The organism is Staphylococcus sp. 510 (assembly GCF_057219715.1).
This window is the reverse complement of sequence record NZ_JBXVVK010000012.1, coordinates 1-57,671: the sequence shown is the minus strand read 5'-3', so window position 1 is coordinate 57,671 and position 57,671 is coordinate 1. Positions and strand designations below refer to the sequence as shown.

57 protein-coding genes, 4 tRNA genes and 1 pseudogene are annotated in these 57,671 nt (G+C 33.0%); 11 read left to right on the top strand and 51 right to left on the bottom strand.

Going from position 1 to position 57,671, the window contains the following annotated elements:
* Positions 1-109: 109 nt before the first annotated feature.
* The 24 genes from AC2D8K_RS09970 to fdaB form a co-directional block, all read right to left on the bottom strand.
* Complete coding sequence (locus AC2D8K_RS09970; RefSeq protein ID WP_002451652.1) at positions 110-514, bottom strand: F0F1 ATP synthase subunit epsilon; 405 nt, start codon at positions 512-514, stop codon at positions 110-112.
* A gap of 19 nt (positions 515-533) precedes the next feature.
* Positions 534-1,946, bottom strand: a complete 1,413-nt coding sequence (atpD, locus tag AC2D8K_RS09965; protein WP_002451653.1) for a F0F1 ATP synthase subunit beta — start codon at positions 1,944-1,946, stop codon at positions 534-536.
* A 21-nt stretch (positions 1,947-1,967) separates the two neighbouring features.
* Positions 1,968-2,834: an ATP synthase F1 subunit gamma gene (gene atpG, locus AC2D8K_RS09960; protein WP_002451654.1), complete on the bottom strand. Its 867-nt coding sequence runs from the start codon at positions 2,832-2,834 to the stop codon at positions 1,968-1,970.
* Positions 2,835-2,864: 30 nt separating this feature from the next.
* Positions 2,865-4,373, bottom strand: a complete 1,509-nt coding sequence (gene atpA, locus AC2D8K_RS09955) for a F0F1 ATP synthase subunit alpha (protein WP_002451655.1) — start codon at positions 4,371-4,373, stop codon at positions 2,865-2,867.
* Between the two features lie 22 nt (positions 4,374-4,395).
* Positions 4,396-4,935 carry a F0F1 ATP synthase subunit delta gene (locus AC2D8K_RS09950; RefSeq protein ID WP_002451656.1) on the bottom strand — a complete coding sequence of 180 codons (540 nt, stop codon included), beginning with the start codon at positions 4,933-4,935 and terminating at the stop codon, positions 4,396-4,398.
* Positions 4,935-5,456: a F0F1 ATP synthase subunit B gene (locus AC2D8K_RS09945; protein WP_002451657.1), complete on the bottom strand. Its 522-nt coding sequence runs from the start codon at positions 5,454-5,456 to the stop codon at positions 4,935-4,937. The genes AC2D8K_RS09950 and AC2D8K_RS09945 overlap by 1 nt, the downstream gene beginning before the upstream one ends.
* Positions 5,457-5,551: 95 nt before the next feature.
* Positions 5,552-5,764 (bottom strand): F0F1 ATP synthase subunit C, encoded by a 213-nt coding sequence (gene atpE, locus AC2D8K_RS09940; RefSeq protein WP_001048816.1) that lies wholly within the window; start codon positions 5,762-5,764, stop codon positions 5,552-5,554.
* A 40-nt stretch (positions 5,765-5,804) separates the two neighbouring features.
* The gene (gene atpB, locus AC2D8K_RS09935) at positions 5,805-6,533 is read right to left on the bottom strand and encodes a F0F1 ATP synthase subunit A (protein ID WP_002451658.1); all 729 of its coding nucleotides are present in this window, start codon (positions 6,531-6,533) and stop codon (positions 5,805-5,807) included.
* 25 nt (positions 6,534-6,558) lie between these two features.
* Positions 6,559-6,909 carry an ATP synthase subunit I gene (locus AC2D8K_RS09930; RefSeq protein ID WP_002451659.1) on the bottom strand — a complete coding sequence of 117 codons (351 nt, stop codon included), beginning with the start codon at positions 6,907-6,909 and terminating at the stop codon, positions 6,559-6,561.
* A 164-nt stretch (positions 6,910-7,073) separates the two neighbouring features.
* The gene (gene wecB, locus AC2D8K_RS09925; RefSeq protein ID WP_037552380.1) at positions 7,074-8,192 is read right to left on the bottom strand and encodes a non-hydrolyzing UDP-N-acetylglucosamine 2-epimerase; all 1,119 of its coding nucleotides are present in this window, start codon (positions 8,190-8,192) and stop codon (positions 7,074-7,076) included.
* A gap of 40 nt (positions 8,193-8,232) precedes the next feature.
* Positions 8,233-8,862, bottom strand: coding sequence for a uracil phosphoribosyltransferase (upp, locus tag AC2D8K_RS09920; protein WP_002451661.1), 630 nt, complete (start codon positions 8,860-8,862; stop codon positions 8,233-8,235).
* A 36-nt stretch (positions 8,863-8,898) separates the two neighbouring features.
* Positions 8,899-10,137: a serine hydroxymethyltransferase gene (gene glyA, locus AC2D8K_RS09915; protein WP_002451662.1), complete on the bottom strand. Its 1,239-nt coding sequence runs from the start codon at positions 10,135-10,137 to the stop codon at positions 8,899-8,901.
* 22 nt (positions 10,138-10,159) lie between these two features.
* Positions 10,160-10,684: a TIGR01440 family protein gene (locus AC2D8K_RS09910; RefSeq protein ID WP_484698579.1), complete on the bottom strand. Its 525-nt coding sequence runs from the start codon at positions 10,682-10,684 to the stop codon at positions 10,160-10,162.
* A 92-nt stretch (positions 10,685-10,776) separates the two neighbouring features.
* Positions 10,777-11,217: a low molecular weight protein arginine phosphatase gene (locus AC2D8K_RS09905; RefSeq protein ID WP_002451664.1), complete on the bottom strand. Its 441-nt coding sequence runs from the start codon at positions 11,215-11,217 to the stop codon at positions 10,777-10,779.
* Positions 11,214-12,257 (bottom strand): L-threonylcarbamoyladenylate synthase, encoded by a 1,044-nt coding sequence (locus AC2D8K_RS09900; protein ID WP_484698577.1) that lies wholly within the window; start codon positions 12,255-12,257, stop codon positions 11,214-11,216. The genes AC2D8K_RS09905 and AC2D8K_RS09900 overlap by 4 nt, the downstream gene beginning before the upstream one ends.
* A gap of 168 nt (positions 12,258-12,425) precedes the next feature.
* The gene (gene prmC / locus AC2D8K_RS09895) at positions 12,426-13,262 is read right to left on the bottom strand and encodes a peptide chain release factor N(5)-glutamine methyltransferase (RefSeq protein WP_002451666.1); all 837 of its coding nucleotides are present in this window, start codon (positions 13,260-13,262) and stop codon (positions 12,426-12,428) included.
* Positions 13,249-14,325, bottom strand: coding sequence for a peptide chain release factor 1 (gene prfA, locus AC2D8K_RS09890; protein WP_002451667.1), 1,077 nt, complete (start codon positions 14,323-14,325; stop codon positions 13,249-13,251). Before prfA ends, prmC begins: the two co-directional genes overlap by 14 nt.
* Positions 14,325-14,924 (bottom strand): thymidine kinase, encoded by a 600-nt coding sequence (locus tag AC2D8K_RS09885; RefSeq protein WP_484698575.1) that lies wholly within the window; start codon positions 14,922-14,924, stop codon positions 14,325-14,327. The genes prfA and AC2D8K_RS09885 overlap by 1 nt, the downstream gene beginning before the upstream one ends.
* Positions 14,925-15,173: 249 nt before the next feature.
* Positions 15,174-15,431 carry a type B 50S ribosomal protein L31 gene (locus AC2D8K_RS09880; protein ID WP_002451669.1) on the bottom strand — a complete coding sequence of 86 codons (258 nt, stop codon included), beginning with the start codon at positions 15,429-15,431 and terminating at the stop codon, positions 15,174-15,176.
* Between the two features lie 111 nt (positions 15,432-15,542).
* Positions 15,543-16,859 carry a transcription termination factor Rho gene (gene rho / locus AC2D8K_RS09875; RefSeq protein WP_002451670.1) on the bottom strand — a complete coding sequence of 439 codons (1,317 nt, stop codon included), beginning with the start codon at positions 16,857-16,859 and terminating at the stop codon, positions 15,543-15,545.
* 264 nt (positions 16,860-17,123) lie between these two features.
* Positions 17,124-18,551, bottom strand: coding sequence for an aldehyde dehydrogenase family protein (locus AC2D8K_RS09870; protein ID WP_002451671.1), 1,428 nt, complete (start codon positions 18,549-18,551; stop codon positions 17,124-17,126).
* Positions 18,552-18,825: 274 nt separating this feature from the next.
* Complete coding sequence (locus AC2D8K_RS09865; protein WP_002451672.1) at positions 18,826-19,164, bottom strand: winged helix-turn-helix transcriptional regulator; 339 nt, start codon at positions 19,162-19,164, stop codon at positions 18,826-18,828.
* Between the two features lie 87 nt (positions 19,165-19,251).
* Positions 19,252-20,511 carry a UDP-N-acetylglucosamine 1-carboxyvinyltransferase gene (locus AC2D8K_RS09860; protein WP_002451673.1) on the bottom strand — a complete coding sequence of 420 codons (1,260 nt, stop codon included), beginning with the start codon at positions 20,509-20,511 and terminating at the stop codon, positions 19,252-19,254.
* Positions 20,512-20,824: 313 nt separating this feature from the next.
* Positions 20,825-21,685 (bottom strand): class IIb fructose-bisphosphate aldolase FdaB, encoded by an 861-nt coding sequence (fdaB, locus tag AC2D8K_RS09855; RefSeq protein WP_002451674.1) that lies wholly within the window; start codon positions 21,683-21,685, stop codon positions 20,825-20,827.
* Between the two features lie 218 nt (positions 21,686-21,903).
* On the opposite strand from fdaB, the gene AC2D8K_RS09850 reads away from it, so the two are divergent.
* Positions 21,904-22,425 (top strand): DUF2529 domain-containing protein, encoded by a 522-nt coding sequence (locus AC2D8K_RS09850; protein WP_002451675.1) that lies wholly within the window; start codon positions 21,904-21,906, stop codon positions 22,423-22,425.
* 53 nt (positions 22,426-22,478) lie between these two features.
* Here AC2D8K_RS09850 and pyrG read toward each other — a convergent pair whose 3' ends face one another.
* The 3 genes from pyrG to AC2D8K_RS09835 all read right to left on the bottom strand — a co-directional run bounded on the left by pyrG (position 22,479) and on the right by AC2D8K_RS09835 (position 25,930).
* On the bottom strand, positions 22,479-24,086 hold the full coding sequence (gene pyrG, locus AC2D8K_RS09845) for a CTP synthase (protein ID WP_002451676.1): 1,608 nt from the start codon (positions 24,084-24,086) through the stop codon (positions 22,479-22,481).
* 339 nt (positions 24,087-24,425) lie between these two features.
* Entirely contained in the window at positions 24,426-24,956 is a 531-nt protein-coding gene (gene rpoE / locus AC2D8K_RS09840) for a DNA-directed RNA polymerase subunit delta (RefSeq protein WP_002451677.1), read from the bottom strand.
* 113 nt (positions 24,957-25,069) lie between these two features.
* The gene (locus tag AC2D8K_RS09835; protein WP_002451678.1) at positions 25,070-25,930 is read right to left on the bottom strand and encodes a GNAT family N-acetyltransferase; all 861 of its coding nucleotides are present in this window, start codon (positions 25,928-25,930) and stop codon (positions 25,070-25,072) included.
* Positions 25,931-26,172: 242 nt separating this feature from the next.
* Between AC2D8K_RS09835 and coaW the strand changes: the two genes are divergently transcribed.
* A complete protein-coding gene (coaW, locus tag AC2D8K_RS09830; protein WP_002451679.1) occupies positions 26,173-26,982 on the top strand; it encodes a type II pantothenate kinase in 810 nt (269 codons plus the stop codon).
* A gap of 53 nt (positions 26,983-27,035) precedes the next feature.
* Here the strand turns inward: coaW and AC2D8K_RS09825 are convergent, their stop codons facing one another.
* From AC2D8K_RS09825 to AC2D8K_RS09815, 3 genes are all read right to left on the bottom strand, one after another.
* Positions 27,036-27,701 carry a DUF2750 domain-containing protein gene (locus AC2D8K_RS09825; RefSeq protein ID WP_484698572.1) on the bottom strand — a complete coding sequence of 222 codons (666 nt, stop codon included), beginning with the start codon at positions 27,699-27,701 and terminating at the stop codon, positions 27,036-27,038.
* A 179-nt stretch (positions 27,702-27,880) separates the two neighbouring features.
* The gene (ldmS, locus tag AC2D8K_RS09820; RefSeq protein ID WP_484698571.1) at positions 27,881-29,071 is read right to left on the bottom strand and encodes an L-aspartate--L-methionine ligase LdmS; all 1,191 of its coding nucleotides are present in this window, start codon (positions 29,069-29,071) and stop codon (positions 27,881-27,883) included.
* Complete coding sequence (locus AC2D8K_RS09815) at positions 29,068-30,255, bottom strand: M20 family metallopeptidase (RefSeq protein ID WP_002451682.1); 1,188 nt, start codon at positions 30,253-30,255, stop codon at positions 29,068-29,070. Before AC2D8K_RS09815 ends, ldmS begins: the two co-directional genes overlap by 4 nt.
* A 244-nt stretch (positions 30,256-30,499) precedes the next feature.
* Here AC2D8K_RS09815 and AC2D8K_RS09810 point away from each other — a divergent pair, with 244 nt between their 5' ends.
* Positions 30,500-30,970 carry an S-ribosylhomocysteine lyase gene (locus tag AC2D8K_RS09810; RefSeq protein ID WP_002451683.1) on the top strand — a complete coding sequence of 157 codons (471 nt, stop codon included), beginning with the start codon at positions 30,500-30,502 and terminating at the stop codon, positions 30,968-30,970.
* 65 nt (positions 30,971-31,035) lie between these two features.
* Here AC2D8K_RS09810 and AC2D8K_RS09805 read toward each other — a convergent pair whose 3' ends face one another.
* The 4 genes from AC2D8K_RS09805 to deoC all read right to left on the bottom strand — a co-directional run bounded on the left by AC2D8K_RS09805 (position 31,036) and on the right by deoC (position 34,612).
* Positions 31,036-31,386 carry a DoxX family protein gene (locus AC2D8K_RS09805; protein WP_023373368.1) on the bottom strand — a complete coding sequence of 117 codons (351 nt, stop codon included), beginning with the start codon at positions 31,384-31,386 and terminating at the stop codon, positions 31,036-31,038.
* Complete coding sequence (gene deoB / locus AC2D8K_RS09800) at positions 31,383-32,573, bottom strand: phosphopentomutase (RefSeq protein ID WP_206140894.1); 1,191 nt, start codon at positions 32,571-32,573, stop codon at positions 31,383-31,385. Before deoB ends, AC2D8K_RS09805 begins: the two co-directional genes overlap by 4 nt.
* A gap of 11 nt (positions 32,574-32,584) precedes the next feature.
* Positions 32,585-33,886 carry a pyrimidine-nucleoside phosphorylase gene (locus AC2D8K_RS09795; protein WP_002451686.1) on the bottom strand — a complete coding sequence of 434 codons (1,302 nt, stop codon included), beginning with the start codon at positions 33,884-33,886 and terminating at the stop codon, positions 32,585-32,587.
* Between the two features lie 63 nt (positions 33,887-33,949).
* Positions 33,950-34,612, bottom strand: coding sequence for a deoxyribose-phosphate aldolase (deoC, locus tag AC2D8K_RS09790; protein WP_002451687.1), 663 nt, complete (start codon positions 34,610-34,612; stop codon positions 33,950-33,952).
* 165 nt (positions 34,613-34,777) lie between these two features.
* Here deoC and deoD point away from each other — a divergent pair, with 165 nt between their 5' ends.
* Positions 34,778-35,488 (top strand): purine-nucleoside phosphorylase, encoded by a 711-nt coding sequence (gene deoD / locus AC2D8K_RS09785; RefSeq protein ID WP_002451688.1) that lies wholly within the window; start codon positions 34,778-34,780, stop codon positions 35,486-35,488.
* Positions 35,489-35,647: 159 nt separating this feature from the next.
* Here the strand turns inward: deoD and AC2D8K_RS09780 are convergent, their stop codons facing one another.
* The 6 genes from AC2D8K_RS09780 to AC2D8K_RS09755 all read right to left on the bottom strand — a co-directional run bounded on the left by AC2D8K_RS09780 (position 35,648) and on the right by AC2D8K_RS09755 (position 40,726).
* A complete protein-coding gene (locus AC2D8K_RS09780; RefSeq protein ID WP_002451689.1) occupies positions 35,648-36,094 on the bottom strand; it encodes a Dps family protein in 447 nt (148 codons plus the stop codon).
* Positions 36,095-36,308: 214 nt separating this feature from the next.
* Entirely contained in the window at positions 36,309-36,731 is a 423-nt protein-coding gene (locus AC2D8K_RS09775; protein WP_002451690.1) for a thiol-disulfide oxidoreductase DCC family protein, read from the bottom strand.
* A gap of 169 nt (positions 36,732-36,900) precedes the next feature.
* A complete protein-coding gene (locus tag AC2D8K_RS09770) occupies positions 36,901-38,277 on the bottom strand; it encodes an EVE domain-containing protein (protein WP_002451691.1) in 1,377 nt (458 codons plus the stop codon).
* Between the two features lie 216 nt (positions 38,278-38,493).
* Positions 38,494-38,724, bottom strand: coding sequence for a hypothetical protein (locus AC2D8K_RS09765; protein WP_002451692.1), 231 nt, complete (start codon positions 38,722-38,724; stop codon positions 38,494-38,496).
* 25 nt (positions 38,725-38,749) lie between these two features.
* The gene (locus tag AC2D8K_RS09760; RefSeq protein ID WP_124227734.1) at positions 38,750-39,688 is read right to left on the bottom strand and encodes a type I phosphomannose isomerase catalytic subunit; all 939 of its coding nucleotides are present in this window, start codon (positions 39,686-39,688) and stop codon (positions 38,750-38,752) included.
* Positions 39,689-40,072: 384 nt separating this feature from the next.
* Entirely contained in the window at positions 40,073-40,726 is a 654-nt protein-coding gene (locus AC2D8K_RS09755) for an SDR family oxidoreductase (protein ID WP_484698568.1), read from the bottom strand.
* Between the two features lie 141 nt (positions 40,727-40,867).
* On the opposite strand from AC2D8K_RS09755, the gene AC2D8K_RS09750 reads away from it, so the two are divergent.
* Positions 40,868-41,191: an ArsR/SmtB family transcription factor gene (locus AC2D8K_RS09750; protein WP_002451695.1), complete on the top strand. Its 324-nt coding sequence runs from the start codon at positions 40,868-40,870 to the stop codon at positions 41,189-41,191.
* Between the two features lies 1 nt (position 41,192).
* Complete coding sequence (gene czrB, locus AC2D8K_RS09745; protein WP_002451696.1) at positions 41,193-42,128, top strand: CDF family zinc efflux transporter CzrB; 936 nt, start codon at positions 41,193-41,195, stop codon at positions 42,126-42,128.
* A gap of 46 nt (positions 42,129-42,174) precedes the next feature.
* On the opposite strand, the gene AC2D8K_RS09740 is transcribed toward czrB, so the two are convergent.
* Complete coding sequence (locus AC2D8K_RS09740) at positions 42,175-42,906, bottom strand: metallophosphoesterase family protein (protein ID WP_002451697.1); 732 nt, start codon at positions 42,904-42,906, stop codon at positions 42,175-42,177.
* Between the two features lie 132 nt (positions 42,907-43,038).
* Here AC2D8K_RS09740 and AC2D8K_RS09735 point away from each other — a divergent pair, with 132 nt between their 5' ends.
* Positions 43,039-44,238 carry a hypothetical protein gene (locus tag AC2D8K_RS09735; RefSeq protein WP_002451698.1) on the top strand — a complete coding sequence of 400 codons (1,200 nt, stop codon included), beginning with the start codon at positions 43,039-43,041 and terminating at the stop codon, positions 44,236-44,238.
* Between the two features lie 82 nt (positions 44,239-44,320).
* Here AC2D8K_RS09735 and AC2D8K_RS09730 read toward each other — a convergent pair whose 3' ends face one another.
* Both AC2D8K_RS09730 and glmS read right to left on the bottom strand, forming a co-directional pair.
* The gene (locus AC2D8K_RS09730; RefSeq protein ID WP_002451699.1) at positions 44,321-45,178 is read right to left on the bottom strand and encodes an HAD family hydrolase; all 858 of its coding nucleotides are present in this window, start codon (positions 45,176-45,178) and stop codon (positions 44,321-44,323) included.
* Positions 45,179-45,325: 147 nt separating this feature from the next.
* Complete coding sequence (gene glmS, locus AC2D8K_RS09725; protein ID WP_002451700.1) at positions 45,326-47,131, bottom strand: glutamine--fructose-6-phosphate transaminase (isomerizing); 1,806 nt, start codon at positions 47,129-47,131, stop codon at positions 45,326-45,328.
* A 689-nt stretch (positions 47,132-47,820) separates the two neighbouring features.
* Here glmS and AC2D8K_RS09720 point away from each other — a divergent pair.
* From AC2D8K_RS09720 to AC2D8K_RS09705, 4 genes are read left to right on the top strand one after another with little or no spacing between them, the layout of a single operon-like run.
* Positions 47,821-49,359, top strand: a complete 1,539-nt coding sequence (locus AC2D8K_RS09720; protein WP_002451701.1) for a PTS mannitol transporter subunit IIBC — start codon at positions 47,821-47,823, stop codon at positions 49,357-49,359.
* A 32-nt stretch (positions 49,360-49,391) separates the two neighbouring features.
* On the top strand, positions 49,392-51,419 hold the full coding sequence (locus AC2D8K_RS09715; RefSeq protein WP_484698565.1) for a BglG family transcription antiterminator: 2,028 nt from the start codon (positions 49,392-49,394) through the stop codon (positions 51,417-51,419).
* A gap of 14 nt (positions 51,420-51,433) precedes the next feature.
* The gene (locus AC2D8K_RS09710; protein WP_002451703.1) at positions 51,434-51,868 is read left to right on the top strand and encodes a PTS mannitol transporter subunit IIA; all 435 of its coding nucleotides are present in this window, start codon (positions 51,434-51,436) and stop codon (positions 51,866-51,868) included.
* Positions 51,868-52,980 carry a mannitol-1-phosphate 5-dehydrogenase gene (locus tag AC2D8K_RS09705; RefSeq protein ID WP_002451704.1) on the top strand — a complete coding sequence of 371 codons (1,113 nt, stop codon included), beginning with the start codon at positions 51,868-51,870 and terminating at the stop codon, positions 52,978-52,980. The genes AC2D8K_RS09710 and AC2D8K_RS09705 overlap by 1 nt, the downstream gene beginning before the upstream one ends.
* 93 nt (positions 52,981-53,073) lie before the next feature.
* Here the strand turns inward: AC2D8K_RS09705 and glmM are convergent, their stop codons facing one another.
* From glmM to AC2D8K_RS09665, 8 genes and pseudogenes are all read right to left on the bottom strand, one after another.
* Positions 53,074-54,429 (bottom strand): phosphoglucosamine mutase, encoded by a 1,356-nt coding sequence (gene glmM / locus AC2D8K_RS09700; protein ID WP_002451705.1) that lies wholly within the window; start codon positions 54,427-54,429, stop codon positions 53,074-53,076.
* Positions 54,430-54,456: 27 nt separating this feature from the next.
* Entirely contained in the window at positions 54,457-55,389 is a 933-nt protein-coding gene (locus tag AC2D8K_RS09695) for a CdaR family protein (RefSeq protein WP_484698562.1), read from the bottom strand.
* Position 55,390: 1 nt separating this feature from the next.
* Positions 55,391-56,197, bottom strand: a complete 807-nt coding sequence (gene cdaA / locus AC2D8K_RS09690; protein ID WP_002451707.1) for a diadenylate cyclase CdaA — start codon at positions 56,195-56,197, stop codon at positions 55,391-55,393.
* Positions 56,198-56,324: 127 nt separating this feature from the next.
* Positions 56,325-57,229, bottom strand: a pseudogene (gene rocF / locus AC2D8K_RS09685) (arginase).
* 100 nt (positions 57,230-57,329) lie between these two features.
* Positions 57,330-57,402: transfer RNA gene (locus tag AC2D8K_RS09680), tRNA-Lys, on the bottom strand.
* 3 nt (positions 57,403-57,405) lie between these two features.
* Positions 57,406-57,480: transfer RNA gene (locus AC2D8K_RS09675), tRNA-Gln, on the bottom strand.
* A gap of 6 nt (positions 57,481-57,486) precedes the next feature.
* Positions 57,487-57,570 (bottom strand) — tRNA-Tyr (locus AC2D8K_RS09670).
* Between the two features lie 21 nt (positions 57,571-57,591).
* Positions 57,592-57,667 (bottom strand) — tRNA-Val (locus AC2D8K_RS09665).
* Positions 57,668-57,671 lie beyond the last annotated feature (4 nt).

The following is a 57,671-nucleotide window of genomic DNA, read 5'->3' as shown; positions in this document are numbered from 1 at the left end:
AAAAAAGTTAATAATGATACTACAATTAACTGCAAATAATGGAAGATTTATATGTATAGTAAAAGGCTTGGAAACACCACATCTGGTCAATTTCCAAGCCTTTTATCATTTATTTAAGTTCAGCCACACGTAAACGGTTATTTGCTCGTTCTAACGCTCTTTTGGCTCTATTAATGTCACTATTATCATCATCATTATCTAAATGCGATTCTGCTCTTGATTTAGCTAATTTAGCTCTTTCAACATCAATTTCAGTAGCAGTTTCAGCTGTTTGGACAATAATTGATAGTTGATGTTGTCTAACTTCTACAAACCCATCACTAACTGCTATATATTCATTTCCATTATGAAAATTTACTTTGACATAGCCAGTCTTTAATGCAGAAACGGTTGGAATGTGTCCATTCATCACACCCATTTCGCCAGCTGTAGTTTGTAAAACAGCTAGTTCTACATCATCTCGTTCATAGACAGAACCATTAGGAGTGACAATATTTAGGCTTAATGTATTCATTATCCATACCTCCTAATTATTAGACTTCAACACCCATGTCTTTAGCTTTCGCAATAACGTCTTGCATGCTACCTACTAAGCGGAATGCATCTTCCGGAATATGATCATATTTACCTTCTAAGATATCTTTAAAGTCCGCTACAGTTGTTTTAACAGGAACGTAAGATCCTTTTTGTCCAGTGAACTGTTCTGCCACGTGGAAGTTTTGTGATAAGAAGAATTGAATTCTACGTGCACGTTCTACAGTTTGTCTATCTTCTTCAGATAATTCATCCATACCAAGAATTGCAATGATATCTTGTAATTCTCTGTATTTTTGTAATGTAGATTGAACGCCACGAGCAACTTCATAATGCTCTTGACCAACAATAGATGGTTCTAATGCTCTAGAAGTTGATGCTAATGGGTCTACTGCCGGATAAATACCCATTTCAGTTAACTTACGCTCTAAATTTGTAGTTGAGTCTAAGTGTGCAAAGGCAGTTGCTGGAGCTGGGTCAGTATAGTCATCGGCAGGTACGAATACTGCTTGGATAGATGTTACAGAACCTTTATTTGTAGATGTAATACGTTCTTGTAATTGACCCATTTCAGTTGCTAATGTTGGTTGATAACCAACCGCTGAAGGCATACGACCAAGTAATGCAGATACCTCAGAACCAGCTTGTGTAAATCTGAAAATATTATCGATGAATAAAAGTACGTCTTGCCCTTGTTCATCACGGAAGTATTCAGCCATAGTTAAACCAGATAAAGCTACACGCATACGTGCACCAGGTGGTTCATTCATTTGTCCGAATACCATCGCTGTTTTCTTAATTACACCACTATCACTCATTTCATAGTATAAATCATTACCTTCACGAGTACGTTCACCTACACCCGCGAATACTGAAATACCACCATGTTCTTGTGCAATATTGTTAATTAATTCTTGAATTAAAACGGTTTTACCTACACCGGCACCACCAAATAGTCCAACTTTACCACCTTTAATGTATGGTGCTAATAAGTCTACTACTTTAATACCTGTTTCAAGAATTTCTACTTCAGTAGATAATTCATCGAAACCTGGTGATTGTCTATGGATTGGATCACGACGTACTGAATCATCAATTTTCTCTTCTAAGTCAATTGTTTCACCTAGTACATTAAATACTCTTCCAAGCGTTTCATCGCCAACAGGTACACTAATATCTTTACCTGTGTCTTTAACATCCATGCCTCTTTGAACACCATCAGTTGAATCCATTGCAATTGTACGTACAACATCATCACCTAATTGTAGTGCAACTTCTAATGTTAAGTTTAACGTTCCGTCTTCTTTTGGAACTTCAATAATAAGGGCATTATTAATATCAGGGACTTCGTTATGTTCAAAACGAACATCAATGACAGGACCCATAACTTGAGTTACACGGCCAATTCCCATGCTATTTTCCTCCTTTTAATTTTATTCAAGTGCTGCTGAACCACCAACAATTTCAGTGATTTGTTGCGTGATAGCTGCTTGTCTAGCTCTGTTATATTCTAATGATAAGTCATCAATAAGTTCTGTAGCATTATCAGACGCATTTTTCATTGCTGTCATACGTGAAGCATGTTCACTTGCCTTCGCGTCTAATATCGTACCGTATATTAAGCTTTCTACATATTGCGGTAAGATAACACTTAAGATAGATTCTTTATCAGGTTCAAATTCATATGTAGAAATATGACCATGACCTTGACTTGAATCTTCTTGAGATAATGGAAGAACCTTTTTAGTAGTAGGTTTGTTTTCTAACACACTTACATAATGACTATAATATATATTTAACTCATCAATATTTTCTTCACTGTATAAATCAATTGCATGTTTTGCAAGAGCTTGAATAGATTTAAATGAAGGTTGGTCTGGTAAATCAACTAGTGAACTTTCGATTTCATAACCACGTGTTTTTAGGAAATCAACACCTTGTTGACCTAATACCACAATACTATATTCACTACTATCATTATGCTTTTGTTTGATGTCAGTTACTAATCTTTTAAGTACATTAGCACTGTACGCACCAGCTAAACCTTTATCACTTGTGATAACAAGATAACCACTACGTTTTACATCTCTTTCTTTAAGCATAGGATGGCTAGAACTTTTATTTGATCCAGCTACAGCTGTAATAGCATCTTGCATTTTATCCATATAAGGCTTGAATTGTTTAGTATTTTTCTCCGCTCTACGTAATTTAGAACTTGATACCATGTTCATCGCCTTAGTAATTTGCTTCATCTTTTTGGTTGATTTTATACGTGTATCTATTTCTTTTAAAGAACCCACTATCTCACCACCTTTAATTACTATTCTTTATTATTCAGATTTACTAAAACTTTTTTTGAATTCCGTAATTGCAGTATCAAATTTATCAGCATCTGGTAAGCCACCAGTTTCTCTGATTTCTGATAATAAATCAGTTGCATTTGAAGCTGCCCAGTGGTTTAGTTCGTCTTCAAAACGAGTAATATCTTCAACTGGAATATCGTCTAAATATCCTTTTGTTAATGCGAAGATGATTAATATTTGATTTTCAACAGGAAGTGGTTTGTTTTGATCTTGTTTTAAGATTTCAACTGTACGTTTACCACGCTCTAATTTTCTAGCTGTGAATTCATCTAAATCAGAACCAAATTGAGCAAATGATTCTAATTCTCTATAAGAAGCAAGGTCTAATCTTAAAGTACCCGCAACCTTCTTCATAGCTTTAATTTGTGCTGAACCACCAACACGTGATACTGATTGTCCAGCGTTAATCGCAGGTCTTACACCTGAGAAGAATAAGTCAGATTGTAAGAAAATTTGACCATCAGTAATTGAAATAACGTTTGTTGGAACATAAGCAGAAATGTCTCCAGCCTGAGTTTCAATGATAGGTAACGCTGTAATAGATCCTCCGCCTAAGTCATCGTTCAATTTAGCTGCTCTTTCAAGTAATCTACTATGTAGGTAGAAAACATCACCTGGATACGCTTCACGACCTGGAGGTCTACGTAATAATAATGAAAGTTCACGGTAAGCTGATGCTTGTTTAGTTAAGTCATCATACACGATTAATACGTGCTTACCATTAAACATGAACTCTTCACCCATTGTTACACCTGCATATGGTGCAATGTATAGTAATGGAGCAGGTTCTGCTGCTGATGCTGAAACAACGATTGTGTAATCTAAAGCTCCAGCTTGTCTTAATTTTTCAACGTTCGCTCTTACTGTTGAATCCTTTTGACCAATTGCAACATAGATACAAATTGTATCTTCAGTTTTTTGGTTTAAAATTGTATCAATTGCGATTGTTGTTTTACCAGTTTGACGGTCACCGATGATTAACTCACGTTGACCACGACCAATTGGTACTAATGCATCAATTGCTTTAATACCAGTTTGTAAAGGTTCATCAACTGACTTACGATCCATAACTCCAGTTGCTTTCTTCTCTACTGGTCTAGTTTTAGTAGCATTGATTGGACCTTGTCCATCAATTGGTTGACCTAATGGATTTACTACTCGTCCAATAAGTTCCTCACCTACTGGTACTTCCATAATACGTCCAGTACGTTTAACTTCGTCCCCTTCACTAATTTCAGTGTATGGTCCTAAGATAACCACACCAACATTAGATTCTTCAAGGTTTTGTGCTAAACCAAGCACGCCGTTTTGGAATTCTACTAGCTCACCAGCCATAACGTCGTTTAGTCCGTGAATTAATGCGATACCATCACCAATTTGTAATACTGTACCTACATCTGTAACGGACATTTCTGACTCATAATTCTCAATTTGTGAGCGAAGTAATGCACTGATTTCTTCAGCTTTTATGGCCATCTATGTCACTCCTCTTTATTAATTAGTTAGCTCTTTTAAATTTACGTTGTAATTGAACAAGATCATTTTTAACACTGCCATCCATAACAGTCGTGCCGACCTTAACTCTAAAACCACCAATTAAGTCTTGATTAATTTTAGTATTCACAATTACTTTAGATAAGTTTGTTTGTTGTTTAACTAGTTCAACGATTTTAGAAATTTCATCATCGTTTAAATCATAAGTAGATTCTATTAATGCGAAATCTTGATTATTATGTTGATTATACTGAGATTGAAAAGCTTTAAATACATCTTCAATATATGAAATATGACGATTTTCGGCTAATACTTTTAACATGTTAACAATATATTGATTAGCGTCACCATAAACATTTTCTACAAAACTTTGACGTTTTTGTAATGTTAATTTCGGATTACTATCAATAGCTTTTAAGTCTTTAATATAATCGAAAGAGGAATGACTAATTACTTCCAATTCCTCATAAATATTATCTAATTGATTTGTATCTGCAGAAACATCGAATAATGCCTTTGCGTATTTATCAGCGATTTTTGCCATTATTTATCGCCTGCCTCTTTTAGATACTTTTCAACTAATTCTTTTTGATCTTGCTCTGAAATTTCTTTTCTAAGAACCTTAGAAGCAATTAAAACAGATAGTTCTGATACTTGATTATTGATATCTGCAATTGCACGTTCTTTTTGACTATTAATTTCACTTTGAGCTGTTTCAATCATGCCGTTAGCTCTCACATTAGCTTCATGAATGATTTCTTCATGTTGTTTACGAGCTTGAACTTTCGCATCTTCTAGAATTCTTTGAACTTCATCTTGAGTTTCTTTAAGTGTCTGTTTATTTTCTTCTTCAAGTTTTTGTGCATTTAATTTAGCTTGTTCAGCATCGTCGATATCTTTGTTAATATCACGTTCACGTTTGTCCATTACTTCTTTTAATGGACCCCAAGCAAACTTTTTCAATAACGCTAATAGGATAATAAAAGTAACGATTTGTACAATTACAGTACCCCACTCAACGCCTGAAGCTGCACCAATAACGAACATATTAGCTGTTGCAGTCACGGGATCATGACACTCCTTTCGTCAAAATAATCATTAAGCAATAAAAAATAAAACGAACGGCGAGAGTCTAATAGACTTCGCCTTAAATAAATGTCTTATCCAGCAAATGTCATGAATGCAATTACAACACCGATGATAGGTAAAGCCTCAACTAAACCAACACCAATGAACATAATACCCATTAATTGACCACGAGCTTCTGGTTGACGTGCTACACCTTCTACTGTTCTAGAAACGATAAGACCGTTACCAATACCTGCACCTAATGCTGATAAACCAATTGCGATTGCCGCTGCGATTAAATTCATAATAAATTTTCCTCCTAAGATTGTATATAATTTTTAAAATTTAGTGTCCATCTGCCACTTTATGTGACATGTAAACCATTGAAAGCATAATGAAGATATATGCTTGGATTGAACCTACAAAGATTGAGAATCCTTGCCAAACAATTAAACCAGGAATACCAATGATCCAACCCCAAGCTGGTTGATTTGTTACAAGTCCAGCTAATAGGCTAAGTAATAACTCACCTGCAAAGATATTACCATATAAACGTAGTCCAAGTGTTAGGGTTGAAGTAAATTCTTCAAAGACGTTTATAATTGCAAGTGGCCAAAACGGTTGAATGTAACCTTTAAAATAATTCTTAGTACCACGCATTTTAATACCATAAAAATGTGTTAAAAGAATTACTGTTGTAGACAATGTCAATGTAACTGTTGCATCAGCTGTCGGTGATTTCCACCATAAATAGTGGTCTTTAGTTACAATTGAGAATGGTAAACCTAGCATGTTTGCAATAAAGATGTATAAAATCAAAGTCACTGCTAAGAAGTGAAAATGTCCACCTTTTTTCCATGCCATATTACCTTCAATGATTCCTCTAACAAAGTCAAAAATCCATTCAATGAAATTTTGTTTGCCAGTTGGTCGTTTCTTCAGATTGCGTGTGCAAATAATAGCTAATAGAAAAACGATCACTGCAGTAATTAGCACCATCATTACACTTGCCATGTTAAAAACAAGGTCAAAGCCGAAAACATCCCAACTTACTTTCGGATGTTTATGATCCATATTCTCACCTCTTTCGTATTGAATTTTACTCCCTATTAAGTAGAGGGCGACATATGATTACAATATAAGAAATCATTAGCCCTATTAACACCCCGATGATATTGATGTGATCTTTAAAGAAAAACCAAATTGAACACACAACTATAGCGACTAAATATCTCCACATGTTGCCTGTAGATATATGATTAGTATCTGCTTTCTGTGCGTGGAATAAATAACTCTCAAAGATGTATGTATTGATTAAAGAACCACATGTGCCAATAATCAATCCAAGTAAAAATGGATGAGGTGAAAAGAGATACAATATACCTAATAATATCAATAAATAAAGATAATATTGTATATATTGTTTAAAAATGATGTAGAAACGACCCATTTGTTTGCCTCCGAGTGTCTTATACAATCATGTAAACCGTTCCACTCATACAATCTAAATGATAATATAGTGGCCACAACGGTGTCAATTCTATTCAAATTGTTGTTAAATTTTAAGGCAAAATTGTCACAAATTGGCCACATTTAAACGGTATACATTTTTTATTAATTGAAATCTGTTGGTTTTTCCTTTGTTAAATTAAAATAATACTTTATATGATTCACTATTCTTTCAGAAGATTTACCATCTCCGTATGGATTTTTAGCATTACACATGCATTGATAGGCTTGCTGATCTTCTAAAAGTTGCTTAGTTTCTTTATAGACATTATCTAATGACGTACCTACTACTTTTAATGTGCCAGCATCAACGCCTTCAGGTCTCTCAGTATTATCTCTTAAAACTAATACCGGTTTGTGTAATGAAGGTGCCTCTTCTTGAATACCACCAGAATCTGTAAGAATTATATATGCTTGTTTAGCAAAATTATGAAAATCTAACACATCTAATGGTTCAATGAGTTCTATTCTTTCGTGATTCCCTAAAATTTCTTGAGCGATGTTTCTAACTTTAGGATTCATATGAACTGGATATACAACTACTAATGCTTTATCTTCTTCCACAAGTTTTCGAACAGCCTTAAAAATATTTTCCATTGGCTCTCCAAGATTTTCTCTACGATGAGCAGTTAGTAACAAAATTTTCTTGTTTTTGTGCTTTTCAAGTATCTCAGATTGATAATCATCATTAACTGTATAATTCAAAGCGTCAATTGCAGTATTTCCAGTCACTACAACTGTTGTTTCTTTCTTACCTTCATCTAACAGATGCTTTTTGGCATTTGAGGTAGGTGCAAAATGAATATCAGAAAGTACACCTACCATTTGTCTATTCATTTCCTCAGGATATGGTGAATATTTGTCAAAACTTCTCAAACCTGCTTCAACATGGCCAATCGGTACTTGATTATAAAATGCTGCTAAACTTCCTGAAAATGTAGTTGCTGTATCTCCATGAACTAATACCATATCAGGATTAATACGCTTGATTATTGACTCTAATTCCATCATAGCTTTTGATGTAATTTCTGAAAGTGTCTGACCTTCTTTCATGATATTTAAGTCATAATCAGGTTGTATATCAAATGTGTTTAATACAGAATCTAACATTTCTCTATGTTGTGCTGTAACGACTACACATACTTCTAATTGATTATCATTTTCTATTGCTTTGACTAGTGGCGCCATCTTGATAGCTTCCGGTCTAGTCCCAAAGATTGTCATAATTTTTTTCTTCAAACGTATCTATCTCCGTTTTCATTATCTATTTAGTACCAAATAATCTATCTCCTGCGTCACCTAATCCTGGTGTGATATAAGCTTTATCATTAAGTTTCTCGTCTAAAGCAGCAATATAAATATCAACATCATCATGTGCTTCTTTCATTTTTTCTACACCTTCTGGTGCTGCTATTAAACACATAAAACGAATATTTTTGGCCCCTTTGTTTTTTAATGAAGTAATAGCCTCAATGGCAGAAGCTCCAGTAGCTAACATAGGATCTACAACAATAATTTCACGTTCATCAATATCTTGAGGCATTTTAGAGAAGTATTCTACCGCTTCAAGAGTTTCGGGATCTCTATAAAGTCCAATATGGCCTACTCTAGCTGCTGGTACTAAACTTAAAATACCTTCTGTCATACCTAATCCTGCTCTTAATATAGGTACAATAGCTAATTTTTTACCTGCTAAACGTTTAGCTGTCATTTTAGTTACAGGTGTTTCAATTTCAACATCTTGTAACTCTAAATCTCTTGTTACTTCGTAAGCCATAAGCATGCCCACTTCATCAACTAGTTCTCTAAACTCTTTCGTTCCTGTATGAGCCTCACGAATATAACTTAATTTATGTTGTATTAATGGATGATCAAATACATGTACTTTACTCATTTTCATTTCCTCCAATATTCTAAAAATCCCTTAATATTATTGATATAAAGGATATTGTTCAGTTAAAGCTAAAACACGTGATTTTGCTTCATTTAACTTAGTTTCATCTTCATGATTTTTTAATGCTAAACTAATAATTTTAGCAACCTCTTCAAACGCTGCTTCATCAAATCCACGCGTAGTGGCTGCTGGTGTTCCTAATCTAATACCACTTGTTACAAAAGGTTTCTCTTGATCAAACGGGATAGTATTTTTATTACAAGTGATTCCAACTTTATCAAGTGTTTCTTCCGCTACTTTACCAGTGATATTCACAGAACCTTTAACATCTACAGCTATTAGGTGATTATCAGTACCACCTGATACAATTCTAAAACCTTCTTTAGATAATGCTTCTGCAAATGCTTTGGCATTTTTAATCACTTGATTTTGATATACCTTGAAATCATTATGTAACGCTTCACCGAAAGCAACTGCTTTTGCAGCAATCACATGCTCAAGTGGTCCGCCTTGGATACCTGGGAACATAGTTTTATCAATTGCCTTTTTGTATTCCTCTTTACAAAGAATCATTCCTCCACGTGGTCCACGTAAAGTTTTATGCGTTGTTGTTGTCACAAAGTCAGCATATTCGACAGGATTTTGATGTAACCCTGCAGCTACTAACCCTGCAATGTGTGCCATATCCACCATTAATTTAGCGCCTACTTCATCAGCGATTTCTTTGAATTTTTTAAAATCAATTTGTCGAGAATAAGCAGATGCACCTGCAACGATTAATTTAGGTTTATGTTCAATGGCTAACTTACGTACTTCATCATAATTAATAAGTTCTGTATCTTTATCTACGCCATATTCAACAAAATGATATGATTTACCACTAAAGTTTACTGGAGATCCATGAGTTAAATGACCACCATGACTTAAGTTCATACCTAAAACTGTATCTCCATAGTCTAAAGCTACTAAATATACAACCATATTTGCTTGAGATCCTGAATGTGGTTGCACATTGACATGTTCAGCACCAAATAGTGCTTTAGCACGATCAATAGCAACTGATTCAGTTACATCTACAAACTCACAACCACCATAATAGCGACGACCTGGATAGCCCTCAGCATATTTATTGGTTAATACTGAACCCTGTGCTTCCATAACAGCTTCAGAAACAAAGTTTTCTGATGCAATTAACTCAATATTATTATTTTGTCGATTAAACTCTTGCTCAATGGCTTCAAAAATTACTTTATCTTGCTTTTCGATGTAAGACATATAAACCCCTTCTTTCAACTAATTAATTATACTTTGCACGTTCGCCACCAATTTTCTTAGGTCTAGATGTCGCAATGGTAACGATTGCTTCCCCAACTTGCTTTACACTTGTTCTAACCGGTACGCAAACATGTTGAATATGCATACCTATTAATGTTTGACCTATATCTATACCTTTAGGCACGGTGATATGTTCAACAACGATTGGGTCTTCCATATGTTGATATGCATAAGTTGCTAAACTACCGCCTGCATGAACATCTGGAACAACAGTAACTTCTTCCATTGTCAGTGGATTAAAATCGGATCTTTCAATGGTGATTGCTCTATTGATATGTTCGCATCCTTGAAATGCAAACGAAACCCCTGTTTGTAATTTAATTTCGTTTAAATCATTAAATATTGACTCAGCTACCTCCATTGACCCTACTGAACCAATGCATTCACCTAACACTTCAGAAGTTGAACAACCAATCAAACATATTTCACCTTCATTAAAAAATGACATCGCTTTTAATTCTTTTAACAACATTGAAAAATCTTGCATTTAAAACCCACCCCCTTAAAATATAAAAAAGGAACATAGCAAACTTGCTATACTCCCTTATTATAACGTATTTAAAGCGTAACATATACTAATTATATATAATTCTCTTGCAGATCTTTTGGATTAATTTTACTAATTAAGTCATAAATTTGTTTATAAGTATTCAAATAAATCTTTTTATCCCCACCATATGGATCATTAACTTCAGATTCGTCACCTACAAATTCGATTAAAGTAAATATATTTGTAACTGAACCATATTGCGATTTCAAAATTGCTTTATGTGATTGTGACATGGTTAAAATAAGATTTGCTTCAATATCTTTTTCAGAAAAAGATTGTGTTAATGATGGCTGTGGTAATTCTTGTTCATGTATGATTTCTTCTGACAGTTTTGAAATCGGTTGATGATCTAAAGCAAATATACCTCTTGATTCTACTGTAATATTTTCATTTTTAAATAAAGATTTTGCTATACTTTCAGCCATTGGACTTCGGCAGGTATTGCCTGTACAAACAAAAATCACTTTCATAATGACGCCTCTTTCACAATATTATTTCCAGCAGCTTTCAACATGCGATTCATAATCGCTTCAGATTGATCACTTTCATCAAATCCGTAAATATATGCGTGAGTGATATCTGCACGTTGATCAATTTCATGCAAAATACTATAAAGTAAATGATTGGCTTGTTTAATATCTGTTACATTGTCACATAATTTTATATATATCGCTTCTTTAGGTAGAAAATGTGACAAACTATCAGGCACTACAAACGCCACCTGTTTCCATTTATTATGGTCTAGAATTTTTTTGTTTAATTCTTTTAAAATGGTTACTGGGGTATCTGGTGAATAATGCTTGTATTTCATTCCTGGTGCAATGGGTTGAGAAGCTTCATTATAATTTGATGCCTCTATGCAATTGGGAAGTACGTTTTCAATCATTTTCTTAGTTATTGAACCTGGACGTGCAATTCTAAACGGGTATTGTGTACAATCCAACACTGTACTTTCCAAACCTTCTTCACTTTGATCACCATTAATAATCCCATCAATTCTACCATTCAAATCTTGGAATACATGTTCAAACGTTGTTGGGGAAGGTCTACCACTAATATTAGCACTTGGCGCTGCAATTGGTTTATCAATATGTTGTAATACACTTCTGCCAATGGGGTGGCTTGGCATTCTCACTGCAATTGAATTCAAACCACCAGTTACTTTTGGGCACAGATAACCTGACTTGAAAGGTAATATAAATGAAATAGGTCCCGGCCAAAATGCTTCCATTAAACTCTGAACCTTAGGCTCTAATGTATCGACAAAATCATTCATCTGCGACATATCATGGATATGTACAATTAATGGATTATCAGACGGTCTGCCTTTTGCTTCGTAAATGTGACTAACAGCTTCTTGATTAGTAGCGTCTGCACCTAACCCGTATACTGTTTCGGTTGGTAATGCAACTAAACCACCGTTTAATACTGTGTCTTTAATTTCCAATACGTCTGTACTTTGTAGAATATCATTTCTGTATGTTCTTAAATCCCAAATTTTGGTTTCCACTTTTCTTTTACACCTCTCTTTCTTTGATTAACAAAACATAAAGGTGGGATAACTTATCATCTTTCAATATTCAATTGAAAGAAAGCCCATTCCCACCCGATAGCTATGTTAAATACATTTAAGAATTTAATAATTAAAAGTAATCCATTTATTTAAATGAGCGTGACTTTACCATTTAATTTCTAAAATTCTATCTAGTTGATTAATATCTTTATAAATTGCGACTGCCTTATCTGGGTACATATCATTCACTATCTCTTTTAAAGTCTGACCTTGGTTATAACCAATTTCAAACACTACATGTGCGCCTGGTAATAACACCTTAGGTAAATCATTTAGAATCGATTGATAAATAGCATAACCTTGACTCTTTGCAAATAATGCTTGATGTGGTTCATAGTCTACGACTGTTTTAGCCATATCTTTGACTTCTTTGACATCAATGTATGGCGGATTTGATATCAGACCATTTACTTTAATATTTCGTTCTATCAATGGCTTTAACGCATTACCTTGAATGAAATCAATGTTCTCTCCGTGTTGTTCTGCGTTTAATCGTGCCACTTCTAATGCATCTTCATATAAATCGGTAGCTATTACGCTTAAAGTAGGCTTTAACTTTTTTAATGTGATGCCTAATACACCGCTGCCTGTCCCTATATCTGCTATTGCATCGCCTTCGTTACAAAGGTTTAAAAAATGTAACATTACTTCTTCAGTTTCAGGTCTAGGAATGAGACAACGATCAGATACTGTAAATCGGTATCCATAAAAAGATTGAAACCCTACAATATATTGAATAGGTTCTCCAGATAGCATTCTTTGTAAATTTAAACCAAGTTTAGCTTTATCAGCAACCGACATTTCATCATTCATATGAATAAGATAGTCTGTACGTGACCAATTAAATGTATCAAGTAATAACCACTCAGCTCGTGTTTGTTCATAGCCTTTCTCTTTTGCTAATGAAATAGCATTTGCTAAGTAATCTTTATAACTCACCATTGTTTAATTCTTTCAATTTATCTGTTTGTTCAGATAATGTTAGGGCATCGATAATCTCATCTAAATTACCTTCCAAAATCTGACTCAGTTTCTGCAATGTTAAGCCAATTCTATGATCAGTTACACGACTTTGAGGATAGTTATACGTTCTAATTCTTTCTGAACGGTCACCTGTTCCTACTGCTGATTTACGTTGTGATGCATATTTTTGTTGTTCTTCTTGCAATTTCATATCATACAATCTTGCTTTTAATACTTTCATCGCTTTTTCACGGTTTTGTATTTGTGATTTTTCTGATGAAGTAGCAATGACACCTGTTGGTAAGTGAGTGATACGAACAGCTGAATCTGTTGTATTGACGTGCTGACCACCTGCACCACTAGAACGATACGTATCAATTTTTAAGTCTTCATTTCTAATTTCGATTTCTACATCTTCTACTTCTGGTAATACTGCGACTGTAGCTGTTGACGTGTGAATACGACCACCTGACTCTGTTTCAGGAACACGTTGAACACGATGCGCACCATTTTCAAATTTAAGTTTGCTGTATGCACCGTTACCGGATACTGAGAAACTGATCTCTTTATAGCCACCATGGTCACTTTCTGATGCTTCAACAATTTCTGTTTTAAAGTTGTGCGCTTCAGCATACTTAGAGTACATTCTCATTAAATCTCCAGCAAAAATTGCTGCTTCATCACCACCAGCTGCAGCACGAATCTCAACGATAACATCTTTTTCATCATTTGGATCTTTAGGAATAAGTAATAATTTTAATTGTTCTTCCATTTCAGGAAGTTCATTTTTTAAACTTGAGCTTTCTTCTTTTAACATTTCAATTTCTTCTTTATCAGAAGTCTCATTTAGCATTTCTTCGATATCTGCTAACTCTTCTTTTTTACTTTTATAACTTCTATAGACATCTACAGTTTTTTGCAATTCTGCCTGTTCTTTTGAATATTTACGTAATTTATCTGAATCGTTCACGACATCTGGGTCGCTTAACATTTCATTTAATTGTTCATATCTTTCCTCTACAATTTCTAATTGATCAAACACTACATTTCCTCCTTCTCATTTTCACTTGGCGCTACAATATGATGCGCTCTACATCTTGGTTCATAACTTTCATTAGCACCTACTAAAATAATTGGATCATCTGCTTTAGCGGGTTGACCATCTATAAGTCTTTGAGTTCGACTTGAAGGCCCTCCACATACCGCACATACAGATTGCAATTTTGTAACATGCTCACTTAATGCCAATAATTCAGGCATTGGCTCGAACGGTTCGCCTTTAAAGTCCATATCTAATCCAGCCACAATGACTCGATGACCTTGATCAGCAAGTTGTTGTATGATACTTACAATATTTTCATCAAAAAATTGAACTTCATCTATACCGATAACATCTGCATGAGATATGTCATGATTTAAAATTTCTCTAGCTGTTGAAATATTTATAGCTTCAATTGCATTGCCATTATGTGAAACTACCTTTTCTTTATGATAGCGATCATCAATTGCTGGTTTAAAAACAATAACTTTCTGTTTAGCGTAAATTCCTCGTCTAAGTCGACGTATAAGTTCTTCTGATTTACCACTAAACATACTTCCGGTAATACATTCAATCCATCCGGAATGATAAGTTTCATACATTAAGCGTTCCACCCTTTTTCAAAACATAATCGCTTAATTATATCATATTTTAAAATATCATAAATGCTATTTTTGCAATCTATTCTATTATACAATAATAACTCGAAAAAGTTAGCTACAGTAATATTCTATAACTTACTCATTTCTTTATTACTCTTATGTTGAATAGCAAGTCATCTCTAAATATAACTATAATAAAAAAACTGCCTACATAACCATTGATATGGTGTAGACAGTCTAAACTTAAAATTAGTTGTTGTTTGATTTGAGACCAAACTTTTTGTTGAAGCGTTCCACACGACCATCCGCAGCAGCGAATTTTTGACGTCCTGTATAGAAAGGATGTGAATCAGAAGAAATGTCTAAACGAATAACTGGGTATTCATTTCCATCTTCCCACTCCATAGTTTCTGATGATGTTTTAGTAGAACCACTTAAGAATTTAAAGTTTGTAGTAGTATCTAAAAAGATAACTTTATGATACTCAGGATGAATTCCTTGTTTCATTGTTTTCAGCTCCTTTGCCCTGAACCATCTGGAACAGAGTTATTTGTGAGTTTTTACCCAATACTTGGTAATTATAATAGTAATTAAGGTAAAACGCAACCCTTTGTAAAATTAAATAATAGGTTTACCTGTTTTTGTGCTTTCTTCTGCTGATTTTTGTAGTTGTTCAAAGAAATCTTTATTATTTTTTGAACGTTTTAACTTACGAATAAATCTCTCTGTAAAATCCATAGAATCCGTGAATAGATTACGAAGTTGCCATAATGTATCTAACTCTGCCTTGCTAATTAACAGTTCTTCTTTACGTGTAGAACTTCGACCAATGTCTATAGCTGGGAAGATACGTCGTTCAGATAGTTTACGATCTAAGTGAAGCTCCATATTACCTGTACCTTTGAATTCTTCATAAATCATATCGTCCATTCTTGAGCCTGTATCTACTAAAGCTGTAGCTAAGATAGTTAAACTACCACCCGCTTCTATATTTCGGGCTGCACCGAAAAAGGCTTTTGGTTTATGCAGAGATGCTGGATCAAGACCACCAGAAAGCGTACGGCCACTTGGTGGAATGACTAAGTTATAAGCTCGAGCTAATCGAGTAATTGAGTCCATTAATATAATGACATCTTCCCCTATTTCTACAAGGCGTTTAGCTCTCTCTAATAATAATTCTGCAACTTTCACGTGATGTTGTGGTGGTTCATCAAACGTTGAATGTACAACTTCAGCTGATTCAACTGAACGTTCTATATCAGTTACTTCTTCAGGTCTCTCACCAACTAACAAGACAAATAATTTGGATTCTGGTTTATTGGTAATAATTGCATTAGCAATTTCTTTAAGTAATGATGTTTTACCCGCTTTAGGTGGCGCAACAATGAGCCCACGTTGTCCTAAACCAATAGGAGTTACTAAATCCATGATTCGTGTTGAATAATTTTTTGGTTCAGTTTCAAGTAAAATTCGTTCTTCTGGATACAAAGGCGTCAACGCTTGGAAGTGAGGACGTTTTTTTACTTCTTCAGCATTTTGATCGTTAACAAAGTCCACTTGTAGTAATCCATAGTATTTCTCATTATCTTTAGGTTTACGAACTTTACCTGTTACTTTATCGCCTCTTTTAATTTCAAATCGACGAATTTGACTTGCTGAAATATAGATGTCTTTTTCACCCTTAGAATAATTAACAGTTCTTAAGAAACCATAACCATCGGGTTGGATATCATCTAAAATACCCTCCATATAATAATTGCCATCTTTCTCCATTTGAGCTTCCATGATAGCTAATACAAGTTCTTTCTTATTCAATTTACTATAATTAGTTAATTTTAAAGATTTAGCTTTCTGAGTGAGTTCTTTAGTAGTGTTGTTTTTGTATAGTTCGTGGAAAGATTCATATTGAGGAGAAGTTCGTTCTCGTTCAGGCATAGACTTGCACCCATTTCCTTATTTTTTATGTTAAAAAGATTGTGATGGAACATAGATGGCTATTAATTAGCATTTACTAAAAAAAAGCCTTTTGAAGTGCTTATCACGACTTTGTTCATCATAACCTTCTAAATACTAGAATAACTATAGCAAACTTTTAATTTAAATACAAAACGAATTTTGTATTTAACATATTTAAAACAATGCACGTTACGTCATAACGTAACGTGCATTCACAAAAATTTGATTCATAATATTTTTTAATTATTTGAAATAACCTGCAATTGATTTTACTTCTAAGAATTCTTCAATTCCGTAGTCGCCCCATTCACGACCTAATCCAGATTGTTTATATCCACCAAATGGTAAATCTGGTTTACGTCCAGCTTCATTAATTTCAACTGTTCCTGCTTCAATAGAACGTGCCACTTTGTGTAATGTGTCTTTATCATTACCAATAACATAACCAGCTAGACCATATTTCGTATCATTCGCTATTTTAATTGCTTCGTCTACATCATTATAAGTGATCACTGACATAACAGGACCAAAAATTTCTTCTTGAGCAATAGTCATATGATTATCAACGTTAATGAAAATAGTAGGACGAGCAAAATATCCTTTTTCTAAACCTTCAGGTTTACCAGGACCTCCGTAAAATAATTCTGCACCTTCTTCAATACCTTTATCAATATATGATTGAACTTGGTCAAATTGTTTTTTACTAATAATCGGTCCAACTTGTGTACCTTCTTCTCTAGGATCACCGACTTTGACTGAACTAAATTGTGCTTTCACAGCTTTTAAGAAGTCTTCTTTAATACTATTTGGTACTAATACACGTGTACCTGCAGTACATACTTGTCCTGTATTATTAACAACTTTACCTGTTGTCGCTTTAGCCGCTTCTTCAATATCAACATCATCTAAAACGATATAAGGTGACTTACCACCAAGTTCTAATGATACTTTTTTGAAGTCTTTAGCTGCTTTTTCCATAATTTTTGAACCAGTAGGACCTGAGCCTGTAAATGACATCATTCTAACTTTAGGATGTTCACTTAACGGATTACCTACACCTTCACCGTCACCATTAACAAGGTTAAATACGCCTTTAGGCACGCCTACTTTATCAAAAATTTCAGCTAAGATAACAGCAGCGAACGGTGTTTCTTCTGATGGTTTTAAGACAACAGCGCTTCCTGCTGCAAATGCTGCAGCTAATTTAAGTGATGTTTGATTAGTTGGGAAATTCCAAGGTGTAACTAAACCTGCTACGCCGATAGCTTCTTTCACAACTAAATCATCACCACGTTGTTCTTCAAATTCAAAACTGTCTAATGCATCTCTCGCTGCAGTAAAATGATTAAGTCCCATTTGATAATGTACTTTTTCAGAAACTGATAACGGCGCACCAAGTTCATCAGTAATCGCTTGTACAATATCTTCTTTTCTATTTTCATATTCTTTAACGATTTTATCTAGTAAATCTCTTCTATATTCAACCGTACTATGACGGAAATCTAAATATACATTATCTGCAGCTTCAACTGCTTTATTAACATCTTCTTCATTACCTTTAGCCACTGAACCAATGACCTCTTCAGTTGCAGGGTTAATTACTTCTATTGTTTCTCCACTAGCACTATCAACCCATTCACCATTAATATATTGTTTAGTGAAATGTCTCATCAAACTTCACTCCTTAGATTTGTTATACAACTATTCTAACCATTTTGTTACAAAGTTAAACATATCTGCTCATTGATTCAATTGCACTTAATCATTTTAAAATTTAAAATTTATGAAATAACAATCGAATTCACTCAATCTGTAAAATGGCATAGAAAAAAAGCGAAGCAATACATGATTGCCTCACTCTTACAATACATCTTCTTATTAAAATTAATCATAAGGATGTTGTCGTAATCTAGAAATTAAACAATTCTAAGTACAACTGTCTGAATTATTTTACAGGTTCTGCTTCTGATTCTAGATTAATATTATTTTGTGCCCATTCTTCAATTGGTTTTAAAGCGTCAGCTAATGAACTACCTTTTTCTGTCAATTCATAAATAATGGTTACTGGACTAGTGGAAACGATTCTTTTTTCAACTAATCCCCAGTCTCCTAATTCAGTCAGTTTAATACTTAGTGCACGAGGCGTGATTGTTTTCAAGTCTCTTTTCAAATCGGAAAAATGTGCAGATTGGTCTTCGCATCTAGATAAATAGTTGATGATTAAACCGTTCCAACTGCGTCCTAATATTTTAAAAGTTTCTTCTAAATAAGGACATACTTCCATAAATCTCACCTCTCACTCATATATCTTAATACTAATGCACTAAAATCTGTGCTTATAATTTTAAGTATATTTATTATACCACATTTTTTAAACTGTTTCAGTCCAAATTTCTGCACCGAGCGCTTTTAAATGTTCAACAATTTGAGTATACCCACGATAAATGTGTTTAACGTTGTATATAGTTGTAACGCCTTCCGCGATTAAACCAGCTACTATCAAGCATGCACCTGCTCTTAAATCACTCGCATAAACTTCAGCCCCATTAAGAGTGGATGGTTTAATCGTTGCTGTGCCATTATCTTTATTAATGTTAGCACCCATTTGTTGTAGTTCTTCAACATGCTTGAATCTTTCAGGATAAATTGTATCTGTAACAAATGATGGACCATTTGCCATAACTAATAATGGTGTAATCGGTTGTTGTAGGTCTGTTGCAAATCCTGGATATACCAGTGTTTTAATATCAACACTATGATACGGTTCGCTCTTTCTAATAATAGCTTTTTCATCGTTTAATTCGATATCGACACCTAATTCTTTTAATTTAGCTGTCAATGCTTCAACATGTCTTGGCACTATATTATTAATGACAACTTCTTCTCCCGCAGCTGCCGCCATACACATGTATGAGCCTGCTTCAATACGGTCAGGTATAACTTGATATTCTGTACCGTGTAATGTATCTACGCCATTAATTTTAATTGTCGTTGTACCGGCACCTTTAATTTGTGCTCCCATACTAATTAAAAAATTAGCCACATCTACAACTTCAGGTTCTTTTGCTGCATTTTCAATAACAGTTTGTCCTTCTGCATGTACCGCAGCTAACATAATATTAATTGTAGCACCAACACTCACCATATCTAAAAAGATATTAGCTCCTTTTAATTGTTTAGCTTCAATTTTCATTGACGTGTCACTAGATTCATCGATTTCTGCACCTAATGCCTTAAAACCTTTAATATGTTGATCGATTGGACGTGGCCCTAATGGGCAACCACCTGGAAGCCCAATGACACACTTTTTAAATCTTCCTAGCATTGCTCCCATCATATAATATGAGGCTCTTAAAGATTCAACTTTATTATTGGGTAATGGTGCATTTTCAATTTCAGTTGTATAAACATCTAATTTAGTACCGTCTAATTTTGTTTTAATATTTAAATCTTCTAATAAGCTAACAAGTGTTTCTACATCAGAGATTTGTGGTAACCCATCTAAATTCACTTGTCCATGGGCTAATAAAGTAGCAGGAATGATTGCTACAGCACTATTTTTAGCACCACTAATATTCACTTCTCCTTTAAGTGTCTTTCCACCTCTAATTTTGATTACCTCTTGAGCCATATCTTTTTCTCCTTTGTTTCCTTCATTTGTTAAAAATTTACATTATTAGCATTATAAAATAATTTTACTTTGTTTGTAAAATAGTTCATGAATACATAGTTGGTTCAACATTATGTTATATCATGTTCATCAAAAGTTACGAATTTAAAGTTTGTTTCCTCCGCATTAAATTGTTCTGATTTTCATATGCCAACAATACTATATTTTTATTTAGTATGCTTAAAACTTATGCAATTTTATAAATTTCGTAATCATTATAGCATAAAAATAAGCCATTAAACCTAGGTTTAATGGCTTATTAAAAGATATTTAATTATTTAGCACGGTTAGAAGTACCGAATTCTTTAATTTTACCTTTAACTGTTGCTTTAATTGCTTCACGAGCAGGTCCTAAATATTTACGTGGATCGTAAACTTCAGAATCTTTGTTTAATACATCGCGAACAGCTTTAGCTGAAGCAATTTGGTTTTCAGTGTTAACATTAATTTTAGCAGTACCATAAGGAATTGCTTTTTGGATGTCTTTAGTTGGGATACCAGTACCACCATGTAATACTAATGGTAAACCAGTTGAAGCACCAATTTCTTCCATTTCTTTGAAACCTAATTTTGGTTCACCTTTGTAAGGACCATGTACTGAACCTAATGCAGGTGCTAATGTATCGATACCAGTTTTTTCAACTAGTTCTTGACATTCCTTAGGATCTGCATAGATGACACCGTCAGCTACTACATCGTCTTCTTGACCACCAACTGTACCTAACTCAGCTTCTACTGAAACGCCTCTTTCGTGAGCATATTCAACCACTTTAGAAGTGATTTCAACATTTTCTTCAAAAGGACTGTGAGAAGCGTCAATCATTACTGAAGTGAATCCAGCATCAATTGCTTCTTTACATTTTTCAAAGCTTGAACCATGGTCTAAGTGGATAGCTACTGGTATTGTAATGTTTAAGTCATGCATTAAACCTTCAACCATTTTAACTACTGTATAGAATCCGCTCATGTAACGAGCAGCTCCTTCAGAAACACCTAAAATAACTGGTGCATTCTCTTCTTGTGAAGCTTCTAAAATAGCTTGTGTAAATTCTAAGTTATTTAAGTTGTATTGACCAACCGCATAACCATTTTCTTTTGCATCGATTAACATTTCTTTCATTGAAACTAAAGGCATTATAGTTCCTCCTTGAGTGCTTGAGCACGTATTTTTTCAAACTCATTATAACAAAATTACAACTTAAATGCATTCGAATAGATGATTTAAAATTTACAATTTTCACAATCCTTACCACTACTCGATTTGAAAACGTATCCAATTATAATTAGTTATAATCATTGCAATCAATTATGGCTTTATTTACAATATTTTAATGAATAGAATGGAGGTAGAATATGTCAAAAATACTCAATACGCAATTAATAGGTATCTTCGATAGAATTGAAAAACAAGCTTTAGATGTACAAATGGGGGCACAATGTTTAATACAAGCCATTGGTGGCGAAGGCCATGTTTATATTAAAGGATATGACGATTTGAAATTTTATGAAGAATTCATCCTACATAGTCATGAAAAGTTAAAATCAAGCTTACCTTTAACAGATTTAAACAGCTTTGAAGAATTAGATACAACAGACCGCGTATTTTTATTTTCACCTACATACAATGAAGACGTCGAACGTGACGTAAATAAACTAATAGAGACTGATATCGACTTTGTTCTTGTATGTAATCACCCTAAACGAGATGATTTTCCTGAACATTTAATGCATTTTATCAATCTATCAACGCCAAGACCTATCGTATACACTGAAGATTACGATAAGATTGTACAACCTCACCCTATTGCTTTTAACTATATCTATTATGATATTTATACTCAAATGGTTGAAATGACACGTGATTTAGAATTATAAAATAACAAAGCCTATGGGTATGAACTAATTCATATCCATAGGCTTTATTAATATTATTGTTGTTGATGTTTTAAAGCTGCTTCAACAAAAGCTTTAAAAATGGGTTGTGGTCTATTTGGTCTAGATAAAAATTCTGGATGGAATTGACATGCAATAAAGAAATCTTTTTCTGGAATCTCTACCATTTCAATTAATCTTCCATCTGGACTTGTTCCAGAGAATACCATTCCATTAGCTTCTAATTGCTCTCTATAATCATTGTTGAATTCATATCTATGACGATGTCTTTCTTCAATATTATTTTCATTATAAATAGAATGTGCTAAAGTACCTTCTTTAATTGTACAAGGATATAATCCTAATCTTAAAGTACCACCTAAATCTTCAATATCTTTTTGTTCAGGTAATAAGTCAATAATTGGATGTGGTGTACTAGGATCTAATTCAGCTGAATGTGCACCTTCTAATCCTAAGACATTACGTGCAAATTCTACTGTAGCGAGTTGCATGCCTAAACAAATACCAAAGTATGGCACATTATTTTCGCGCGCATATTTAATGGCTGAAATTTTACCTTCGCTGGCACGGAAACCAAATCCACCCGGCACTAGAATACCATCTACATCAGAAAGGTAACTTGCAACATTTTCATCCGTTACTAAACTTGAATCTATCCATTTAACTACAACATCTTTTTTGAATGGATAACCTGCATGTTTAAGTGATTCTACCACAGATAAATATGCATCTTGTAGGCTTACATATTTACCAACTAAACCAATTGTAATTTTGCCATCTAAACTATTGACAGTGTCTAGTAAATGTTGCCATTCATCTAATTGTGTTTCATATTTAGCGTTTAATTGTAGTCGTTTGATTACTATGTCGTCCATTTCTTGTTTACTTAATTGTAGTGGGATTTCATATAATGAGTCAGCATCGCGACATTCGATAACACTTTCTTTATTAATATCACAGAATAATGCGATTTTATCTTTTAAATCTTGTGTCATTTCATATTCAGTACGAACAACAATTAGGTCTGGTTGGATACCTAATCCACGTAATTCTTTAACGCTATGTTGTGTTGGTTTAGTTTTCATTTCGCCTGCTGCTTTGATATATGGTAATAGTGTACAGTGAACATACATTACATTTTCTCTACCTAAGTCACTTCTAATTTGTCGAATTGCTTCTAAGAATGGTAAAGACTCAATATCCCCTGTTGTACCACCAATTTCAGTAATAACAACATCAGCATTAGTACTTTCACCAGCTAATAACAAGCGCTCTTTAATTTCATTAGTGATGTGTGGAATAACTTGTACTGTTCCACCTAAATAATCACCACGACGCTCTTTTTTCAAGACGTGTGAGTATACTTTACCTGCAGTTACGTTTGAATACTTATTTAAATTGATATCGATAAAACGTTCATAGTGTCCTAAATCTAAATCCGTTTCAGCCCCATCATCAGTTACAAAAACTTCACCATGTTGATAAGGACTCATTGTTCCTGGATCGACATTTAAATACGGATCAAATTTTTGAATCGTAACTTCAAGACCTCTATCTTTTAATAATCTTCCTAAAGAAGCAGCAGTAATCCCTTTACCTAATGATGAAACTACGCCACCTGTTACAAATATAAACTTTGTCATGATTTGACCTCCTGAATTTTATTAGAGTTTGCATATTATTTGCTTAAAATCAAAAGCATTTACTATAAATTAAGTATGTATTTAATTTGAAAGGAACAATGTGTTTAATACATTCACATATACTTTTCTATTTACATGTCACAGTGTATTTGATAGTTACTTTGAAATAATATTCATTCTACAACATTAAACATTACATTGGAATCTTATTTTATTAAAATAAAAAAACGCTCCCTCTCACATATTTGTAAGGGGAGCGTATAACATTTATACACGTGTCCTATTTAAAGGAGCCCAAATAAAATTCTATCATTTTTAAACTAAAAGTCAATTAGAAATTTAGCTTTGATATTCTTCTTCCTCTTCTTCATCATCAAAGTCATCATCTTCATCTTCATCTTCTTCGTCGATAACGATATCAGTTTCATTAATTTCATCTTCGACTTGTTCATCTTCAGGATCATTTAATGTTTCTTGATCATCGGTAACTGCTGGAATATCATCATCGTCATCCGCTTCATCTTCACCTAATAATTTAAGGTTTTTATCCTCTTCGTCATCGTCATCAAGAATATCAAATTTTTGAATAGTTGGTGCAATTTTTTCTTCAATATCATCTACAGAATACCAATCGCGAATTCCCCATTGGTTTTCACCGATATTTAAAAAGCGACCATCAGTATTTAAATCTGTATAGAATTGAACAACACGATTTTCAATTTCATCGTATTCATAATTACCTAAGGCTTTGAATTCATCAATAATATCGTATAAATTCATTGTTTCGCCTTTTTCATTTAGAAGTGTGTAAGCCATATCGATAAATGATTTTTCATCTACCATTTCTTTAGTGTAATCTTTAATTTTCATTATAAAATACTTCCTTTCAAAGGATTTTTATCTTAAACTAGTAGGTCAAATTTCGTTAATTAATAGTAACAAAATTAAATTATAAATGACAATGGGCGTTTACGCAATCTCTGTTAATAATTTATATATTTTTCAAATAGAATGTAATCCTCTGCTTGTTCTACTTCAACAAAGTTACTATTAATACACAGTGGACTTAATTCGTTATTTTCTCCATACAAAGTAATAGATAACACCTTAATATTATCAAAGTTCTTACGTATATAAGTTGGTAATTGTCTTAATGCACTTTCAGCTATACCTTCATTTCGATGCGTTTTATTAACTTCAATTCCAGAAATACGCATTCTATCATCAATCTGTTCAATACCAATAAAACCTACTTTTTCTCCATCCTTGAGTAAGTTAATTAAATGAATATTAGCTTCTTCTGAAGATTCGTTCTCAACGAGTTTCAAGGAAGACACATGTTTAGAATCTAAATCTAAATAATACAATCTTTCTTTACCAATTGGTCCTTCTTCTTTAGTAGCTGTATGCATAAAACCTGCACGTTCATACACGTTCCAAGCTGCTTGATTCTCAGCATCAACAACTAAAAATAGATGATTAAAGTCCGGGAACAATGCTTGTACATATTGAGGTAAATACATCATCATTTTAGTACCATAACCATGTCCTTGGTATCGTTCATTAACTGACAATGATCGTACATAAACGACATTTTCAGGCGTATCATACCCTTCATGTTGATAATATTGATGTAATACAAAGAACCCCACAACTTCTCCATCTTTATTCTTCGCAATATTAGCAACACGATTGTCATCATTAAGTGCTTCTTCTAAAACTGTTTTAGGTAATGAAGAATAGATTTGCTGTCTCTCACTTAGTTCAAAATTTAATATATCCGTACGATATTTTTCTTCAAAGACTTGAATCGTTATATCTTCAAATTGCTTTTTTATATTCATAAGTTAATCCCCTTATCTTTAATTACTCACTTATTATATATTACTTTACCCTATTGTAATACGAATTCTCATATAATTTAAAATATCTACCAAATAAAATGTATACAAAGTCCTATTTTAGAATTGTAATTTAATTGCATTGTTTTATGAGTTCATTTTTTAAATAAAATAAACTCTTGTATTTCGCTTAATTTATTATACTATTATGGGTGATGGATTTTTGATTTGAGGTGAATGTGGAAATGAAAATAGGAATCGATGCTGGTGGAACTTTAATTAAAATCGTTCAAGAATTCGAAAATAAACGTAAATATCACACCGAACTAACCATTAATATTGATAAAGTGATTCAGTGGTTAAACCAAATTGAATTCGAGAGTTTAAGTTTGACTGGTGGTCAAGCAAGTATTATAGCTGAGCAACTATCAAAACCAACTCAAAATTTTGTTGAATTTGATGCTGCTTCAAAAGGACTAGGTATTTTACTTAAAGAACAAGGTCATGATATTAATCAATATATTTTTGCCAATGTAGGTACAGGTACTTCACTTCATTATTTTGATGGTCAACAACAACAACGTGTTGGAGGTATAGGTACTGGTGGCGGTATGATTCAAGGTCTTGGTTATTTATTAAGCCAAATTTCAGATTATAAACAATTAACAGATTTGGCCCAAAAAGGTGATAGAGATACGATTGATTTAAAAGTCAAACATATTTATAAAGATTGTGAACCCCCTATTCCTGGTGATTTAACAGCCGCAAACTTTGGTAATGTTTTACATCATATGAATGAAGACTTTTCATTAGAGAATAAATTAGCCTCTGTTGTGGGTGTTGTGGGAGAAGTTATTACAACGATGTCTATTACAGTTGCTCATGAGCATCAAACTGATAATGTTGTTTACATCGGTTCATCATTTAACAATAATCCGTTATTACGTAAAGTAATCGAAGATTATACTGTATTAAGAGGATTCAATCCATTTTACATTGAACATGGCGCCTTTTCTGGTGCAATAGGTGCGATACATCTGAATGACAATCATTAAACTAAAAGGGAGGTCGAGACAAAAACTGTATGTCTCAACCTCCCTTTTAAATATTAAAATGTTGTTTCGTTAGATAATTTTTGTGCTGATACTATTGTTCCGATGACACCTGGTTTTAAATCTATTCCAACACCTTTATCGTCATCACGTAATTTATCTAACCACTCACCAAACACACTGGTCTCAATTTCAATTAAATCACATTCTTCAAAGTCTTCCTCTTGAACTTTTTGAGCTCTTTTCTTTAAGCTCCAAACTGGCATAATTTGTGGTTTATCTTCTCTTCCATCATCTATTAAAATAAAGTTTTTTTCGTTCTTATTAGTTAGTCCATACACATGATCATATTTCGCTACATCTCTAACAAATTCTTTCACTCTAATTTTATCTAATTCTGACATCAATTCTCGAGTGACATCATATATATTGACAAGTTTACCTGTATTATCGTTTGTCGTATCAATCATTACTTTATCCGTTTCATCAAATAATTCATCTAAGTCATATACGACAAAGCGATCTAAATCTAATTGTATTAATTTATCATAATTGATTTCGTTATCATTTAAATATTGCTTCGCAGTGTCTGCATCTGTCCATGCAGCTACATAGGACTGTTCATTTTTCATTAAACGTACTATTTTTTTATTTTTTGAAGCAAAATAAATATATTCATTTATTAACATTTCTTTGAAAAACGATTCCTCTTTGTAAGACATTTTACACCCTCGATTCATAGATATTCTTTTATTCCTTACTTAAAATATTAAAATACTCATTAATGTTAGTCAATACGATAAGAATCGTATACCTAACACTCACTTTTTTCATTATTCCTTAAAAAAACTCTTAAAAATTAAGCTTATCACTTAAATTTTAAGAGTTATTACAATATCATTTAATTTTTTAATTCTTCTAAAAATGCTTTCTCCAATTGTTGAATCGATGCTTTGTCTTTGCCATGCCATATACATCCAAATCTAGAACCTACTTTATTCTTACCATACCAATCACCATCATAATATGATAAAGGATATAGAACACCTTTTTTCACATATTTTAAGATGGTATTGAAGAAATGGTCATTATCTCCATCTGAGAAATAACTGTAGAATTTATGATATCCGTTTGTTAATTCATCAGATAATAGTAGCATACTCGTTGAACCATTTTGTCTAAAGTTTAAATCAATGGCGTATACGTCATGATGTTCATCTAACAATAAATCAAATCCAGCAACACCAAAGAAACCTAACCCTACACCAATTGACATAATTTCACGACCTGCGTCTATGACATGTTGTGGCACATCTTCTACATTTTCATTACCGTTATAGAAACCATAATCATTTGTTAATTGTCGCGCGGTACCTAAGTATTGAATACCAATGTCTTCGGAATAAGCAAATTGAACGCAATAGTTTTGTACGGCTTCAATTTTTTGTTCAATAATTAATTGATCAGTTGTTTCTGTTGCTTCTTCAATACGTTTTTGAGCTTCGGCTAGATCATGATCATTGTAACAAATCATCACACCATATCCTCCAGCAGTTGGTAAATCATCCCCCGGCTTAATGACAAAAGGATATTGCCAATTCTGTATCGCATCTTTGAAAGACTCAATAGGTACAATCTCTCTCTTTGGAAGATATTTACCATTCGTCCATTCTGGGATTCTTGCTTTATTGTTAAGCGCAACAAACACATCTTTATTTAATGCATAGTATGACTTCTCTAATACATCGTCGTCATGAATATATTGGAAGTATAATTTTTTATTATTTTCATATGCCAATTTTTTTATTAAAGATTCATAAGTTTGTTGATCTCTAAACTGATAAATATGAGGCGGGATTTGTTTACCCACCTCTTTAAATAGGGTCTCTAATTTAGAAGTTACACTCGCTTCATGTACAATAACTGGAAACTGATTGGCAATTAATAACTCTCGGCCAGTTAAAAAATTAGATTGATGTTCATCAGGCTTTAACCATGGATTAGATATATATGAAGGCCTAGATGTATAAACAACATCATCATTATATAAATCGCTTAATGTTAATTTGGGACTATATACGTTTTCACTCATGATTTCACATGTCCTTTCATATGATGATGTTCTTCAACTATTTCATCGAATAATGTTTGATTTTTAATTATTTCTAATCCCATTAAGGCCATAATTTTTGCGCCTTTGATGAGTGCTTGATCACCTTGTAAACTAGCTGCTGCTTCTCTAAACCGGTGTGTGTGCCCTACTAAATTTCTTGATCCAATTTTAATGTGCGGATGAATTGTAGGTACAACATGACTAACATTACCTGTATCAGTTGAACCATAACCGAAGTCATCATCAATGACTGCTTCACCCATTTCAATGGCATATTTTTCGAATAAATCGTCCAATTTTGGTGATTTGATTAACTCATTGACACCATTTTGAATTGGACCAAATTCATAATCACAACCTGTTTGAATTGCGGCACCCCTTGCAATTTGTTTTACTTTTTCTGTTAAAACATCTAATTCTTTTCTTGACGTGGCTCTTGTGTAAAACCGAGCATGTGTAAAATCAGGTATAATATTGGCTGCTTTACCACCATCTAATATGACACCATGGACACGTTGACTCTTTTTAATGTGTTGTCTTAGTTGCGCTACACCATTAAAATATGAAATCATAGCATCTAATGCGTTTCTAGCTTCATCCGCATTCTCAGAAGCATGTGCACTTTTCCCATAAAATTTAACATCTAATACATCAACCGCTAATGTATTTATCGTTTTGTATGTTTCATTGCCTGGATGTACCATTAATGCAATATCTATTTCATCAATAATACCTGCTTTTACATAAGATGCTTTAGCACTTCCATTTTCTCCGCCTTCTTCTGCAGGACATCCGAGTACCACAACTGAACCGCCGATATCGTCAATGACTTGTTTTAAAGCAATGCCACCTAACGTGCTTGCCGTACCGATAATATTATGTCCACATGCATGACCTAGTCCCGGTAAGGAATCATATTCTGCTAAAAAGCCAATAGCTGGACCTTCTTTATTCGATTCATATCTAGCTATAAATCCTGTAGCATGTCCAACAATATCTGTTTCGATTTCAAATCCATTCGCTTTCAAACTATCGATCAATGTTCTTGAAGCGAAGATTTCTTCATTACCAAGCTCTGGTCTTTCATGTATTCGGTGACTCATCTCTACATAATCATATTTATTATTTTCAATATAATCTAAAATATCTTGTTTCTCACTCATATTACCTAGCTCCCATTCTACAAACGCACTATAATGACCACATCTACCATTTAATTATTACTTATTCTATCGGATTTAGATTTAAATGTCATTACATTTATTTATATTTACACAATTTTCTCACTATTCAAACTTGTATTTTAGTATAAGATACTGTTACCTCGAAATTGTAAAAACAAAACAGTATTGTTACAATTTAGTTATTAATAAATTGTTGTTTCGTATATTTGAGGAGGAAAATATAATGCCCAAAATGAACGTAGAAAGTTTTAATTTAGATCATACAAAAGTGGTTGCACCATTTATTCGATTAGCAGGCACAATGGAAGGACTAAATGGCGACAAAATTCACAAATATGATATTCGTTTTAAACAACCTAACAAAGAACATATGGAAATGCCTGGTTTACATTCACTAGAGCATTTAATGGCGGAAAACATCAGAAATCATACAGATAAAGTAGTAGATTTAAGCCCAATGGGATGTCAAACAGGATTTTATGTTTCATTTATCAACCATGATGATTATGAAGATGTATTAGATATTGTTGAAAAAACTCTCCATGATGTGTTAAACGCAACAGAAGTCCCTGCATGTAATGAAGTACAATGTGGTTGGGCTGCTAGTCATTCATTAGAAGGTGCCAAAGAAATCGCACAAGCGTTCTTAGATAAACGTAATCAATGGCACGACATTTATGGCAATGCTAAATAGCAATATATATGTATAAAATAAGCCAGGATGTTAGCTTCATTGCTAACATCCTGGCTTATTTAATCTTATAATTTTTTAACTAAACCAATCAGTACAAATTGTAATGGTAAACGTAACCATAATGCCCATGCCGGCACTTCTTTATCACCAAGTGGTAATTTTTTTCTCGCCATATAAACATTTGCAGGTAAAACTGCTAATAAGAATAAATTTATTCCTTTTTTCAACCAACTTGCTGGGCGTTTAATAAGTAAAGCAATACCAAAGAATATTTCAAATACGCCAGTTACAAGTACTGCTGTTTTTTGTAATGGTAAATAGTCAGGCACAATGTTTCTAAACTGTCTTTCTCTCGTAAAATGTAATACACCTGCTGTTCCAAAACTAATACCTAATAGCCATCTTAGAAATTTCATTCGTGTTCCACTCCCATTTCTTTTAAATAACTTTTTCCAAATTCGGGCATTTCTACGTTGAAATTATCTGCAATTGTTGCACCTATTGAACTAAATGTTGTATCTCCAGGCAATTCATGATACTGCTTGATTTTAGGACTAAACATTAGTACAGGTATATACTCTCTAGTATGGTCGGTACCTTCAGCTGTTGGGTCATTACCATGATCTGCTGTAATAATGACTAAATCATCTTCATTTAAATTGTCGATCAGCTCTGGTATTCGATTATCAAAGTCTTTGATTGCTTGTGCATATCCTGGTTTATCACGACGATGACCATAAAGAGCATCAAAATCAACTAAATTGAGAAAACTTAATCCATTGAAATCTTTTTTTACAACATTAATTAATTGATCCATGCCATCCATATTGCTTTTAGTTCGAATAGCTTCAGTTACACCTTCACCATCATAGATATCATTAATCTTTCCGATTGCAATAACATCATAGTTATTATCTTTCAATTCATTCATAACTGTTTTACCAAACGGCTTTAATGCATAGTCATGACGATTAGATGTACGTGTGAAGTTACCAGGTTCACCAACATATGGTCGAGCAATAATTCTACCAATTAAATACTTAGGATCTTTGGTTAGTTCTCTGACTTTCTCACATATATCATATAGTTCTTCTAAAGGTATCACATCTTCATGAGCAGCAATTTGAAGTACCGGGTCAGCACTTGTGTATACAATCAAATCACCGGTTTTCATTTGATGTTCGCCCCACTCATCAATAATTTGAGTACCAGATGCAGGACGGTTAGCAACAACCTTTCTACCTGTCATATTTTCAATTTCTTGGACTAATTCATCAGGAAAACCATCTGGGTATACTTTAAATGGTTGCATAATATTTAATCCCATTATTTCCCAGTGACCTGTCATTGTGTCTTTACCTACAGAAGCCTCACTTAATTTTGTATAAAAAGCTTGAGGTTCCTCGACACTTGAGATAACTGGTAATTGGTCGATATTACCTAATCCTAATCTTTCTAAATGAGGTAACGACTGATCAAAACCTTCAAGTGTATGCTTTAAAGTATGTGACCCTTCGTCATTAAATGCTGCGGCATCAGGGCCTTCGCCAATACCAACTGAGTCCATCACAATTAGATGCACACGTTTAAATGGTGTAGTCATATTTACATCTCCTACTCGGTAATTATTTTGTGTATTAATGTTGGTGTGTAACTTTTACTATCAATTTTAATACTTTCATTTAATTTATCAAATATATCATTCACATTTTCTTGATTACTATGGATGGTTAGGATAGACTCACCAGCATTTACTTTGTCACCGACTTTTTTGTTTAAAACGATACCCACACTTAAATCGATGTCGTCTTCTTTAGTTTGTCTACCTGCACCTAACATCATTGATGCAACACCAATTTCATTAGCTACCATTTCTGATATAAAACCATCTTTTTTTGCAGTATAGTCTATTTTATATTTCGCATTTTCAAGACTGTCAGGATGTTCTATTACGCTTACATCACCGCCTTGATTTCTAATAAAAGTTTTCATTTTATCTAAAGCTTTACCAGATTGAATCGATGCTTCCAATAGTTCACGTGCATCTTTTAAATTATCTGCTTTCTCGGCAAGCACAACCATTTGCGAACCTAATGTAAGTACCAATTCAGTTAAGTCCTCTGGACCATGTCCTTGCAGTGTTTCAATTGCTTCTTTTAGCTCTAAGCCATTACCAATCGCGTTACCTAAAGGTTGGCTCATATCAGATATAATCGCCATTGTATTTCTACCAACACTATTACCAATACTTACCATCGCATGCGCTAAGGCTTCAGCATCTTCTAGTGTCTTCATAAATGCGCCACTACCAGTTTTGACATCTAATACAATCGCGTCAGCTCCGGCTGCAATTTTCTTACTCATTATTGAAGATGCTATTAACGGAATGGAATTGACAGTTCCTGTAACATCTCTTAGTGCATATAACTTTTTATCTGCTGGTGTAAGGTTACCTGATTGTCCCATAACTGCGACCTGATTCTCGTTGACTAACTTAATAAATTCATCTTCAGTTAATTCAACATGAAAACCATTAGCAGACTCTAATTTATCAATTGTGCCACCGGTATGGCCTAAACCACGACCACTCATTTTAGCTACTGGTACGCCAACTGAAGCCACTAAAGGCGCTAGTACTAATGTTGTTGTATCCCCAACACCGCCTGTAGAGTGTTTATCAACTTTAATCCCTTCGATATCAGATAAATCGATAACTTCTCCGGAATTAACCATTGCCATTGTTAAGTGAGCACGTTCTTCTTCATTCATATCTTGAAAAAAGATTGCCATAGCTAAGCTTGAAGCTTGATAATCTGGTATTTCTCCGTTGGTATAACCTTCAATGAAGAATTCGATTTCTTCCTTGCTTAATGATTTCCCATCACGTTTCTTTTCAATAATATCTATCATTCTCATAAAAACAGCCCCTTTTTAGATGTTTGTTTCTTGATTTATTTTTCTTTACTTTAATGAGATGAATTAATAACTTGAATCCGATTCTAACCCTTGAATAATTTGAACTCCTGCACTTGCACCAATACGTGTAGCACCAGCTTCTAACATTTGATTAAAATCTTCTAAATTACGTACACCGCCTGAAGCTTTTACTTCTAAAGCATCTCCTACTGTGTCTTTCATCAACTTAACGTCTTCAGCTGTAGCACCACCACCAGCAAATCCTGTTGATGTTTTAACAAAGTGTGCACCAGCTTCTTTTGCAAGCTCACAAGCTTTTACTTTTTCTTCATTTGATAATAAAACTGTTTCAATGATGACTTTAACCGTCTTACCATTTGCTGCAGTTACTACACTCTCTATATCCTCTTTGACATCGTTAAAGCGCTTATCCTTTAAAGCACCAATATTAATTACCATATCAATTTCTGCAGCACCGTTTTCTATCGCATTTTTCGTTTCAAATGCTTTTACTTCTTTAGTGGATGCTCCAAGTGGAAAACCGATGACAGTACATACTAAGACGTCTGTCCCTTTTAATTGTTCTGCTGAATATTCCACATGTGTTGGATTAACACAAACCGATTTAAAACCATATTCCTTGGCTTCACTGATTATTTTATCGATTTGTTCACGTGTTGATTCAGGCTTTAACTGTGTGTGATCTATATATTTTGCATAATTCATTAAAAGGTCCTCCTCACTTTTTTACAATGCAATTTTCGTCCATCTCATTTGGTGAACAAATGCATTCGTTAAACATACCCTTCATCTATATAGTACAAAAATTAGCAATAAATTTAAACAAATGTTATCTTAAACATAATCATGTATTTAAGGAGAAGATAACAAATGACAAATGGTACACCTCATATTCAACCAAATGGAGTTAAAATCGCTAAAACAGTATTAATGCCAGGTGATCCGCTACGTGCAAAATACATCGCCGATAATTTCTTAGAAAATGTTGAACAATTCAATGAAGTTCGTAATATGTTTGGATATACTGGAACGTATAAAGGTAAAGAAATTTCTGTTATGGGTTCTGGTATGGGCATTCCTAGTATAGGTATTTATTCATATGAGCTTTATCATTTCTTTGATGTAGATACAATTATTCGTGTAGGTTCATGTGGAGCATTACAAGAACATGTAAATTTATATGATGTCATCATCGCACAAGCTGCATCTACTAACTCAAATTATGTAGATCAATATCAAATTCCTGGCCATTTTGCACCTATCGCTGATTTTGATTTAGTTACAAAAGCGAAACAAGCTGCAGATGACATCGGTGCGGTATCTCATGTCGGTAACGTTTTATCATCAGATACTTTTTATAATGCAGATGAAACGTTTAATGATGCATGGAAGAAAATGGGTATATTAGGTATTGAAATGGAATCAGCCGGATTATATTTAAATGCTATCCATGCTGGTAAAAAAGCATTAGGTGTTTTCACAGTAAGCGACCATATCTTACGAGATGAAGCAACAACTGCAGAAGAACGTCAAACATCATTTACACAAATGATGGAAATTGCATTAGAAATAGCTGAATAATATAAAAGCCAAGCACGTTGATTTAGATGTGCTTGGTTATTTTAATAAAATTTATCATAATAATTATAAATTATTAAGTTGCTATTAAAATATTTTACATGAAAAGCTAAGAGGCACTTTGTTAAACAAAGTGCCTCTTAGCTTGATTTTATAGTCATCCTATTTACCTAAATAAGATTGTAACATCCAATTATGTTTATCTACTGACGTTTGCATGCCGATAAACATATCTTCAGATACATCGTCGCCAGCTTCACCTGCTACTTTAATAGCATTTTCTAATTGTTTAGAAATGTTTGTGAAATCTTTAGATAATTCTTCAACCATTTGTTCAGCAGCGTAACCTTTGCCAGCTTCTTCAACAATTGACATATCTAAACTCTCTTTCATAGTTCCAACAGGATTACCACCAACTGCTAGAATACGTTCTGCTAAATCATCTACATATTGTGCAGCTTCATTGTATAATTCTTCAAATTTTACATGTAATGAGAAGAAATTAGGTCCTTTTACATACCAATGGAAATTATGCAATTTAGTATAAGCTACTGTCCAGTTAGCAACTTGTTGGTTTAACTCTTTTACTACATCATTATGATTTGTCATATTAATATTCGCTCCTTTTACTACCTTTAACGCTTTGTTTATACTCTTATTATATTAGAATTATTATAATCTGTAAAGTAAAATGATACGTTTATTTATAATGATTATAAATAAGTTCATGTGATATTCACAAATAAATCTCAGCATTTAAAGATATAATTGTTCATCAATGATTTCATTAATAATATTTAGTCCAAGTATTCTCAATTAAGTATTATAATTGAGAATCAACCAATTTGACATGTGCATTATCATCTAAAAAGAATGATTTCTCATAAACATTAGGTTGATGCCAATGTGTGCGCCACATTTTATCTCTATTATTAGCAAATAATTGATAACCCAAATTCCTAATGGATTTAGGTATGGCATATAATAATAAACCTAATAATTTATACTGATTAGGTAATGACGTAATGAGTGAAGCAATCGCTGTAGATTCATATTCAATATGGTCTCCATCTACTACTATTACGCTATTTCTATTCTTCGCTTCCGGATGTTGATTAAACAAGCGTTGGCCATACTCACCTTTTAATGTCGCAAATTCATATTTATGTGATAACCCTTTTTGAATTAACCATATCGCATAGTTATAGCAATAAACACAATTACCATCATAATAAATGATTGCCATATTAAACTCACTCCTTTTTAACTCATTATGTATTTTTCCTATTCACCTTTTTATAAACAAATTATCCACTTTTTGTTAAAAAAAAATAAGTCGATTTTATGAATACAATCATAATTTACCTATTAAGTCATAGGATACTAAATGATTACTTCATAAAATCAACTTAGAGTTAGTCTTGGTTAACTTTTACAATTCTAGTATATTTTAAAAATTGTTGAGAATATTTTTGCTGAATTTCTTCTAATGAGTCATAAGTGACACCAATGATGTGCCAGTTAGGATTAAAATGATAAAATGAGTCTTTTTCTTTTGACCACTTAATCATATTACCTTCTTTGTTATATCTTGGTAATGTCACTTCATATCCTTCAAGCACGTTGATATAAGCTTGGAATATATCAGGATCGATTCTATTAAAGTTGTCGATTACAAGATAGCTTTTATCTTTCTTAGGCATATTTTGAGTGATAAAGCCTTCTCGATAGTATAACGCACCACTTTCGTTAGGAAGATATTTACCATATAACATATCTTCACTAAAATCTGGATGTCCAGATGTAATGATTGGATTGGCATTTGTTTTTTGTAACAAATCATTTGCAGCTTTTAAACCTTCTTCTTTTTTATCTACAACTAGTAGAATAAAAGGCTTAATTGTTGTTTCTTGGTGTTGCTCTTCTAATAAATTTGATTTCTCAACTGTTTCAAATGGATTTTTAATTCCATTATTATCGCTCATTTCTAAAATAGCATCATATTGAACTTGCGACATACTCGCTATTGCTTGCTTAGCGTTTTCTTGTAAGAAATATAAGTTTTTAAGCTTCGGATGCTTGTTCAAATGACCAAGTGATATTGGTGTTATATGTTTACCAAACATAATTTCAATAGCTGTACTATTGGTTCTGCCAGGAATTGGTGGTTTTTCATGAATATGTCTAGTCACTTCACCAACACCAATTACAGATTGGTTTTGATATTTATTGTAAATAATTACATTATCTCCAACTTCTAATTGTGTATAGAAGTGATAGCCATTTCGCTTAATACCATTGTAAGTATGTGTAAATATTGTGTAGTGCTTACCGGGTTCAAAATCTTCTGTTTCTGACAGGAAGAAATAACGCGGAATTTTGGTTTCACCTTTACCAAGTTGAACGATAAGATCAAATTCTTCTTTTCTAATTTGATTAAATAGTGTTTCTTTCATATTACTCATTCTAAAATCTAGTACTTCACTACGCTTTAAATAATCTGTAGTTAAAGGATTTAACGTTTCATTAAATTTAAATTCAACTCTGATTTTATTTTGAGCACCTGCTTGAACACTTAGTATTTCTCCAAAACCTAACAAACCTGTATCAGTTTGTACTTGATAAAAGATGACTTGGTCACCGGCTTTTGCTTTTTTAAATGCTCTAAATCCTTGAGTAGGATTAAATTGTGCACCTGATTCAAATAATGTCGTTTGACCTACTAAAGGTTCATTATGATTCCATCTATTATAACCACAATTTAACCAAAAGTAATTGATTTCTTCTGTCATCACGAATCTCCTCACCTTATTATATGTAAAATAAGTTATTGTAATTACCTTATTATATCTAACACACCAATGCTACTACAACTATTTTTCAAATATTTTATTAAAAAGCAATCATTCAGGACTTAAATAATTAAAAATAGACTAATGCTAAAATCCGCATTAGTCTATATATAACTTATATTTAGTTATTATTTTAATAAAGACATTTTTTCAAATTTAATGAGAAGGTACGAAAGAACCAAGCAGTGGCAATAAATTAATCATAATACCACCTAATGATAGCATGGCACTTGTATCTTTATCTCGAAACGTGATAGCTGCGCTAAGAACGCCTATAATAGCAACCAACCTAGGTATCATTAAAGAAGGATAATGTGGCATATTCAGAAACACACCAGCACCTGCAATCACTCCACATAGCAATGAAATATATAAAAACTGCTTCATAATTTGAACATCCTTTATTTAATCATTAGATATAACTTATTATTAAAGAAAAGTCACCTTCAAATACATTATCTAAATCCTCTGAAGTCAAAACAAAATGACTTCCCTTTTGAATATCAAAAATGTCACCGTCTGTAATTAATTTCCCTTCACCATCTATTACAGACACTAAACAAAATTCACGTGGCTTCATATAATTTAAAGTTCCTGAAATTTCCCATTTCACTATAGTGAAGAAATCATTAGAAACGATATGCGTACATTGATGACTTTCTATAATCTCTTTTTCTGGAACAATATTAGGTAGATCATTATTAAATGCCATGACATCTAATGCTTTATTAATATTAAGTTCTCTTGACTCCCCATTATGATTATCGCGTTGATAATCATAGACACGATAAGAAATATCCGAAGACTGCATAACTTCATATGCAACAATACCTGCACCGATACTATGAATTGTTCCAGCTGGTACAAAGTAAAATTCGCCTGACCTTACATTTACTTTTCTTAATGTATCTTCAACTGACCCATCGTCTAGATGCTTTTTAAATGTCTCTTTTGAATCTGCAGTTGTTCCTAGTATAATTTCAGACCCTTCCTCTGCATCTATCACGTACCAGCATTCTGATTTTCCGTATTGACCATTCTCATTTTCATAGGCATAAGAATCATCAGGGTGAACATGAATAGATAACGGGGATTCTGCATCAACAATTTTAGCGAGCAATGGAAAATCCTTGCTAGGAAACTCACCGAATAATTCTCGATGTTCTGTCCAAACTTGATCTAACGTTTGACCTGCGTATGGACCATTCTTAATTATATTTTTACCATTAGGGTGAGCTGAGATACCCCAACATTCTCCAATTTGTTGATTGGGTAGTTGGTATCCAAAGTTTTCTAATTTATTACCACCCCACATTTTCTCATGGAAAATAGGTTTCAAAAACAGTGGCATGTCTACACCTCCATTACTCTTGATGTTTATGTAAATATCGTTGACCAATGATTTATCAACGATTCGTATTCTATGTATGTCCTTATTGATGTTTAAATCAACGATTAATATATTTAACTCACTATATGTGATTGTATCACAATTCATATTTTTATGGTTAAGATGATTTTTGACTATTTTCAATCGATATTCACGTCATTTATTACTTTTAAATATACTATTTTATTATATTTAAGGTAATCTTCGTCATTATATCAATTTATAATACAAATGAATAGTAACTGTATGTATTATTATTTGGGGTTAAAAAGTATAAAAAATATATAGGCCAAGCAGAATTCTGCTCGTCCTATATATTTGTATGTCGCAGTATTTACTACTTCATTATTCATAAGATTTTAATGCATCATTAATAGATTCATTACCAGATACAATTTGAAACTCTTGTTTGCTAAATTTATCTGAAGTTATTACATGTTTTAATACACTGGCTACATCCTCTCGTGGTATGGAATCATAACTGTCAAAATATAAATCTGCTTTTATTTGTCCTGTACCTTGGTCATCTTTAAGGCCCCCTGGATGCACAATAGTATAATTTAAATTAGAATGTCTTAAATAATCATCCGCATGGTGCTTAGCGATAGTATATGGTTTTAAGTCGCCACTTTGATCAAATGCTTCTCTTCTTGAATCGTATGTTGAAACCATTACATAATGCTTAATATCCGCTTCTTCACTTGCTTTAATTGTTTTTACTGCACCATCTAAATCTACATATATTGTTTTATCAGCTCCTGTACTACCGCCAGAACCTACTGAGAAAATGACTTTATCAAATGTTTTAAACTTATTCTTTAAATCTTCAATACTATCTTTTTCGACATCAATATTTAAAGCTTTAATACCATTATCCTCTAATGCTTTAACTTGTTCATCTTTTCTAACACCTGCAGTAAAATCAACATTATCATCTTTTAATTGATCAACCAATTTAGAACCCACGCCGCCATTTGCGCCTATAATCAAAATACTCATATCAAACGTCCTCCTTAAAAACTTATATTATTATTGTTACCTTTTTTATCATTATTTAAACGCCATAACTCTATTGACTAGATATGCAATGTAGATTATATTAATATATGAATACATATTCATATATTAAGAGGTGTTCGTATGACTGAAAAGTATATAGACCTATCTGATCAACATACCTTGGAACGTGTGACAGATATTTTTAAAGCTTTAAGTGATATTAATCGAATTAGAATTATGGAGTTATTAGCGTCAGGTGAAGCAAGTGTTGGTCACATTTCTCATTCATTGTCGTTATCCCAATCTAATGTGTCCCATCAACTAAAACTTTTAAAATCAGTAAAACTTGTGAAATCAAAGCGTCAAGGTCAAAGTATGATTTATTCTTTAGATGACCAACATGTTTCTACTCTATTGAAACAAGCTATTCATCATGCGAGCCACCCTATAGAAGGTGAAAAATAATATGTCAACACATCATCATGATCATGCACATGGGCATGTACATACAAACAACAAAAAAATCCTATTAATCTCATTTATTATTATAGCCCTATTTATGTTAGTAGAAATTATTGGCGGTTTTTTAGCCAATAGTCTAGCCTTACTTTCTGACGGCTTCCATATGTTCAGTGATGCCCTATCACTTTTAGTCGCGCTCATTGCATTTATCTATGCAGAAAAACATGCAACAATATCTAAGACCTATGGGTATAAGCGCTTTGAAGTCTTAGCAGCACTTTTCAATGGTGTTACACTCTTTGTCATAAGTATACTAATTGTTATAGAAGCTATTAAACGCTTTTTCGCGCCACCAGAAGTTCAGTCAAAAGAAATGTTTGTCATTAGTATCTTAGGTTTAATTGTCAATGTTGTCATTGCACTTTTAATGTTCAAAGGTGGAGATACATCACACAATTTAAATATGCGCGGTGCATTCTTACATGTACTTGGAGACTTATTTGGTTCTATAGGTGCAATTGTCGCTGCAATATTAATTTGGACATTGGGTTGGTCTATTGCTGATCCGATAGCGAGTATTTTAGTTTCTGTTATTATCTTAAAAAGTGCCTATGGTATTACCAAATCTTCTTTAAATATATTAATGGAAGGTACACCGAACGATGTAGATTTAGATATCGTTAAACAAACTTTAATGAGAAACTCTGAAATCCAAAGCGTGCATGATTATCATGTGTGGACGATATCTAATGATATGAATGCATTAAGTTGCCATGCTGTCGTATCAGACACTTTAACTGTCAAAGACTGCGAACAATTACTTAAACATATCGAACATGACTTGTTACATTTAAATATTCAACACATGACAATTCAATTAGAAACAGTGAATCATGATCATGACGAGACAACACTTTGTACTGGCGTTCATCATCATTAATAATAAAAAGTTGCCCCATCATTCAATTGATAGGGCAACTTTTTAATTACATAAATTTTTCAAATATAAGTTCTTTTGCAGGTACTTGTTTAGCTTCAAATCCTTCTAAAAATTCTTCATTATCGTATGCTAATTTAACTCTTTCTAATGAAATGTCTGTATCAGTAATCGTTACAATACCATAAACAGCGTGTGGACCATTGTTCAATCCGACAGCACCTGGGTTAAAATACATTTTATTTTTGTCATCAAACATATGCAAACGATGGTTATGACCAAATATGATTAAATCAGCATCTTTATCCGCAAATAATTGAGTCATTTCATTTTCATCATCTTTAACGATTGGACTAAACGGTTGTTCATCAATTGAAGATGACAATTTATCATTAGCGATTTCATAATGAATGAATAAAACTTTTTTTCCACAAATTGTTTTTTCGATATAACGTGGTAATTGATTGAGTTCTTCATAATATTCTTCATCTAAATGGCCAGCAATCCATCGATGGTGTTCATAAAATTTATCTTTTAAATCATCTGGATAAGGAGTGCCATTAACAACAGACATAATAGCTTCATCATGATTCCCTGCAATCATTTCCATATCGTCACGATCAAATATATGATCTAATACTTTATTTGTCTCGTGACCAATTCCAATGTTGTCACCAAGATTATAAATTTTATCAATATCTTCTCTGTTATCAATATCATCCAATACAGTTTCTAATGCATCAAAGTTACCATGCACGTCAGTAATAATTGCAAATTTCATGATGATATCTCCTTTCATTTTCAATTCATTAGAACATTTTAACACTTAATCCCCTATTATGTTAGATATTAATTTGAAAAAGTCCAAATTTTTGATATTGTATTTATATTAACGAAAAGGAGTGCTTAAAATTTGTTTAAATATTACAACTTAGCATTTAAGAATGCTAAACCTCAGAATCTTAAAGCAATACTATTTACATTAGTAAGCTTTATCGTCATCTTTTTAATCGGTAGAGTGGCAATGGCTATGATTGGCCAACAAATCATGCAGTTGCAAATGATGATGCAATTCGGTCAACCAGTCGGACCATTACTTACACCGATTATTGGGCTTGCATTAGTCGTTATATTATTATTTATCTTTTTAGGTTATCAATTGATTGCAGGTGCGATTAATGTTATCTCAAAAGCAATTAGAAAAGAAAAAGTTAAGTTCACTGATTTATTTATTTCATTTAAAAAAGGTCATTATGGTAAAAGTGTGTTACTCGCATTAATCACAGTAGTATTATTTATCATTATGGGAGTCATTTTATTTTTAGTAAATAAATTGATTGGCCTTGCGCTATCACCATTATTTAATGCTGTCCAAGGACCTATTAGCGGCATGGATAATCCAATGCCTGCTTACCTAGCATTCCAAATTGGTGTAACTTTAATTGTTGGATTCATTACTTCAATCTTTTATTGGTTCTTCTTTGTGTTAATTATTAACTACACAGCCGCATACGCAGAAAACCCAACACAAGGACCAATTAAACTTTTCAAAGAAGGATTTAAAACAATTAAAAATGGCCATAAAACTTGGTTAAAATTCTTTATTGGTATTTTATTAATCAATTTATTAATTACTATCATCACACGTGTATTAGTGACTCTTGTACAAATGGCAACTGGTAGTATGTCTCAAACATTTGCTCAAGTATTATTAGTTATTTTACAAGTTATTGTTATTTTAGTAACACTATTTATTTACTATGCTTTATTAATGGGAATCGTTCAATATTTCGTACGTCGTGGCGAAAAAGTAACAACTGATTCTAAAAAAGGTAAAAAAGACAAAAAAGATAAAGCTATAAATAATAAAGATGCTAAAGCTAAATCAACACAATCTAGTCAATTACAAGATAAAACTGATAAAAGTGCTAATGATCATACAAGTCATTTAAAAGACTCAACACAATCTAATGCTCAAGATTCTAATAAAGACTTAAACGATAAAGCTACTCAACATAAAGAAGATTTATCAAATACAGCATCATCAAGAAAAGATGATTTAGAAAAAACAGCAAAAGATACAATTGATAAAAACAACCCTAATAACAAATAAAGAACAATTATAAAAGACGGCGTTCATTGGTTTTAAACCTTTGAACGTCGTCTTATTTTATTAATCTAATCACTATTCTAATTTAATCTAATAAGTGTTTTTCCAAATATTTAGCCGCACCATCTTCTTCATTTGTAAATTCTGTCACATCATTCGTCAATGCTTTAATCTCACTTCGAGCATTTTTCATTGCCACTGTATAATGTCCGAATTCAAACATAGCTCTATCATTATCACTATCACCCATTACAAGGGTCTCTTCTTGTTTTATATTAAAGTAATCAATCATTTCCTTAATACCTGTTCCTTTATCAGTATTATAAGCCATCGTTTCAGCATTATAACGTGAAGAGTTAGAAACACTAATATTAAGTGACACTTTATTTTGCTTTAATTCATCTCTGAAATTAGTGATTTTATCTAAGTTTGTATCAAATAAATATATTTTCGAATAGTCTTTATCTGGTAATGTTTCTACCCATTGAATTTTATCTTTGAGTGCTTCTTGTCTTGAGGCCCATTCGCTTTGCCCTACATTATTAGGTGGTGTATCTCCACCGCTAATCATATTTCTTATCCACTGCTCATCTTCTTTTAAGACAAGTCGTTGTTCCCCAAATGGAAATACTTCATAGTATATGTTTTGCTGTTGTGCTAATGACACTATACGCTTAACAGACTCGAGCGACATACTATGCTTAAATATATTTTCATCATTTACTTCTCCAGTAGTACCGTTTGAACTAATAATACCGTCTACTGAAAAACCTTCAGGAACAAGTTGATGAATTTCAGAATATGAACGTCCAGTTGCTAAAAACACTTTATAATCATGCTCTCTTAAAGCATTAATGACGTCTTTTGTATATTCTGATGCTCTGTTATCTTCATGTAAAATCGTACCATCCATATCTAAAAATATCGCTTTGATGTTGTCCATATTATCCTCCATAACGTAATGATATATTACTTAAAATTTTGTCATTAATTGAATAAAAGTGCAATAAAAATAACCCCTTCTCAGTTAATATTGACTAAAAAGAGGTTATCAAGTATGTTTTATAATTATTTCAATTTATCTAAATGATTATTCAACTGTTACTGATTTAGCTAAGTTACGTGGTTTATCAACATCAAGATCTCTGTGTAATGCAGCATAATAAGAAATCAATTGTAGTGCAACTACAGAAACTAATGGTGTTAATAATTCATGTACGTGAGGAATCACGTAAGTATCATCTTCTTTATCTAGACCTTCCATAGATATAATACATGTACTTGCACCGCGTGCTGCAACTTCTTTAACATTACCACGGATAGATAAGTTCACATTTTCTTGTGTTGCTAGTGCAATCACTGGTGTACGATCTTCAATTAAGGCAATTGTACCGTGTTTTAATTCCCCACCAGCAAAGCCTTCTGCTTGAATATATGAAATTTCTTTAAGTTTTAATGCACCTTCTTGGCTGACATTATAATCAATTGTACGACCAATAAAGAATGCATTTCTAGTTGTTTCAAGGAAATCAGTAGCAATTTTTTCCATTACTGGTGCATCGTCTACGATTGTTTCGATTGCAGTAGTCACTTTAGCTAATTCTCTCAATAAATCGATATCCGCTTCACGACCATGTGTTTTAGCAACGATTTGAGCTAAAATAGATAATACTGCTATTTGTGCTGTATATGCTTTTGTAGAAGCTACAGCTATTTCTGGACCAGCATGTAATAATAAAGTATGGTCTGCTTCACGAGATAATGTAGAACCAGGCACGTTCGTAATTGTTAATGCTTTATGACCTAACTTTTTAGTTTCAACTAATACTGCACGACTATCTGCAGTTTCACCAGATTGTGAGATATATATGAATAGTGGTTTTTCAGATAATAAAGGCATGTTGTATACAAACTCAGATGCCACATGTACTTCTGTTGGAACACCAGACCATTTTTCTAAGAATTCTTTACCTACTAATCCTGCATGATAACTAGTACCTGCAGCAATAATATAGATACGATCCGCTTGTGAAACATCATTGATAATATCTTCATCAATTTTCAAGTTACCTTCATTATCTTGGTATTCTTGAATAATACGACGCATAACTGCTGGTTGTTCATGAATTTCTTTTAACATGTAGTGATCATAAACACCTTTTTCAGCATCTGAAGCATCAATTTCAGCAGTGTATTTTTCACGTTCTTGAACTTGACCATTAGCATCTTTAATAATCACTTCGTCACGTTTTACAATAACGATTTCATGGTCATGAATTTCTTTATATTCATTTGTTGCTTGTAACATTGCTAACGCATCTGAAGCAATAACGTTAAAGCCATCACCAACTCCAATTAATAATGGAGATTTGTTTTTAGCAACAAACATTGTGTCTTTATCTTCTTCATCTAACAAACCTAACGCATAAGAACCATGTAATAATGAGACTACTTTTGTAAATGCGTCTTCTGTTTCGAAACCTTGTTTAGAGAAATATTCAACTAATTGAACAATAACTTCTGTATCTGTCTCAGAAACAAACTTAACATCGCTTAAGTATTCACTTCTTAATTCTTCATAGTTTTCAATTACACCGTTATGTACAAGTGTAAAACGACCAGTTGTTGATTGATGTGGATGAGAGTTTTCATAATTTGGAACACCGTGAGTTGCCCAACGAGTGTGACCGATTCCAACAGTACCATCAATATCGCTACTATCAGCTACTTTTCGTAATTCTGCGATACGTCCTTTTTCTTTAAATACTTTAGTACCTGATTCATTTGCAACAGCTACACCTGCTGAATCATAACCTCTATATTCTAATTTTTCTAATCCTTTTAATAATAATTCCTTGGCATTATCGTAGCCAATATATCCTACTATTCCGCACATATTTATTTTTCCTCCAATTATTGAAATAACGTTAGTAACAATGATTTATTACCCATAATTTAGTTTAGTAATCTTCTATCATTATTATTTCGATACAACAAGTGACACAAAAAAGTATTTGAACCCACTTGAAAATAAGCGTGATATTTTATCACACTTAACATTCTAACGTCTTTCATTTTATATAATATTTACTGGCGATCTTATTAACTTTGTCCAATAGGTTGCCCTATTGTTTTACTTAATAAGCTAACGAATGAGCCACATCCGGGATAGCATCCGCCGATCTTTTCGATCACTATCCTCCTCGTCTACAAGATGTGCATATAAGCTATAAGAATTTCAACATTTGAATTAAATTCTTAATTATTGCATTATAACAACAACTTGCACAGGCGCTTTGTAATATTTATCTTCTATCCTCCTTCCCATTAAAACCTATTGTACAATGACAATTTACTCAATTGCAAATATTTTCACAAGCTTTTTGTAAAAAATTCCTAGCGTAAATTGCATATGAATTTAATTGTTAACAAACTGTATATTTACATTCTCTTTACCTATATATAATAGAATTATTGTTGTCACGATTTATATGACAAATTCGAATTTTGTTCTTATTGTAGTAATGACCTTCTTAGATTTACAATATATATAGTCAAAATACTAATTTAAAAAGAGGTGTAGAAATGGCACAAACACAAGAGAAAAAAGGTTTCGGCCGTAAAGTTCAAGCATTCGGTTCTTTCCTTAGTAGTATGATTATGCCAAATATTGGAGCATTCATCGCTTGGGGATTTATCGCTGCAATTTTTATCGACAATGGTTGGTTACCAAATAAAGATTTAGCTCAATTAGCCGATCCAATGATTAAATTCTTAATTCCATTATTAATTGCATTTAGTGGTGGTCGTTTAATTCATGGATTACGTGGTGGTATTATCGCTGCAACTTCAACTATGGGGGTTATCGTTGCATTACCAGATACACCAATGCTATTAGGCGCTATGATTATGGGACCATTAGTTGGTTGGTTAATGAAGAAAACAGATGAAATCATTCAACCTAGAACACCAAAAGGTTTCGAGATGTTATTCAATAACTTCTCAGCCGGTATCTTAGGTTTCATCATGACAATTCTAAGTTTTGAAATTTTAGCTCCAATTATGAAATTCATCATGCACATTTTATCTGTTGCAGTTGAAGCTTTAGTTCACGCTCACTTATTACCAATCGTAAGTATTATTGTTGAGCCAGCTAAAATCGTATTCTTAAATAACGCTATAAACCATGGTGTATTCACACCACTTGGTGCAGACCAAGCTGCTACAGCAGGTCAATCTGTTTTATACGCAATCGAATCAAACCCTGGACCAGGTTTCGGTGTGTTACTTGCATACATGATTTTTGGTAAAGGTACTGCAAAAGCAACATCATATGGTGCAGGAATTATCCACTTCTTAGGTGGTATTCATGAAATTTACTTCCCATATGTATTAATGAGACCTATGTTATTCATCTCAGTTATTTTAGGTGGTATGACAGGCGTTGCAACATACCAAGCAACTGGATTCGGATTCAAAAGCCCTGCATCTCCAGGATCATTCATCGTTTATTGTATTAACGCACCTAGAGGAGAATTTCTTCACATGTTATTAGGTGTGGTGTTAGCAACATTAGTATCATTCGCAGTTTCAGCAATTATTCTTAAGTTTACAAAAGAACCTAAACAAGATTTAGAGTCAGCTACTGCTCAAATGGAAGCTACTAAAGGTAAAAAGTCAAGTGTATCTTCAAAATTAAGCAGTAAAGAAAATAATCAAGAAGCTAGTGCAACTGCAGGTGCTACATCAACAGAAGAATCTAATAATACTGAAGACGACGCTGATCAATTATTAGATAACTATAATACTGAAGATGTAGATGCTCATGATTATAGTAACGTTAACCATGTTATCTTTGCTTGTGATGCAGGTATGGGTTCTAGTGCAATGGGTGCTAGTATGTTAAGAAATAAATTTAAAAAAGCTGGCATTTCTGATGTAAATGTGACAAATACAGCTATTAACCAATTACCTAACGATGCTCAATTAGTTATCACTCAAAAAACGTTAACTGATCGTGCTATCAAACAAGTACCAAATGCAATTCATATTTCAGTTGATAATTTCTTAAATTCACCTAGATATGAAGAGTTATTAAATAACCTTAAAAAAGAAGAACAATAATTTTAAATAAATATTAAATGGAGGATACCGCCATGTTATTGAGTACACGTGAAAAAGAGATTATAGAACTATTAATCAAGTATCACGGTCAATATGTCACTATATACGACATTGCTCAGCAACTGGCAGTGTCCTCTCGTACTATTCATAGAGAATTAAAACATGTTGAATCTTATATTGATACTTTCTCTATAGAATTAGAACGTGTAAATAAAAAAGGAATACGCTTAAAAGGACTTAACCAAAATATTCAAGCATTAAAACTTGAAATGACTCAGCAGCAAACGCTCGATTTATCAGTAGAAGAGCAAAAAGTTATTATTCTATATGCTCTTATACAGTCTAAGCATGCTGTTAAACAATATAGTCTAGCTCAAGAAATTGGCGTATCCATTCAGTCGTTAACCAAATTGCTAGATGAATTAGAACAAGATTTATCATTATATCAATTATCATTAACACGTAAACGTGGCGAAGGTGTTATTTTAAACGGCACTGAATCTAAAAAAAGAGAGTTCTTAAGTCAATTAATGGTGAATAACTTAAATAGTACAAGTGTGTATTCAGTAATCGAAAACCACTTTGTTTACCAATCATTACATCAATCTCAGCAATCACTTGTGGATTTAGATAGAATATTTAAAGTTGAGAGAATTTTAATGGATTATTTAGGGCAACTTCCCTATTCATTGACTGAATCTAGCTATTTAACACTAACTGTTCATATCGTTTTAAGTATTACAAGAATGCAAAACAACGAATATGTATCACTTAATGATGACATTTATCAATCTGTAAAAGATACGTTTGAACATGAAATTGCTAGTGAAATCGCCAAACATTTAGAATACTTATACGATGTTCAATTTAACCAAGCTGAAATCACATTTATTACCATTCATTTGCGCGGTTCAAAACGTAAAGATACTAAAGATTCATTATTTGAAGATAAAAAAAGCGAACAAAAAATTAAATCTTTTATACAGTCAGTAGAAGAGATTTCAGGCCAATACTTTGATGATAAAGATACTTTAATAAATGGTTTATCATTGCATATTAATCCAGCTATCAATCGCTTAGAATCAAATATTGAAACTTACAACCCGTTAACCGATATGATTAAGTACAAATATCCAAGACTATTTGATAATGTGAGTAAGGCGTTACGCATCGTTTGGCCAGATTTGATATTCCCTGAAAGTGAAGTCGCCTTTATCGTGCTTCATTTTGGAGGATCTATCAAAAATCAAGGACATCAATTTCTAAACATTCTAGTTGTTTGTAGTAGCGGTATTGGGACTAGTCGTTTATTAGCAACTCGTCTTGAACAAGTATTTAGTGAAATTGAACGTATTACCCAAGCATCTGTAAGTGATTTAAATGTATTAGATTTATCTAGTTATGATGGCATAATATCGACAGTTAATTTAGATATCGATAGACCATTTTTAACAGTGAATCCCCTACTTCCTGATTCAGATATCGGTTATGTGGCGTCATTTTTAAATACCAAAGAATCACATCAGGTGGTAAAAGAGAAGGATGTGGAGACTCAAAAAGCATCCTCAGAAGATATTTTAGAAACCATGCGCGCAGGTTTAAAATTAGTTGATTCAGTGAAAATAGAATATAAATCAGTTAAAAATTGGAAACAACATTTAGCTGATTACTTAGTAAGTCAACATATCATTGAAGATGGTCATTCATTCGCTGAACAATTACAACAGCGGTTAGAGGAAAATCCAAGTTGGATATTACAACCCTACCCTATTGCAATTCCACATATGAAAGATGCTATGTTTAAACAACCTAGTATCCTTATTACGACCTTGGAAGAACCAATAGTGTTGAGTAATGTTCAAAATGACAATCATTTAATTAAATATATGTTAAGTATGTTTATTCCAGAAGATGCAATCATGACAAAACTAGTTAGTACAATATCAGAAACACTTAGCGATCATTTGGAAAACTTAGATGATTTTATGCAAAATCCACAGGAATTTAAAACCATACTAGAAAAGCAATTTTTAAAACAAATAAAACAACAATTAATTTAGGAGTGTATTAATCAATGAGTGAATTATTCAGTAACGAAAATATCTTTATCAATGTATCAGTAGGTAGTCAAAACGAAGCAATCGAAAAAGCAGGACAAGCTTTAGTAGATAGTGGTGCTGTAACAGAAAACTACATCCAAGCAATGAAAGATCGTGAAGATGTCGTATCTACATTTATGGGCAATGGCTTAGCTATACCACATGGTACTGAAGAAGCTAAAGGAAACGTTATCCAATCTGGATTAAGCTTATTACAAATTCCTGAAGGCGTAGATTGGAATGGCGAAGAAGTTAAAGTCGTAGTTGGTATTGCTGGTAAAGATGGAGAACATTTAGACCTATTATCTAAAATCGCGATTACTTTCAGTGAAGAAGAAAATGTAGAGCGTATTATCAATGCTAAATCTGCTGACGAAATCAAACAAGTCTTTGAGGAGGCTGATGCATAATGAAAGCAGTACATTTTGGTGCCGGTAATATCGGTCGTGGTTTTATTGGTTATATCTTAGCAGATAATAATATTAAAGTTACATTTGCAGATGTTAACGAAGACATTATTAATGCTTTACAAAAAGAGCATGAATACGACGTTATTTTAGCAGATGAGTCTAAAACAACTACACGTGTGAACAATGTTGATGCGATTAACTCAGCTAAACCGTCTGATGAATTAAAACAAGCTATTTTAGAAGCTGATTTAATTACTACTGCAGTTGGTGTTAATATCTTACCAATTATCGCTAAATCATTTGCACCATATTTAAAAGAAAAAGAAAATCATGTTAATATCGTTGCATGTGAAAATGCAATAATGGCAACAGACACACTTAAAAAAGCTATCTTAGATATCACTGGCCCTCTAGGCGATCATATTCACTTTGCAAACTCTGCAGTTGATAGAATCGTTCCATTACAAAAAAATGAAAATATTTTAGATGTTATGGTAGAACCGTTCTTCGAGTGGGTAGTCGAAAAAGACGCTTGGTATGGTCAAGAGTTAGATCATATTAAATACGTTGATGATCTAACACCTTATATCGAAAGAAAATTATTAACAGTAAATACAGGTCATGCATTTTTAGCATATGCAGGATATAATGATAATAAGGCAACAGTATTAGATGCCGTTCAAGATAGTACGATTGAAGCAGGTTTAAGACGTGTATTAGCTGAAACAAGCGAATATATTACTCGTGAATTTGATTTCACTAAAACTGAACAATCACAATACGTAGAAAAAATTATCGAACGTTTCAATAACCCACATCTTTCTGATGAAGTTACTCGCGTAGGTCGCGGAACACTACGTAAAATTGGACCGAAAGATCGTATCATCAAACCATTGAATTATTTATATGAACATAATTTAGAAAGAGATGGCTTGGTTAAAGCAGCTGCCCTACTTCTAAAATATGACGACAAAGCTGATCAAGAAACAGTTGAGAAAAATAATTATATTCATGAAAATGGTATTAAAGCCTTCTTACAAACATATGCTAAAGTTGAAGGACCATTAGCTGAAGAAATTGAAAAAGAATATAATGAACTAGTTGCAAAATAAGATATTTAAAGAACCAGAAACTACTGTTTCTGGTTCTTTTTGTAATATAAAAAACACATGCCACATTTAATTTGTGACATGTGCTCTTATCATTTATTTATCTAAACCCATCTTGTCTTCGACTACATCGGCAATTTGTTGTGCAAATCTTTGTGCATCTTCGTCAGTTGATGCTTCTACCATCACACGTACTAAAGGTTCTGTACCTGAAGGACGTACTAAAATTCTACCCTCACCATTCATTTCCACTTCAACTTTAGTCATTACTTCTTTAACATCAATATTTTCTTCAACACGATATTTATCAGTTACTCTCACATTGATTAGTGATTGCGGATAAGTTTTCATTTGTGAAACTAATTCACTCAATGATTTACCTGACATTTTAACGATAGCTGCAAGTTGCACACCTGTTAATAATCCGTCGCCTGTTGTATTATAATCCATTAAAACAATATGACCTGATTGTTCGCCACCAAGATTATAATTGCCACGTCTCATTTCTTCAACCACGTAACGATCGCCGACTTTTGTTTTATTAGATTGGATACCTTCATTCTCTAATGCTTTATAGAAACCTAAATTACTCATAACTGTTGAAACAATCATATTATTATTTAGTTCTTGATTCTTGTGCATTTCTTGGCCAATGATGAACATAATTTGGTCACCATCAACGATATGTCCTTTTTCATCTACAGCAATGATTCTGTCACCATCACCATCAAATGCTAATCCAAAATCTGCTCCAGTTTCAAGTACTTTTTCTGCAAGTGCTTGAGGATGTGTAGAACCACATTCCTCATTGATATTATAGCCATCAGGACTACAGCCTACTGTTTCAGTATCCGCCTCTAAATCACCGAATAAGAATGGTGCTAATGATGATGTAGATCCATTGGCACCATCTAAAACTATTTTCATGCCTTCTAAATTCACGTCTACTGTTGATTTTAAATAACTTAAATATTTTTGTGCACCTTCAAAATAATCTGAGTAATGAACGATATCAGTACCAACTGGTCTTGGAAGACTTGGTTCATCTTGATCTAATAGTGCTTCTATTTCTTCTTCTTGATCATCAGAAAGTTTAAATCCATCAGAACCAAAGAATTTAATACCATTATCAGCAACTGGGTTATGTGATGCCGAAATCATAACACCTAGTCCTGCGTCCATTTCTCTAGTTAAATATGCAACACCTGGAGTAGAAATAATACCTAAACGCATGACTTCTGCACCAATAGAAATTAACCCTGCAATTAATGCAGATTCTAACATTTCACCAGAGACTCTTGTATCCCTTCCTACAAGTACCCTAGGATTTTTTTCACCTTTATTATGTGCTAGTACATAGCCACCATATCTACCTAATTTAAATGCTAGTTCTGGTGTTAACTCTTCGTTTGCGACACCTCTGACACCGTCAGTACCAAAATATTTTCCCATGATTTACTCTCCTTTTATTTCTTTCAATTATTTAACCGTAATATAAGCCTTTGTTTCTTCAGGTTCAACCTTACTTACATTCTTAGGCAAATTAAATTTCACTGTCTTTTCAGTTGATTCTGAAATATGATCTAAATCAACTTCAGCTGTGATATTATCTATACCCTGTAAGTCTTCTCTACTACCATAAATCTCTACTTCATCATCATCTATTTTAATATGATCAACTTTTTTATTACCATCTAAATTTCCAGTAGTCTTAGTATTAACCTTAACTTTTTTACTAAAAGGCTTAACAGACACTTTCAAATCAACTTGTCCTGGGTTAATTGATACGTTTAATTTATTTAAATCTTTATCGTAAGCATTAACATCTGCAACATCTTTCGTATCTTTACTAATCTTAGTTGCATTTTTATATGTTGCTTTTAAGTAAGCAATTTGATTCAATTGTTCTTCTCCACCTGTAACTTTAACTGTCTCAGGTGAAATTTGTTGTTTATCTATTTTATATTCATTTGAAATATCGCTTTGACTTACATCCGGTTGAACATGCATCGTCTTAGTCGTTTTCTTTTCCAATGTAATATTGGCTGCTTTAGGTTTTACATTGTAATTAATACCATTACTTATTCCTTTAACTTGGAATTTTTCATGATATTTATCAGCTTTTTCACCAGATAAATCAACCACTACTTTTAAGTCATCTGGACTTTCAATTTTTAATAATTTAGATTGTGGCCCTGAAATGTTCACATCTACAGTATCTGGAACATGAGTTGCATGTAAATCTTTATGGTTATAAACTACTTCCACTGGAACATCTTGGATTGTCTTTGTTGATTTCTGTGAAATATCATCTGAATTAAATATGTTACCAAAAACATTATTAACAGATAAGAAGAAAAATATTGCTAAAATAAGTGCAACGAATCTTAACCCCCACTTACTCTCTAACATATTAATTCACACCTTTCTTTTGAAAGTGTGTGCCAAACCAATGCTCAGCTAGTAATTCTTCAAACACTTCATTTGAAATATCTCGTCTTAGTTTACCATCAAATGTTACTGACACATCACCTGTCTCTTCAGAAACAATAACTGTAAAAGCATCTGATACTTCTGAAATACCTACTGCTGCTCTGTGTCTAGTACCTAAACTTTTTGAAATTTTAACACTATCTGATAAAGGTAAATAACTAGCGGCTGCTGCTATTTTTGTTCCTTGAATGATCATAGCACCATCATGTAAAGGTGTATTAGGTATAAATACATTGGTTAATAATTCTTGAGAAATTTTAGAATCCATAGGAATTCCAGTTTCAATATAATCCTGTAAACCTGTCTCTTTCTCAAACACTATTAACGCACCTATACGACGCTTAGCCATATACTGAACCGCTTTAGATACAGATTGGATTAACTTCTCTTCATCTTTAGTATAGGCATTTGTATAACGTTTCAAGAAACTTCCTCTACCTAATTGTTCAAGCGCCCTTCGAATCTCAGGTTGGAAAATAACTATTAAAGCAAGTACACCCCATTGAATTACGATATCGAACAATTTAGAAGTCGCAGTCAAATTTAGCATTTTACTGATTTGTTGACCGATTACTATAACAACAATACCTTTTAATAATTGTATTGCCTTAGTTCCTTTAAAAACTGTAATAAGTAAGTAAAGGACATACCACACAATCAATAAATCGAGGACACTAGTTATGACTTTCAAAGTACTGAAATTTTGAAAAAAATTGGAAAAATCCATAACATCTCCTCCGATAACATTTTCCATATCATCCATTATATCAATCATTAGAACACGTGTCATATGAACGGTGAGAAAAATGAAAAAAACTTGCATGTCAAAACACATGCAAGTTGCAATAATTATTTTATAATAATGTTTCTCCGAAAAATGTCCCAAGTAATGAAACTGCTTGTTCAGCTGTACTATTATATAAATCAATTAATGGATTAACTTCAACCAAATCCATTGATGTAATCATATTACTTTCATGAAGTAATTCTAAAGCAAAATGGCTTTCTCTATAACTTAACCCACCTAATACTCTTGTTCCTGTTCCTGGTGTTTCAGTTGGATCTAAGGCATCGACATCTAATGATAAATGTAACCCATCAACATTTCTTGATTTCAAATAACTTAAAGTATCATTAATAACTGTTTCGATTCCAAGTTTATCTATATCTGCCATAGTATAAGTTTTAATGTTTTGTGCTTTGATATACTCACGTTCACCTTTATCCAAATCTCTCATCCCAATTAAAACTATATTTTCAGGTTTAAGTTTAGGTTGACTATTATTTAAATTAACAGATCACTTGGACCATCACCTAATAATATTCTTAGTAGCATCCCATGTATATTTCCTGATGGTGACTCTTCAGGTATATTCAAATCTCCATGAGCATCATACCAAATTAAACCAAGATTTTCATAGTGTTTACTAATACCAGAAATTGAACCTACCGCTATAGAATGATCTCCACCTAAAACTAATGGAAATCTATGATTTACTATCGTTTGTTCAACTTTTTCGCTAAGTGCATTTGAGACGCTTATAATTTCATCATAATTTCTCAAGCCTTGTTGCTCAGAATTAAACTTTTTCAAATCTATAGCAGGAACGTCTATATTGCCAATATCTTGAACATTCATACCTAAATTTTCTAATCTTTCCTGTAATCCTGCATATCTTATAGCATCTGGACCTAAATTCACACCTAATTTTCTTTGGCCAAATGTCGAAGGTGCCCCAATAATATCTATGTTCTTCATTAATATATCCACCTCTTTTTATCATGTTATTTATAGAATAATGTATCCGCTTACATAAAACAACATAAAAAAACATCTTTCCGAAGAAAGATGTTAAGAGTGAGCCATAGAGGATTCGAACCTCTGACCCTCTGATTAAAAGTCAGATGCTCTACCAACTGAGCTAATGGCTCTTATGGCTGGGCTAGCTGGATTCGAACCAGCGCGTGACGGAGTCAAAGTCCGTTGCCTTACCGCTTGGCTATAGCCCATTAAGATGGTGGAGGGGGGCAGATTCGAACTGCCGAACCCGAAGGAGCGGATTTACAGTCCGCCGCGTTTAGCCACTTCGCTACCCCTCCAGCATATTTAATTAAAATCAATGGTGGAGAATGACGGGTTCGAACCGCCGACCCTCTGCTTGTAAGGCAGATGCTCTCCCAGCTGAGCTAATTCTCCATAA

What these genes read in the sequence shown, in the direction of transcription:
- AC2D8K_RS09970 (WP_002451652.1), bottom strand. Translation starts at nt 514, where the DNA reads ATGAATACATTAAGCCTAAATATTGTCACTCCTAATGGTTCTGTCTAT.
- atpD (WP_002451653.1), bottom strand. Translation starts at nt 1,946, where the DNA reads ATGGGAATTGGCCGTGTAACTCAAGTTATGGGTCCTGTCATTGATGTT.
- atpA (WP_002451655.1), bottom strand. Translation starts at nt 4,373, where the DNA reads ATGGCCATAAAAGCTGAAGAAATCAGTGCATTACTTCGCTCACAAATT.
- AC2D8K_RS09950 (WP_002451656.1), bottom strand. Translation starts at nt 4,935, where the DNA reads ATGGCAAAAATCGCTGATAAATACGCAAAGGCATTATTCGATGTTTCT.
- atpE (WP_001048816.1), bottom strand. Translation starts at nt 5,764, where the DNA reads ATGAATTTAATCGCAGCGGCAATCGCAATTGGTTTATCAGCATTAGGT.
- atpB (WP_002451658.1), bottom strand. Translation starts at nt 6,533, where the DNA reads ATGGATCATAAACATCCGAAAGTAAGTTGGGATGTTTTCGGCTTTGAC.
- AC2D8K_RS09930 (WP_002451659.1), bottom strand. Translation starts at nt 6,909, where the DNA reads ATGGGTCGTTTCTACATCATTTTTAAACAATATATACAATATTATCTT.
- wecB (WP_037552380.1), bottom strand. Translation starts at nt 8,192, where the DNA reads ATGACAATCTTTGGGACTAGACCGGAAGCTATCAAGATGGCGCCACTA.
- upp (WP_002451661.1), bottom strand. Translation starts at nt 8,862, where the DNA reads ATGAGTAAAGTACATGTATTTGATCATCCATTAATACAACATAAATTA.
- glyA (WP_002451662.1), bottom strand. Translation starts at nt 10,137, where the DNA reads ATGTCTTACATCGAAAAGCAAGATAAAGTAATTTTTGAAGCCATTGAG.
- AC2D8K_RS09910 (WP_484698579.1), bottom strand. Translation starts at nt 10,684, where the DNA reads ATGCAAGATTTTTCAATGTTGTTAAAAGAATTAAAAGCGATGTCATTT.
- AC2D8K_RS09905 (WP_002451664.1), bottom strand. Translation starts at nt 11,217, where the DNA reads ATGAAAGTGATTTTTGTTTGTACAGGCAATACCTGCCGAAGTCCAATG.
- prmC (WP_002451666.1), bottom strand. Translation starts at nt 13,262, where the DNA reads ATGGTGAGTTATAAAGATTACTTAGCAAATGCTATTTCATTAGCAAAA.
- AC2D8K_RS09885 (WP_484698575.1), bottom strand. Translation starts at nt 14,924, where the DNA reads ATGTATGAAACTTATCATTCCGGATGGATTGAATGTATTACCGGAAGT.
- AC2D8K_RS09880 (WP_002451669.1), bottom strand. Translation starts at nt 15,431, where the DNA reads ATGAAACAAGGAATTCATCCTGAGTATCATAAAGTTATCTTTTTAGAT.
- rho (WP_002451670.1), bottom strand. Translation starts at nt 16,859, where the DNA reads ATGCCTGAACGAGAACGAACTTCTCCTCAATATGAATCTTTCCACGAA.
- AC2D8K_RS09870 (WP_002451671.1), bottom strand. Translation starts at nt 18,551, where the DNA reads ATGAGACATTTCACTAAACAATATATTAATGGTGAATGGGTTGATAGT.
- AC2D8K_RS09865 (WP_002451672.1), bottom strand. Translation starts at nt 19,164, where the DNA reads ATGGAAGTATGTCCTTATTTAGAAGAAACTTTTAAAATATTAGGACGC.
- AC2D8K_RS09860 (WP_002451673.1), bottom strand. Translation starts at nt 20,511, where the DNA reads ATGGCTCAAGAGGTAATCAAAATTAGAGGTGGAAAGACACTTAAAGGA.
- fdaB (WP_002451674.1), bottom strand. Translation starts at nt 21,685, where the DNA reads ATGCCTTTAGTTTCAATGAAAGAAATGTTAATCGATGCAAAAGAAAAT.
- AC2D8K_RS09850 (WP_002451675.1), top strand. Translation starts at nt 21,904, where the DNA reads ATGTCAAAAATACTCAATACGCAATTAATAGGTATCTTCGATAGAATT.
- pyrG (WP_002451676.1), bottom strand. Translation starts at nt 24,086, where the DNA reads ATGACAAAGTTTATATTTGTAACAGGTGGCGTAGTTTCATCATTAGGT.
- rpoE (WP_002451677.1), bottom strand. Translation starts at nt 24,956, where the DNA reads ATGAAAATTAAAGATTACACTAAAGAAATGGTAGATGAAAAATCATTT.
- AC2D8K_RS09835 (WP_002451678.1), bottom strand. Translation starts at nt 25,930, where the DNA reads ATGAATATAAAAAAGCAATTTGAAGATATAACGATTCAAGTCTTTGAA.
- coaW (WP_002451679.1), top strand. Translation starts at nt 26,173, where the DNA reads ATGAAAATAGGAATCGATGCTGGTGGAACTTTAATTAAAATCGTTCAA.
- AC2D8K_RS09825 (WP_484698572.1), bottom strand. Translation starts at nt 27,701, where the DNA reads ATGTCTTACAAAGAGGAATCGTTTTTCAAAGAAATGTTAATAAATGAA.
- ldmS (WP_484698571.1), bottom strand. Translation starts at nt 29,071, where the DNA reads ATGAGTGAAAACGTATATAGTCCCAAATTAACATTAAGCGATTTATAT.
- AC2D8K_RS09815 (WP_002451682.1), bottom strand. Translation starts at nt 30,255, where the DNA reads ATGAGTGAGAAACAAGATATTTTAGATTATATTGAAAATAATAAATAT.
- AC2D8K_RS09810 (WP_002451683.1), top strand. Translation starts at nt 30,500, where the DNA reads ATGCCCAAAATGAACGTAGAAAGTTTTAATTTAGATCATACAAAAGTG.
- AC2D8K_RS09805 (WP_023373368.1), bottom strand. Translation starts at nt 31,386, where the DNA reads ATGAAATTTCTAAGATGGCTATTAGGTATTAGTTTTGGAACAGCAGGT.
- deoB (WP_206140894.1), bottom strand. Translation starts at nt 32,573, where the DNA reads ATGACTACACCATTTAAACGTGTGCATCTAATTGTGATGGACTCAGTT.
- AC2D8K_RS09795 (WP_002451686.1), bottom strand. Translation starts at nt 33,886, where the DNA reads ATGAGAATGATAGATATTATTGAAAAGAAACGTGATGGGAAATCATTA.
- deoC (WP_002451687.1), bottom strand. Translation starts at nt 34,612, where the DNA reads ATGAATTATGCAAAATATATAGATCACACACAGTTAAAGCCTGAATCA.
- deoD (WP_002451688.1), top strand. Translation starts at nt 34,778, where the DNA reads ATGACAAATGGTACACCTCATATTCAACCAAATGGAGTTAAAATCGCT.
- AC2D8K_RS09780 (WP_002451689.1), bottom strand. Translation starts at nt 36,094, where the DNA reads ATGACAAATCATAATGATGTAGTAAAAGAGTTAAACCAACAAGTTGCT.
- AC2D8K_RS09775 (WP_002451690.1), bottom strand. Translation starts at nt 36,731, where the DNA reads ATGGCAATCATTTATTATGATGGTAATTGTGTTTATTGCTATAACTAT.
- AC2D8K_RS09770 (WP_002451691.1), bottom strand. Translation starts at nt 38,277, where the DNA reads ATGACAGAAGAAATCAATTACTTTTGGTTAAATTGTGGTTATAATAGA.
- AC2D8K_RS09765 (WP_002451692.1), bottom strand. Translation starts at nt 38,724, where the DNA reads ATGAAGCAGTTTTTATATATTTCATTGCTATGTGGAGTGATTGCAGGT.
- AC2D8K_RS09760 (WP_124227734.1), bottom strand. Translation starts at nt 39,688, where the DNA reads ATGCCACTGTTTTTGAAACCTATTTTCCATGAGAAAATGTGGGGTGGT.
- AC2D8K_RS09755 (WP_484698568.1), bottom strand. Translation starts at nt 40,726, where the DNA reads ATGAGTATTTTGATTATAGGCGCAAATGGCGGCGTGGGTTCTAAATTG.
- AC2D8K_RS09750 (WP_002451695.1), top strand. Translation starts at nt 40,868, where the DNA reads ATGACTGAAAAGTATATAGACCTATCTGATCAACATACCTTGGAACGT.
- czrB (WP_002451696.1), top strand. Translation starts at nt 41,193, where the DNA reads ATGTCAACACATCATCATGATCATGCACATGGGCATGTACATACAAAC.
- AC2D8K_RS09740 (WP_002451697.1), bottom strand. Translation starts at nt 42,906, where the DNA reads ATGAAATTTGCAATTATTACTGACGTGCATGGTAACTTTGATGCATTA.
- AC2D8K_RS09730 (WP_002451699.1), bottom strand. Translation starts at nt 45,178, where the DNA reads ATGGACAACATCAAAGCGATATTTTTAGATATGGATGGTACGATTTTA.
- glmS (WP_002451700.1), bottom strand. Translation starts at nt 47,131, where the DNA reads ATGTGCGGAATAGTAGGATATATTGGCTACGATAATGCCAAGGAATTA.
- AC2D8K_RS09720 (WP_002451701.1), top strand. Translation starts at nt 47,821, where the DNA reads ATGGCACAAACACAAGAGAAAAAAGGTTTCGGCCGTAAAGTTCAAGCA.
- AC2D8K_RS09715 (WP_484698565.1), top strand. Translation starts at nt 49,392, where the DNA reads ATGTTATTGAGTACACGTGAAAAAGAGATTATAGAACTATTAATCAAG.
- AC2D8K_RS09710 (WP_002451703.1), top strand. Translation starts at nt 51,434, where the DNA reads ATGAGTGAATTATTCAGTAACGAAAATATCTTTATCAATGTATCAGTA.
- AC2D8K_RS09705 (WP_002451704.1), top strand. Translation starts at nt 51,868, where the DNA reads ATGAAAGCAGTACATTTTGGTGCCGGTAATATCGGTCGTGGTTTTATT.
- glmM (WP_002451705.1), bottom strand. Translation starts at nt 54,429, where the DNA reads ATGGGAAAATATTTTGGTACTGACGGTGTCAGAGGTGTCGCAAACGAA.
- AC2D8K_RS09695 (WP_484698562.1), bottom strand. Translation starts at nt 55,389, where the DNA reads ATGTTAGAGAGTAAGTGGGGGTTAAGATTCGTTGCACTTATTTTAGCA.
- cdaA (WP_002451707.1), bottom strand. Translation starts at nt 56,197, where the DNA reads ATGGATTTTTCCAATTTTTTTCAAAATTTCAGTACTTTGAAAGTCATA.